The sequence below is a fragment of the Parasediminibacterium sp. HNIBRBA5674 genome, assembly GCF_056745525.1.
In genome coordinates this window covers 57672-109390 of the sequence record NZ_JBQWIE010000012.1, presented here as the reverse complement: position 1 = coordinate 109390, position 51719 = coordinate 57672, and the positions used below count along the sequence as shown (strand labels likewise).

At 36.9% G+C, this 51719-nt stretch carries 50 protein-coding genes (1 of these 50 only partly in view); 14 read left to right on the top strand and 36 right to left on the bottom strand.

The genetic code is table 11. The features are described from left to right. Positions 1 to 222 precede the first annotated feature (222 nt). The 3 genes from ACT9TX_RS08100 (at position 223) to ACT9TX_RS08090 (ending at position 2849) form a co-directional block, all read left to right on the top strand. Positions 223 to 1638 carry an MBL fold metallo-hydrolase gene (locus tag ACT9TX_RS08100; protein WP_481337769.1) on the top strand — a complete coding sequence of 472 codons (1416 nt, stop codon included), beginning with the start codon at positions 223 to 225 and terminating at the stop codon, positions 1636 to 1638. A gap of 271 nt (positions 1639 to 1909) precedes the next feature. Beyond that, complete coding sequence (locus ACT9TX_RS08095; protein ID WP_481337768.1) at positions 1910 to 2566, top strand: phosphatidylserine decarboxylase family protein; 657 nt, start codon at positions 1910 to 1912, stop codon at positions 2564 to 2566. Between the two features lie 76 nt (positions 2567 to 2642). Next, complete coding sequence (locus ACT9TX_RS08090) at positions 2643 to 2849, top strand: hypothetical protein (protein ID WP_481337767.1); 207 nt, start codon at positions 2643 to 2645, stop codon at positions 2847 to 2849. 81 nt (positions 2850 to 2930) lie between these two features. Here ACT9TX_RS08090 and mgrA read toward each other — a convergent pair whose 3' ends face one another. The 8 genes from mgrA to rho all read right to left on the bottom strand — a co-directional run bounded on the left by mgrA (position 2931) and on the right by rho (position 9406). Beyond that, positions 2931 to 3923 carry an L-glyceraldehyde 3-phosphate reductase gene (gene mgrA, locus ACT9TX_RS08085; RefSeq protein ID WP_481337766.1) on the bottom strand — a complete coding sequence of 331 codons (993 nt, stop codon included), beginning with the start codon at positions 3921 to 3923 and terminating at the stop codon, positions 2931 to 2933. A 44-nt stretch (positions 3924 to 3967) separates the two neighbouring features. Beyond that, entirely contained in the window at positions 3968 to 4624 is a 657-nt protein-coding gene (locus ACT9TX_RS08080) for a DUF6629 family protein (protein WP_481337765.1), read from the bottom strand. Between the two features lie 18 nt (positions 4625 to 4642). Then, positions 4643 to 5233, bottom strand: a complete 591-nt coding sequence (locus tag ACT9TX_RS08075) for a methyltransferase family protein (RefSeq protein ID WP_481337764.1) — start codon at positions 5231 to 5233, stop codon at positions 4643 to 4645. A 110-nt stretch (positions 5234 to 5343) separates the two neighbouring features. Continuing rightward, the gene (locus ACT9TX_RS08070; RefSeq protein ID WP_481337763.1) at positions 5344 to 6390 is read right to left on the bottom strand and encodes a nucleoid-associated protein; all 1047 of its coding nucleotides are present in this window, start codon (positions 6388 to 6390) and stop codon (positions 5344 to 5346) included. A gap of 166 nt (positions 6391 to 6556) precedes the next feature. Further along, positions 6557 to 6787: a membrane protein insertion efficiency factor YidD gene (yidD, locus tag ACT9TX_RS08065; protein WP_481337762.1), complete on the bottom strand. Its 231-nt coding sequence runs from the start codon at positions 6785 to 6787 to the stop codon at positions 6557 to 6559. After that, positions 6762 to 7166 (bottom strand): ribonuclease P protein component, encoded by a 405-nt coding sequence (locus ACT9TX_RS08060; protein WP_481337761.1) that lies wholly within the window; start codon positions 7164 to 7166, stop codon positions 6762 to 6764. The genes yidD and ACT9TX_RS08060 overlap by 26 nt, the downstream gene beginning before the upstream one ends. Before the next feature lie 115 nt (positions 7167 to 7281). Continuing rightward, a complete protein-coding gene (rpmH, locus tag ACT9TX_RS08055; protein WP_379015212.1) occupies positions 7282 to 7437 on the bottom strand; it encodes a 50S ribosomal protein L34 in 156 nt (51 codons plus the stop codon). A gap of 241 nt (positions 7438 to 7678) precedes the next feature. Then, entirely contained in the window at positions 7679 to 9406 is a 1728-nt protein-coding gene (gene rho / locus ACT9TX_RS08050) for a transcription termination factor Rho (protein ID WP_481337760.1), read from the bottom strand. Between the two features lie 325 nt (positions 9407 to 9731). On the opposite strand from rho, the gene ACT9TX_RS08045 reads away from it, so the two are divergent. After that, complete coding sequence (locus ACT9TX_RS08045; RefSeq protein WP_481337759.1) at positions 9732 to 10118, top strand: VanZ family protein; 387 nt, start codon at positions 9732 to 9734, stop codon at positions 10116 to 10118. Positions 10119 to 10411: 293 nt separating this feature from the next. On the opposite strand, the gene ACT9TX_RS08040 is transcribed toward ACT9TX_RS08045, so the two are convergent. From ACT9TX_RS08040 to ACT9TX_RS08030, 3 genes are all read right to left on the bottom strand, one after another. Beyond that, the gene (locus ACT9TX_RS08040; protein ID WP_481337758.1) at positions 10412 to 11206 is read right to left on the bottom strand and encodes a glycoside hydrolase family 25 protein; all 795 of its coding nucleotides are present in this window, start codon (positions 11204 to 11206) and stop codon (positions 10412 to 10414) included. Positions 11207 to 11244: 38 nt separating this feature from the next. Beyond that, positions 11245 to 12462 (bottom strand): aspartyl protease family protein, encoded by a 1218-nt coding sequence (locus tag ACT9TX_RS08035; protein ID WP_481337757.1) that lies wholly within the window; start codon positions 12460 to 12462, stop codon positions 11245 to 11247. Positions 12463 to 12524: 62 nt separating this feature from the next. Further along, the gene (locus ACT9TX_RS08030; RefSeq protein ID WP_481337756.1) at positions 12525 to 13952 is read right to left on the bottom strand and encodes a serine hydrolase domain-containing protein; all 1428 of its coding nucleotides are present in this window, start codon (positions 13950 to 13952) and stop codon (positions 12525 to 12527) included. A gap of 105 nt (positions 13953 to 14057) precedes the next feature. Here ACT9TX_RS08030 and mqnC point away from each other — a divergent pair, with 105 nt between their 5' ends. Next, positions 14058 to 15182, top strand: a complete 1125-nt coding sequence (gene mqnC / locus ACT9TX_RS08025) for a cyclic dehypoxanthinyl futalosine synthase (protein WP_481337755.1) — start codon at positions 14058 to 14060, stop codon at positions 15180 to 15182. A gap of 800 nt (positions 15183 to 15982) precedes the next feature. On the opposite strand, the gene ACT9TX_RS08020 is transcribed toward mqnC, so the two are convergent. The 5 genes from ACT9TX_RS08020 to ACT9TX_RS08000 all read right to left on the bottom strand — a co-directional run bounded on the left by ACT9TX_RS08020 (position 15983) and on the right by ACT9TX_RS08000 (position 22578). Further along, positions 15983 to 16612, bottom strand: coding sequence for a hypothetical protein (locus tag ACT9TX_RS08020; protein WP_481337754.1), 630 nt, complete (start codon positions 16610 to 16612; stop codon positions 15983 to 15985). A 151-nt stretch (positions 16613 to 16763) separates the two neighbouring features. Beyond that, positions 16764 to 19841 (bottom strand): efflux RND transporter permease subunit, encoded by a 3078-nt coding sequence (locus ACT9TX_RS08015; RefSeq protein WP_481337753.1) that lies wholly within the window; start codon positions 19839 to 19841, stop codon positions 16764 to 16766. A 404-nt stretch (positions 19842 to 20245) separates the two neighbouring features. Further along, positions 20246 to 21304 (bottom strand): efflux RND transporter periplasmic adaptor subunit, encoded by a 1059-nt coding sequence (locus ACT9TX_RS08010; RefSeq protein WP_481337752.1) that lies wholly within the window; start codon positions 21302 to 21304, stop codon positions 20246 to 20248. A gap of 129 nt (positions 21305 to 21433) precedes the next feature. Then, entirely contained in the window at positions 21434 to 21994 is a 561-nt protein-coding gene (locus ACT9TX_RS08005; protein ID WP_481337751.1) for an AAA family ATPase, read from the bottom strand. Continuing rightward, positions 21976 to 22578: a DNA-3-methyladenine glycosylase I gene (locus ACT9TX_RS08000; protein WP_481337750.1), complete on the bottom strand. Its 603-nt coding sequence runs from the start codon at positions 22576 to 22578 to the stop codon at positions 21976 to 21978. Before ACT9TX_RS08000 ends, ACT9TX_RS08005 begins: the two co-directional genes overlap by 19 nt. Positions 22579 to 22690: 112 nt before the next feature. Here ACT9TX_RS08000 and ACT9TX_RS07995 point away from each other — a divergent pair, with 112 nt between their 5' ends. The 3 genes from ACT9TX_RS07995 (at position 22691) to ACT9TX_RS07985 (ending at position 25679) form a co-directional block, all read left to right on the top strand. Next, complete coding sequence (locus ACT9TX_RS07995) at positions 22691 to 23479, top strand: DUF4290 domain-containing protein (RefSeq protein WP_481337749.1); 789 nt, start codon at positions 22691 to 22693, stop codon at positions 23477 to 23479. Between the two features lie 145 nt (positions 23480 to 23624). Continuing rightward, positions 23625 to 24932, top strand: a complete 1308-nt coding sequence (murA, locus tag ACT9TX_RS07990; protein ID WP_481337748.1) for a UDP-N-acetylglucosamine 1-carboxyvinyltransferase — start codon at positions 23625 to 23627, stop codon at positions 24930 to 24932. A gap of 12 nt (positions 24933 to 24944) precedes the next feature. Continuing rightward, the gene (locus ACT9TX_RS07985; protein ID WP_481337747.1) at positions 24945 to 25679 is read left to right on the top strand and encodes a phytanoyl-CoA dioxygenase family protein; all 735 of its coding nucleotides are present in this window, start codon (positions 24945 to 24947) and stop codon (positions 25677 to 25679) included. Here the strand turns inward: ACT9TX_RS07985 and ACT9TX_RS07980 are convergent. From ACT9TX_RS07980 to ACT9TX_RS07895, 18 genes are all read right to left on the bottom strand, one after another. Continuing rightward, complete coding sequence (locus tag ACT9TX_RS07980) at positions 25666 to 26193, bottom strand: L,D-transpeptidase family protein (RefSeq protein ID WP_481337746.1); 528 nt, start codon at positions 26191 to 26193, stop codon at positions 25666 to 25668. The genes ACT9TX_RS07985 and ACT9TX_RS07980 overlap by 14 nt on opposite strands. A 265-nt stretch (positions 26194 to 26458) precedes the next feature. Further along, entirely contained in the window at positions 26459 to 27361 is a 903-nt protein-coding gene (locus tag ACT9TX_RS07975; RefSeq protein ID WP_481337745.1) for an outer membrane beta-barrel protein, read from the bottom strand. Between the two features lie 21 nt (positions 27362 to 27382). Continuing rightward, positions 27383 to 28495 carry an anti-sigma factor family protein gene (locus ACT9TX_RS07970; RefSeq protein WP_481337744.1) on the bottom strand — a complete coding sequence of 371 codons (1113 nt, stop codon included), beginning with the start codon at positions 28493 to 28495 and terminating at the stop codon, positions 27383 to 27385. A gap of 140 nt (positions 28496 to 28635) precedes the next feature. After that, positions 28636 to 29124 carry an RNA polymerase sigma factor gene (locus ACT9TX_RS07965; RefSeq protein ID WP_481337743.1) on the bottom strand — a complete coding sequence of 163 codons (489 nt, stop codon included), beginning with the start codon at positions 29122 to 29124 and terminating at the stop codon, positions 28636 to 28638. A 239-nt stretch (positions 29125 to 29363) separates the two neighbouring features. Beyond that, positions 29364 to 29729, bottom strand: a complete 366-nt coding sequence (locus tag ACT9TX_RS07960; RefSeq protein ID WP_481337742.1) for a hypothetical protein — start codon at positions 29727 to 29729, stop codon at positions 29364 to 29366. Between the two features lie 258 nt (positions 29730 to 29987). Next, on the bottom strand, positions 29988 to 30827 hold the full coding sequence (gene tsf, locus ACT9TX_RS07955; RefSeq protein ID WP_481337741.1) for a translation elongation factor Ts: 840 nt from the start codon (positions 30825 to 30827) through the stop codon (positions 29988 to 29990). Positions 30828 to 30957: 130 nt separating this feature from the next. Then, positions 30958 to 31869 (bottom strand): 30S ribosomal protein S2, encoded by a 912-nt coding sequence (gene rpsB / locus ACT9TX_RS07950; protein WP_481337740.1) that lies wholly within the window; start codon positions 31867 to 31869, stop codon positions 30958 to 30960. A 45-nt stretch (positions 31870 to 31914) separates the two neighbouring features. Next, positions 31915 to 32304: a 30S ribosomal protein S9 gene (gene rpsI / locus ACT9TX_RS07945; RefSeq protein WP_481337739.1), complete on the bottom strand. Its 390-nt coding sequence runs from the start codon at positions 32302 to 32304 to the stop codon at positions 31915 to 31917. A gap of 39 nt (positions 32305 to 32343) precedes the next feature. After that, positions 32344 to 32787, bottom strand: coding sequence for a 50S ribosomal protein L13 (rplM, locus tag ACT9TX_RS07940; RefSeq protein WP_481337738.1), 444 nt, complete (start codon positions 32785 to 32787; stop codon positions 32344 to 32346). A gap of 312 nt (positions 32788 to 33099) precedes the next feature. Further along, on the bottom strand, positions 33100 to 33738 hold the full coding sequence (locus tag ACT9TX_RS07935; RefSeq protein WP_481337737.1) for a peroxiredoxin: 639 nt from the start codon (positions 33736 to 33738) through the stop codon (positions 33100 to 33102). A 132-nt stretch (positions 33739 to 33870) separates the two neighbouring features. Continuing rightward, positions 33871 to 34704, bottom strand: a complete 834-nt coding sequence (locus ACT9TX_RS07930; RefSeq protein WP_481337736.1) for an outer membrane beta-barrel protein — start codon at positions 34702 to 34704, stop codon at positions 33871 to 33873. Positions 34705 to 34853: 149 nt separating this feature from the next. Beyond that, the gene (locus ACT9TX_RS07925; RefSeq protein WP_481337735.1) at positions 34854 to 35513 is read right to left on the bottom strand and encodes a CBS domain-containing protein; all 660 of its coding nucleotides are present in this window, start codon (positions 35511 to 35513) and stop codon (positions 34854 to 34856) included. Between the two features lie 35 nt (positions 35514 to 35548). Further along, positions 35549 to 36328, bottom strand: coding sequence for an alpha/beta fold hydrolase (locus ACT9TX_RS07920; RefSeq protein ID WP_481337734.1), 780 nt, complete (start codon positions 36326 to 36328; stop codon positions 35549 to 35551). Between the two features lie 154 nt (positions 36329 to 36482). After that, on the bottom strand, positions 36483 to 37022 hold the full coding sequence (locus ACT9TX_RS07915) for a CvpA family protein (RefSeq protein WP_481337733.1): 540 nt from the start codon (positions 37020 to 37022) through the stop codon (positions 36483 to 36485). Positions 37023 to 37098: 76 nt separating this feature from the next. Beyond that, positions 37099 to 37551, bottom strand: a complete 453-nt coding sequence (locus ACT9TX_RS07910) for a GatB/YqeY domain-containing protein (protein WP_481337732.1) — start codon at positions 37549 to 37551, stop codon at positions 37099 to 37101. 72 nt (positions 37552 to 37623) lie between these two features. Then, on the bottom strand, positions 37624 to 37968 hold the full coding sequence (gene gldC, locus ACT9TX_RS07905; protein ID WP_481337731.1) for a gliding motility protein GldC: 345 nt from the start codon (positions 37966 to 37968) through the stop codon (positions 37624 to 37626). A gap of 73 nt (positions 37969 to 38041) precedes the next feature. Beyond that, positions 38042 to 39139 (bottom strand): glycosyltransferase, encoded by a 1098-nt coding sequence (locus tag ACT9TX_RS07900; RefSeq protein ID WP_481337730.1) that lies wholly within the window; start codon positions 39137 to 39139, stop codon positions 38042 to 38044. 31 nt (positions 39140 to 39170) lie between these two features. Next, on the bottom strand, positions 39171 to 41696 hold the full coding sequence (locus ACT9TX_RS07895; protein ID WP_481337729.1) for a helix-turn-helix domain-containing protein: 2526 nt from the start codon (positions 41694 to 41696) through the stop codon (positions 39171 to 39173). Positions 41697 to 41882: 186 nt separating this feature from the next. Between ACT9TX_RS07895 and ACT9TX_RS07890 the strand changes: the two genes are divergently transcribed. Then, positions 41883 to 42941, top strand: coding sequence for a 1-acyl-sn-glycerol-3-phosphate acyltransferase (locus ACT9TX_RS07890; RefSeq protein ID WP_481337728.1), 1059 nt, complete (start codon positions 41883 to 41885; stop codon positions 42939 to 42941). Between the two features lie 11 nt (positions 42942 to 42952). On the opposite strand, the gene ACT9TX_RS07885 is transcribed toward ACT9TX_RS07890, so the two are convergent. Next, entirely contained in the window at positions 42953 to 44635 is a 1683-nt protein-coding gene (locus ACT9TX_RS07885) for an NAD+ synthase (protein WP_481337727.1), read from the bottom strand. Between the two features lie 114 nt (positions 44636 to 44749). Here ACT9TX_RS07885 and ACT9TX_RS07880 point away from each other — a divergent pair, with 114 nt between their 5' ends. The 4 genes from ACT9TX_RS07880 (at position 44750) to gldB (ending at position 49244) form a co-directional block, all read left to right on the top strand. Then, positions 44750 to 46024 (top strand): DNA cytosine methyltransferase, encoded by a 1275-nt coding sequence (locus ACT9TX_RS07880; protein ID WP_481337726.1) that lies wholly within the window; start codon positions 44750 to 44752, stop codon positions 46022 to 46024. After that, complete coding sequence (locus ACT9TX_RS07875; protein ID WP_481337725.1) at positions 46018 to 47091, top strand: HpaII family restriction endonuclease; 1074 nt, start codon at positions 46018 to 46020, stop codon at positions 47089 to 47091. The genes ACT9TX_RS07880 and ACT9TX_RS07875 overlap by 7 nt, the downstream gene beginning before the upstream one ends. Before the next feature lie 312 nt (positions 47092 to 47403). After that, complete coding sequence (locus ACT9TX_RS07870; protein ID WP_481337724.1) at positions 47404 to 48120, top strand: hypothetical protein; 717 nt, start codon at positions 47404 to 47406, stop codon at positions 48118 to 48120. Positions 48121 to 48242: 122 nt separating this feature from the next. Beyond that, positions 48243 to 49244: a gliding motility lipoprotein GldB gene (gene gldB / locus ACT9TX_RS07865; protein ID WP_481337723.1), complete on the top strand. Its 1002-nt coding sequence runs from the start codon at positions 48243 to 48245 to the stop codon at positions 49242 to 49244. Positions 49245 to 49374: 130 nt separating this feature from the next. Here gldB and apaG read toward each other — a convergent pair whose 3' ends face one another. Continuing rightward, complete coding sequence (apaG, locus tag ACT9TX_RS07860) at positions 49375 to 49761, bottom strand: Co2+/Mg2+ efflux protein ApaG (protein WP_481337722.1); 387 nt, start codon at positions 49759 to 49761, stop codon at positions 49375 to 49377. A 105-nt stretch (positions 49762 to 49866) separates the two neighbouring features. On the opposite strand from apaG, the gene ACT9TX_RS07855 reads away from it, so the two are divergent. Next, positions 49867 to 51719, top strand: partial view of a DNA polymerase III subunit gamma/tau gene (locus ACT9TX_RS07855; RefSeq protein ID WP_481337721.1) — the 5' portion only. The gene runs 31 nt beyond the window's last position; the window shows 1853 of its 1884 coding nt (coding positions 1-1853); it begins with the start codon at positions 49867 to 49869; the stop codon falls past the right edge of the window.

The following is a 51719-nucleotide window of genomic DNA, read 5'->3' as shown; positions in this document are numbered from 1 at the left end:
AGAATGTGTGGTGGAAATCCTGAAAAACTAAATGAAGTTTTATTGTGTAACACCTCATAAATATCTTTCGTACACCTGTGGTGAAGACACGAACCCAATCTCGCGAAGACGAACCTAATTGTCGAAGAGGTCTATTTCTAATTTCAACAAGTAGCCGCTACCAAGTAAAAGCAATTAGCAAGGCACTTGTGCTTATTTTTGCAGAAATATTTAGGTAGAATTATGTTTATACAACAATTATATACAGGCTGTATTAGCGAAGCAGCTTACTACATAGAAAGCAATGGCGAAGCCGCTGTGGTAGACCCATTAAGAGATATTGACGAATATTTACAACTAGCAACAGAGCGTAAAGCCACCATTAAATACATTTTTGAAACACACTTTCACGCTGACTTTGTAAGTGGTCACTTAGACCTTGCAGCTGCCACAGGCGCTACTATTGTTTATGGCCCAGATACACGTACTAGCTTTCCTGTACATGTAGCAAAAGATGGCGAAACATTTAAGCTTGGCGATATTACTGTAGAAGTATTACACACACCTGGCCACACACTAGAAAGTAGTTGTTTTTTGGTAAAAGATGAACAGCAAAAACCTCATGCTATTTTTACTGGCGATACATTGTTTGTAGGTGATGTAGGTAGGCCAGATCTTGCACAAAAAGGTGAAATTTTAACTACGCAAGACCTTGCAGCAATGCTTTACAAAAGCTTACAAGAAAAAATCATCCCTTTAGTAGATGATGTAATTATGTATCCTGCACATGGCGCAGGTAGTAGCTGTGGCAAAAATTTAGGCCCAGAAACGTATAGCACTATTCGTGAGCAAAAAGCCACTAACTATGCCTTGCAACCACTAACGGTAGAAGAATTTGTAACTGCTGTAACAGAAGGCTTGGCTGCGCCACCGCAGTATTTTCCAATTAATGCTAAAATTAACAAAGAAGGTTACGAAAGCCTTACTAGCATTTTTGAGAAAGCGTTGAAACCATTGTCAATAGCCGCTTTTAAAGCTATTGCCGCAGATGATGATGTTATAGTACTAGATACTAGACGTGCCGATGTTTTCACAAATGGCTTTGTAACAGGTTCAATATTTATAGGGCTAGAAGGCCGCTTTGCAGAATGGGCTGGCAGCTTATTGCCATTTGATAAAAGCATTGTTTTAATAACAGAAATAGGCAAAGAAAAAGAAACCATTACAAGACTTGCACGTGTAGGGTTTGAGAAAATGGTAGGCTATTTGGATGGTAGCTTCGATGCTTGGCAAGCCGCTGGCGAAAAAATAGACATGCTGATAGATGTAGAGGTAGATGAACTAGCAATGGATATTCCTTTTGATGAGAAACTATTGGTGGTAGATGTGCGCAAAGAAGCAGAATATGGTGATGGTCATTTAAAGCAATCTATCAACATTCCTTTAGATGATATGATGGACCCAGCCAGTATGGTAAACCTAGAGGACGATCAAAATATTTATGTGCATTGTGCTGGCGGTTATAGAAGTGTTATTGCATCATCGCTATTAAAGCGCCAAGGCATACACAATATTAGAAACATTGTAGGCGGCTGGAAAAATATTCTAGAACTGAAGGATAAGTTTACCATAGAAAAAACAGAAGCGGTACTAAACTAATAGCTGGTTGATATACTTTTAAGAAAGCCCAAGCAAATATTGCTTGGGCTTTTCACTTTTTAGTACTACCGCTAAGCAATAAGAACGTACAAGTCCCGATTCAAGTGTAACATCGGGATGCCGACAAAAAGGTCGGCATGCGACGCAACCAAAGCTAAATAGTAGTACAAATGCTGGTGACCAAATAAATTTATGTTTATTAAGCTAATAAAAGATGCTGTAAAGCGGCTTAGTTACTAAGGTTTAGCAAAAAATCTCGCATATTTGCAGCATGACAATTCACAGAGAAGGTTACCAATCTATTGGTATTGGTGCGCTGATATTCGGCATCGTAAATGTATTATCGTTTACATTTTTAAGTGGTACTTGGCCCACTGTTACACTCATTATTTTTGTGCTAACACTTGGTTTGTTTTTGTTTTTAGTATCGTTTTTTAGAATTCCAAACAGGCCATTAACCATTGCAGATAACCAAATTATTTGCCCTGCCGATGGTAAAGTGGTAGTGATAGAAGAGATTGTAGACGAGGAATATTTTAAAGATAAACGCATACAAGTAAGCGTTTTTATGAGCCCGGCCAATGTGCACGTAAACCGCAACCCTATGAGTGGCGAAGTAATTTATAATCAATATCATAAAGGTAAATATTTGGTGGCTTGGCATCCTAAAAGTTCAACCGAAAATGAGCGCTGGAGCGTTGCAGTAAAGAACAACTACGGTACTATTTTGTACAAGCAAATTGCGGGTGCTTTGGCAAAAAGAATTTGTAATTACACCACTGTAGGCCAGCAAGTAAAACAAACAGAAGAATATGGCTTTATAAAATTTGGTAGCCGTGTAGATATTTTATTGCCTGTAGGCACAAAAGTGAATGTTCAACTAAACGAAGTAGTAAAAGGTGGTGTTACAGTTTTGGCTACTTGGTAATTTTTAACAAAGAGAATTGGTAGCTATTGCTAAAACTATCTTACTTTTATTTTACAAAAATTTAAAACAAACCAATATGAAAAAATTATTTGTACTAGCAGCAGCTACTTTAGTAATGGGTGCTGTATTTGCACACGAAGGTGGAAAGAAAGATAAAAAATGTAGCAAAGACAAAGAATGCTGCAAGAAAATGGATGGTAAAGAGTGTGGTAAAAAAATGGACAAAAAAGAAACTAAAACTGCTGATGCTAGCACAGCAAAACCAGCAGTAAAAAAAGCGTAAGCTTTGCATGAGATTAATAAAAAAGAGGGCTAAAAACGTAAGTTTTTAGCCCTCTTTTTGTATGTACTACTTTGCTGCTAATTATCCTTTTAAAATCGCTTCTATTTTAGTTAACTCTTCTGTGCTAAAGTCTAAATTATCTAAACACTGCATTGAATCTAGTAACTGTTCTGGCCTACTTGCACCAATTAATACACTGGTTACACGCTTATCTTTTAGCAACCACGCCAATGCCATTTGTGCCAAAGTTTGGTTACGAGAAACAGCTAGTTCGTTTAGTTGTTTAATGATGCTTAGCTTGTCTTCTGTTATTTGTTCTGGCTTTAAAAACACACCTTTTGTAGCTCTTGAACCTTCTGGTATACCATGCAAATATTTATTGGTGAGCAAGCCTTGTGCTAGTGGCGAAAATGGTATACAACCTACACCATATTGTTCTAGTACATCTAGCAAGCCGCCTTCTACCCAGCGCTCAAACATTGAGTATTTTGGTTGATGAATTAAACAAGGCGTACCTAGTTGTTTTAATATCTCAAATGCTTTAGCAGCTTGGTCTGCAGGATAATTAGACACACCTACATACAAGGCTTTACCTTGCCTTACAAACAAGTCAAGCGCAGCCATGGTTTCTTCTAGTGGTGTATCAGGATCTGGCCTGTGATGATAGAAAATATCAACATAGTCTAGCTGCATGCGTTTCAAACTTTGATCCATGCTAGATACCATGTATTTTTTGCTACCCCATTCACCATAAGGACCCGGCCACATGTAATAACCCGCTTTAGACGAGATAATCATTTCGTCTCTATAACCACTAAATTCTTCTTTTAAAATTTTACCAAAATTGGTTTCGGCGCTACCTGGTGGTGGACCATAATTATTTGCTAAATCGAAGTGTGTAATACCGTTATCGAAGGCTGTTTTTAAAATAGCTTTGCAATTGTCTACCACATCTACATCACCGAAATTATGCCAAAGACCAAGTGATAAAGCAGACAATTTAATACCGCTATTACCGCATTTGCGATACTGCATTTTTTTTTGATAGCGATTGCTATCTGGTTGATAACTCATGGCAAAAATGTATTTAGTGCCTAAATATAAATGCTTGCTATAAATTAAGCATCCTGCATGCTAATTTTATTTTGCAAAGCCAAAATACGATAGATAATAACGCTTAATAAAGCTGCAAAAAAGCACCATACCGATATTAACCAAGCTTGATAAAAGATGCCTGTAAGTACTAATGATGTAGCCAATACAATAGCAAACCAACGCATTTTTTTAAAACTACTAACAAAGCAAGGTACTAGTGTAACAATGCCATATACAATTTCGCTTACTGCTACAAATGGTCTAGGGTAAGTGATTAAGTGCTCTATGTGTTTACCATAAATTCTGCTTTCTACATGATAGGCAGATAGGCAATAAATCTCACCAAGGCTCAATATCAAGCCTAAAATAAAAAAGACAAAGAGAATGGTTTTTTGAGGCTGCTTAGTCTCGAACAATAACGCTGCAAAAGGCACCCAAACTGGCCACAAAGCATGGGCAAAAAACAAGAACGCATGTGTAGCGGCTTGCTGCCAATGGGCATATTGCTGATGCGTTAAACTTAGCCATACAAAGCCTTCGCTCAATTGCTGAATACCAAACAACAATGGTATTGCCGCAAACGCTAGCTGCGATTTTGATTGTACTTTTTGCGTAGTAATAATACCAGCGGTTGTTAATACTGTGCCAGCACTAAAGCTCGCAATAGCCGAAAAGCACATTCAATATGGTTTTAGTAATTAGAACAATTTAGGCACTAGCATAGGCACACTTACCTGATACAATTGATAAGCTTTACCAAATAATTTTATAAGCTTCTTTTCTTCAAAATAAATACCAATGCGGGTGTAAAGCGTAATGCACATGCAACTTACAGTATTGCTAGCTAATGGTTGCCATAAAAACAAACTCCACACAAAAAGTATGGTTACTGTGTACAGCGGGTGGCGCACCACTGTATGAATGCCCGTTGTTTCTAAGTGTACCTTGGCTTGCTTGCCTGTTAATGCATCGATACCACTTAAATCGGCAAAGTATTTTTTCATGCACAAAAGCATTAAAGCACTGCTTATAACTACTAATAAACCAGCCACTATTTTTTGTACCAACGATGGCTGCCAAAGCCATTGTTTAGTAATGGAAACATGATACCAAACTACCAATGCTAAACTAATAGTGGCAAATATTGAATAGCTTGGTCGGTAGTATTTATACTTGGCTTTAAGCCATTTTTCTAGCCTATTTTTTAATGGTTGATAAGCCAAAATACTATGCAACATGCCAAATGCTAACCAGGCTAAAACGAGTGTTATATAAGGATGTATAGGCAAAGGGCTATGTTTAGTTATACTTTATCAACTACTGAAATCCATTCTTGTATCATTGCTTGCAATAATCGTTCCTTCAATTGTACATCTTGCAAATCCTTAAAAGTGACGGTTTATGATTCTTCATCAAAATACAAAGTGTAGAAGTTTTTACCTTTTACTTCATCGTAGCCACGTTCTATTAAGTCTTTACGCCCATGAATGTATACGTGAAAGTTTTTGTCGAGTTTTAAGATGCTTTTAAACAGCTTCTCTTGCTTTTTTACTGCCGATACGTGAATGGCAAATTCATCGTCAATAGCTACTTGCTTGGCTTGCTCGTACACCTGCTTGTAATTGGTAAAAGCTTCCATTACTTCTGGGTGATGAATCACTTCTTCTGCAAACTCTTCAAACTGAAAATTCTCTTTTGTTTTAAAATATTCCATGCTACGGTTTAGCATGTCTATTTGGTCACTTTTATTGACGTCAAATTGCTCGGCTATCTCTGTGCTTATAAACAATTTGGCCATACTCAAAGCATTGTTAGTGCTATGGTAACTATCAGCATAAGGTGTTACGTGCAAAAACTCGTTTATCCAATATTGCGCATCGTTTTGCTTGTTGGTTGCATCTACCACACACACCACATAACCTTGCTCTCTATTTACCTTAAAAATTAAACAACCCTTATCTAGCTTATTTATGTTAATGCCATCTTCTGCTGCTACTTCCCAGCCTTGCCCATGTGGAAATACTTTTAAAAACGTTTCTTTCGATTCACTTTTAAATATGCCTATCGCTTCTACATATTCGGTGTCAAACGGTACATTTTTAAAATGCACCACATACATTTCGCCTTCTTTTACTTTTACGTGTGTGCTTTTATTGAAAAGAAAGGTGGCTAGCAAAGCAGATTGTGAAGCAAACTTTTTAGGATTGTCAAATATTTGCCCTACATAGCTATACACTTCATTAAGGCCAATATCACTGATATGGGTAAAATAGTATTGCTCATTTACATTAAAAGGTGCTAAAAAATACTTAGCCAAAATACCTCTTACAATACCATCGTTCAACGATAAAGTATTGGCTGATAATTTTAAGTCTTCGCCACGAGAAGGATTGCCCACTTTGTGTACAATGGCTTGGCTTATTTCTACGCTGTCTATACCTGTCATAAAAACGAAGATAGACCACTGAATTTAATGATTGAAATGAAAATCTGATGGGAACGTTGATACCGCTGATGAAACAGATTTACACAGAAAGAAACTTTTAGTCCCACACTACTATAATCTACGATTATCCGCTTAATCAGTGTCATCAGTGTTCCTATCACTTCTTTTATGGCAGAGGATCGTAACCATGGCCACCCCAAGGATGGCAAGAAGCAATGCGCTTAACAGCTAGCCAACCACCTTTAAAAGGCCCGTATTTTTTGATAGCTTCAAGCCCATAATGCGAGCAAGTAGGTGCGTAGCGGCATTTTGGCCCAAGCACTGGCGAAATAACGTATTGGTAAAACTTAATAAGCCCTATTAATGGCAAACTAAGCAGTTGTAGCAGTAGTTTCATGCAAGGCGGCTATTAGTTTTTGTATAATAATGGGCATTTTCTTTTCTATCAATCCTGCTTCTGGTAACGTTTTATTAATGTAAAGGAAAAAAGCAGCTACCTGCTGATTATTGGCTGTAATGTATTCGTGTAATGGCAATTTGTTTAAACGATATTGTTCTCGCATCACACGTTTTATTCGGTTTCTATCTACCGCATGTTTAAATGTTCGGCTACTTGCACTTACACCAATTTTTATAGGAAAATCTATAGGCTCGCTCACAGGCAAGTACACCACTTTTATTGGAAATACTAAAAACGACTTTCCCTCAGCAAATAATTGCTTGGTAAGCTTTCGGCTTTTTAGTTTCTCTTGTTTGTTAAAAGTAAATGTGGCCATAACTATTATGTAGTAAAAATAAGATGAACCCTGTAACAATAAAAAAGACGATTACAATTGCTTGTAACCGTCTTAAATATCTATCTAACAACCGCTTTTTAACAACGGTAATTGTTTATTTTAATCCTTTCTCGCTAGAAACGGTAAGTTTCTTACGGCCTTTTGCTCTGCGGCTTGCTAATACTTTACGGCCATTTGCAGATTGCATACGCTTACGAAAACCATGTACAGTTTTACGGCGTTTTTTATGTGGTTGAAATGTTTGTTTCATGCTTTTAAATTTTACTAAACCATCAATATTGTTTCAACGATATAGTAGCGACCATTACCACTATTTTGTGAAAGGACGGCAAAAGTAAGGGTTTGTTCGTAAAATGTGATTAAAGACTATGAATAATTTAAAAAATTATTGTAGCAAAAGATTCACCATATAGCAACATAAAAAACAAAGACCACATAAATCTTTTAAATCTATGTGGTCTTTACTTAACTAAATATCTATGTGTTTAAAACTATCTATTCATACTTGCTAAAAACTCTTCATTGCTTTTAGTGCCACGCATACGTTTTAGCAATTCATTCATCGCTTCTTCCGTATTCATATCATTTAAGAACAAGCGTAAAATATTAATACGAGACAATACATCTTTATCTAACAATAAGTCGTCACGCCTTGTACTAGAACCAACCAAATCAATAGCTGGGAAGATTCTACGATTAGCCAATCTTCTATCTAGCAATAATTCCATATTACCAGTACCTTTAAATTCTTCAAAAATCACCTCATCCATTTTGCTACCTGTTTCTATCAAAGCAGTTGCTAAAATGGTTAATGAACCGCCGTTTTCTATTTTACGTGCCGCACCAAAAAACTGTTTTGGTTTTTGCATCGCATTAGCCTCAACACCACCACTTAATACCTTACCGCTACTTGGCGCTACCGTATTGTGGGCTCTTGCCAAACGTGTAATACTATCTAGCAATATCACCACATCATGACCACATTCTACCAAGCGTTTAGCTTTTTGCAAAGCCATAGCGCTCACTTTTACGTGTTTTTCAGCTGGTTCGTCAAACGTTGAAGCAATTACCTCACCATTTACACTTCTTTCCATATCGGTCACCTCTTCTGGTCTTTCATCTATCAATACTACCATCAAGTAGCATTCTGGATGATTAGCCGCAATAGCATTAGCCACTTCTTTTAGTAACATGGTTTTACCCACTTTTGGTTGGGCTACTATTAAACCACGCTGACCTTTACCAATTGGTGTAAACAAATCGATAATACGTGTGCTATAATTAGATGGTGAAGTGAACAAGTTCAACTTCTCAAACGGAAATAATGGCGTTAAATAGTCAAATGGTACACGGTCTCTTACCTCGTCTGGTCTTTTACCGTTAATGCCATCTACTTTTAATAGGGCAAAATATTTTTCACCTTCTTTTGGTGGACGCACAGAACCTGAAACGGTATCACCAGTTTTTAGGCCAAATAATTTAATTTGACTTGGAGATACATACACATCATCAGGCGAGCTTAAATAATTGTAGTCAGATGAACGTAAAAAGCCATAACCATCCGGCATCATTTCTAGTACACCTTCACCTGGTATAATACCATCAAACTCAATATTAAACACCGGTTCACGGCGGAAGTTTTGGCGTCTTTCTGGTTGTTGTTGTGTAATGCTTTCTGGTGCTTGTTCAGTTATTTCATTTTCGCCTTCTTGCTGTGCTTCTTCGTTGGCAATGCTTTGTGCAATATCAGCAGGCATTACATCGCTTATTCTGTTTTCAGTAGCTTGAAGCATTTGTTCTGCAAGGCTTAGTTGCAAGTCGTCTACTTCAACTTTTGGCTTACGTGGTGCTGGTTTTATTGGTTGCCTTTTTCTTGGCTCTCTATTATTGGTTGCTTCGCTTTGTGGTGTCATAGCTTCTGCAGACGCAATAACTTCTGTAGGTGCTGCAATTGGCTCCTCTACTTTTGGTGATGGTGGCATTATTTCTGCCTCTTCAGTACCATTTGCAGTAGATGTTTTTAAGGTTGTTTTACGACTACGAGGTTTGCGTGGTGCTGCATTTTCAGCAGTAGCACTTTCTTTAATAGCCTGACCATCTAATATTTTATAAACGAGTGCTTGTTTGTCTAATCCTTTTAGGTCTGTAAGTTCCATCTGTTCTGCCGCATCTAATAGCTCAGGAAGCAGCATGTTGTTTAATTGCAAAATGTCGTACATAAATTGTTTTGAGATAATAAAATCGAGGGACTTGTAGTCAATGAACCCAGTCTTACAAAGTTTGAAACTAAAAATCGGTTACTTGATAAATGGAAGGAGAAAAACTGAAGGGTTAGTGAGATGACTAAACAGTAGTCAGTTTGTTTCCGCTGCAATGTTACAGCAAAATGTTTAAACCAAAATAATTTTTCTACTTAGCAAACCTAATACTTGAGCCTATCGTATATCATGCACAAGTTTTAACAAAATTGCTAATCAATAGCGGGTTTTTTCAGATGGAAGGGGGCTATTCTTAGTCCCCTTATTTTTGCACAAAATCATCATCTTGAAAACCTTACGTTTTACACAATTTTTACCAGCCATTGCTTACTTAGCATTTACATTTTACCTATTCACTTTACCAGGGCAAAAATTGCCAGACCTACCATGGGCTGCAAAAATTAATTTCGATAAAATTGTTCATTTAGGGTTATTTACAGTTTTAGTATTTGCGTTTAGCTATCCTTTTAAAAAATCTATTTATAACAAGGCACAGCGTAGCAAATGGTTTTTATACATCACATTGCTAAGTATTGCTTACGGTATAGCTATAGAATTTATTCAAAAATATTTTGTGGTAAATAGGTCTTGCGACATAATTGATATTGCTGCCGATATAATTGGTTCTACTATTGGCTACATATCAGCAAGGGTATTATTAAAAAGCAAATAGAACATCTTTAAATCTTCACATCAGTTAGTATAAAAAAATTGGCCCCGATGGAAATCGAGGCCGCAACCAAAACTAACTGCTTATGAGAAAATTTAAAATCTTATGTCGTGTTTTATACTTTTAAATACGCAAACACAGTGCCAAAGGTTTTTTTGTAATTGTTAAATAAGTGTTACAGCTTTTATAAAGACCTTTTGCTTGATTTGTAATGTAAAATTGCTTAAAAAAGACTTAAAGAAGTGCAAATCGTTTAACAAAGAATTGTTAATACCTCAGGAGTGTTATAAGCGGTATTATTGCTTTATCAGTAGCTTTTTAAAGGCTGCGCTGTCGCCATTAAACACGTTAAAGTCTACAAAACGGGTAATCCCATTTACAGTACCACGTTCACTATGCTGCCAAAAAATCCAGTTTCTTGTAATTTTTGGCTTATCAGGCTCTAAATAATGCGCCACCCACAATGGATAGTCATTAAACTCGCTACCTAAATAGCTATTGTAAAAACTAACATAGGTGTAAATAATGGGCTTAACATGATAATGCGCTTCTAAAGTAGTCAGGCATTCCTTTAAACGTGTACGCATATTTTTGGCAGAAACGCCATATAAATGCTCTACATCTACCACAGGCGGCAAATCGCCAGCAGACAAGTTTACTTGTTTAATGAAATTATTGGCTTGCTTACTGCCACTTTTTGTAGCTAAGAAAAAATGATACGCCCCATGTGGTATACCTACCTGCTTGGTGGCTTGCCAGTTTTTACTAAAACTTCTATCTACATCGTTAAGGCCTTCGGTGGCTTTTATAAATGCAAAGCCCATAGCTACAGTATCTACATGCATAGCTTTTACCAAGGGCCAATACACTACATTTTGATAATTACTTACATCAATGCCATGTATGGTATAGCCTTGCGGCAAATTGATGCCAAATGCTTTGTAATAGGCACTTTTAGCATCGGCAAGCGCCTGTTTTTCTTTAATTATTTTTACAATATACCAACCTACTATTGCCAATGATGCAAGCACAATCACCACTACAAATAGTCGCTTAAATATTGAAGGAGAAGCTTTTCTCTTTTTAGCCATTTGCCAAAACTAAGTTGTTACATTTTGCCTCAGCGCAACTAGCGGCGTAAAATATTTTTCACTTGTAATTTTAGCACAAAAGGCTGCCCATTGCGAAGCACTAAAATGCGTACTGTGTTACCTGCATTTTGTAAGACCGTTTTAAAAGCTTGTATGTTTTTGCTAAAATTATTGTCTATAGATATAATAATATCGCCCGGTTTAAAGCCAGCTTTTTCGCCAGGCGAATTCGGCATAATGTCTACCACCACAATGTTTTGCTCTATTTGATAAATACCCAAACCTGTGTACGAATAGTCAAACTCATCTTTAAAATGACCATTTGGTTTTAAGTAAATACTTAGCTCGGGGTAATTTAAGGTAACATTAAAACGGCGTAACAAATCGTTGCCAAGTAAGCCACCTATCAGTGGATAGCTTGTAACATTATAGTCATCCGAAAAAATATAAACAGGCACTTTTCTAAACTTATAATTACCTATTTGTACAGATTGTATCACCGTTATATCCATTGTTTTTTTACCCCCAAGCCCTTCGGCCTGTGTAGGGTAGCGCTTGCGCTTTTTCCTCAGCACCATGCTATCGGTTACATAATCTTCTGATAACAACATACACAAGCCAGCACCTGTATCAAAAATAAAACGGTTAGTAAATATACGTTCATCTTCTATTTGTGCTTGTGGGTAAATAAGAGAAGTAAATGTGGGCTTCATTAAATAGCCACCTTTTGGGTACTTAATAGTGCCGGGCGTAAGCACTTCTATTTTCAATAGGTCGTAATCTATTTTTACAATGTATCTTCTAAAAAAACTGTACCCAATAATGCCATCTATTTTTACCCCATACACACTTGTAAGCAAGTCGTAGTTGTTTATATGAAAGTCTAAATGTTCTACCGCTAAGCCAGGTAGCTGTAAAGTGTGATTATTGGTAAAAGCTACCGTTTTTATACCAGCAATACCACGTATGGTTTTATCGCTTATTTCTGTAACCATTTTGTATGTAACTACCGTTTCAGAATCTAGCGAAATCCCGCCACTACCTGTATCTAGCACAAAATTGAGTGTATCGGGTATATCATCTACCCTTGCCCTTATTAAAATAATACCACCACTAAGTTGTGTAAATGAAAAACTTGTAAGTGCTTTTGCCTGTGGCAATACAAACTCTTCTTGTGCAGTAGCCTTGTGGCACAAAAGCACCGCTACATAGCATAGCAGTAGTCTCAGCGCATAATATAGCTGTTGCAGTTTCATATTGGTAGCAAGTGATGCTTATATAAAAGCACCTAGCAAGCAATCTATTATTTAGTAAGCTATTATAAACGCTCAAGCGCTTGTAATAGTTTAATGCCTAGCGCATCACCATTGGTAGCATTATTAGTAAGCACTGCTACCACTAAGCCTTTCGCCTCATTTACACACAACATCGTTCTACAACCATAGGTACCACCACTATGCTGCCACACCACATCTGCATCATCTACCAAAAAGTGCCAGCCAAGTGCTACCTTCTGCACACCATCGCTAAACGTTTGTTGGTGCGCCAGTTGGTTATAAGCAAGCAAAGGACTTTTAAATACAGCTAATTGCTGCTTACCATACTGCAATAAATCTGCTGCATTGCTTTTTAGTGCGCCGCAAGCTGCCAAACTTTTAAAGCGCCAAGCAGGTACGGCCTCACCTTTTTCGTTATAGCCTTGTGCTAGCTTGGTGCTGTCTTGCTGCGTTAGGGTCATTTTGGTATTGGTAAGGCCAATTGGTTTGGCTATTTGTTCTAGTACCAATTGCTCGTATGTTTTGTTGTAAATACGTTCTAGTATTACACCCAATAAACCCACGGCAAGGTTACTATATTCATACGTATCGCCAGGCTTACGCGTTGCCTTAAACTGTTTTAAAAAAGCAAATAGCGCTTTATTGTCGTAGTTTTCGTAAGGCTGTAAATAATTAGTAACGGTAAAGTTGATGTTGATGGGCATTCGTGGCAAGCCTGAACTATGATTACTCAGCTGTTGCAAGGTGATGGCCTGTAAGTCTTTATTAGCAGCTACACTATCTGGTAAGTATTTAGTAATAGCATCTTGCAGGCGCACTTTTTTATCTACCACTGCTTTAGCTAGTAAGGTGGCTGTAAAGGTTTTGCTAATAGAACCAATCTCGTACAAGGTTGTATAGGTAGGCAGTTGTTTATTGTCTTTAGCGGTTTCACCGTAGTTATAATAGTAATCTTTCTCTTTTGTGTAAATGGCCACACTTGCACCTACGTTACCTACGGTGTTAATGTAGTTATCTAGCAAAGCATCTACCGTTTTGTCAAGTGTCGTTTGCTTAGTATTGTCAGTAACCGATGCTACTTTTTTGCGTGTATCATCTTGAAAAGGCTGAATGGCAAATACTTGAAATTTACCCAAACTATCTAAGCTTATCAATAGTTGTAAGGGTGCTATACCATCCATTTTGTATTTGCTCACGCCATTTTTGCTGCGCAAAAAACTAACATTATTAAATGGCATTAAGCCGTACAACTGCTTTTCGCACACGGCCATCCACTTATCGTAAGGCAGGGCTTTTTTAAATGCCTCACCTGCTAATGTATAGGCACTATCAGCTTGCCTTTTAGCAAAATATTGTAGCAATTTTTTGGCTACACTATCAGCTTTAATTTCTTGTAAAGTGGTGGGTTGTTGTGCTTGTACTTGTGTAAATGCACCTAAAAAACAACAGATAATCAATAGTAATCTCATCAAACAACAATTTTTCAGCCATAAAAATACCTATTTAAACAATGTCAATACTACTCGTTTGCAACAATGCACCCTTACCTTTGTTGATAGATTAAACAGTATTGTATGCAGCTAGCAGATTTGTACCAAAAAGCCCTACGCTTTGAGTTTTTGAGCATAGAAGAAGGCATGTTTTTATTTGAAAACGCCCCACTAACCGAGTTAATGAATGTGGCAGACGAGCTGCGCAAAATACAAGTACCACACGGAAAAGTCACTTGGCAAATAGATAGAAACGTTAATACCACCAATGTGTGTATTGCCAACTGTAAGTTTTGCAATTTCTACCGCATACCAGGCCATGCAGAAGCCTATATTACCGATATGCCTACCTACCGCAAAAAGATTACAGAAACCCTAAAATGGGGTGGTGATCAATTATTGTTGCAAGGTGGCCACCATCCAGATTTAGGTTTGCAGTTTTATGTAGATACTTTCAAAGCCATTAAGCAAGAATTTCCTACCATTAAAATACATGCTTTAGGCCCACCAGAAGTAGCCCATATTACTAAGCTAGAAAAAAGTACCCACCACGAGGTGTTAAAAGCCTTAAAAGAAGCTGGTATGGATAGCTTGCCAGGTGCTGGCGCTGAAATATTGGTAGATAGAGTAAGACGCTTAATCAGTAAAGGCAAATGTGGTGCAGACGAATGGCTAGAAATAATGCACCAAGCCCATAAGCTAGATATTACCACAAGCGCCACCATGATGTTTGGCCATGTAGAAACCCTAGAAGAGCGCTTTATACACCTAGTAAAAATTAGAGAAATACAGGCGAAGAAACCAGAAAACGCCAAAGGCTTTTTAGCGTTTATCCCTTGGACCTTCCAAGATGTAGACACCTTGCTTACTAGAATACGTGGTGTACAAAACCTAACCACACCAGATGAATACATACGCATGATTGCCATTAGCCGCATAATGCTACCAAATGTAAAAAACATACAAGCAAGCTGGCTAACAGTAGGTAAGCAAACAGCACAAATAACCTTACATGGTGGCGCTAACGATTTTGGTAGCATTATGCTAGAAGAAAATGTAGTAAGTGCAGCAGGTGCACCACACCGCTTTACCTACAAAAGCATTCAAGAAGCCATAAAAGAAGCCGGCTTTGAACCACAACTACGCACACAACAATACGAGTGGCGAGAAATACCTAGCTTGATTGAAGAACAGGTGATAGATTATTAAGCACTTGTCTGAACCAAGATTTGATTGATTTAAAGGATATAAAAGAGAAAAGGCTGCTTAGTAATGAGTAGCCTTTTCTGCTTTAATGTGTGTATGCTCTTATAGTTGCCTTTACGAAACAAGTCAACAAACTGTTATTGATTTTTTTGCTTAATTAACCACCGCATAAATTAGTAGAACCCCCAATATACCCGCTACTACACCACAAATACCAAGAAAAAGACCGATAAAACCTACAATCTTATTAATTCTACTATTGTTTTTAAAAGCAGAAATTAGTATCCAAATAAATATTAACAAACCAAGGATAGCACACGGTGCTAAACTCATTAAAAAAGCCACCCAGAATATCATATCAGTTTTGTGAAAGGTTAACTGATCTACCAAGAATAATAGCAAACAAACAAATGGCAATGAGTAAATTGCAAAGGCAAAATAGTTTCGTTTGTAGATATTAAATAGCCTATACTTTCTAATCAATGACATAATACGGTTGATTTTGCAACAGCAAATTACAATTTTATCTCACTCAGCGCAGTTTGCAACTACGCTGTTACCTACTAAGTTAGCTTTCACAACACGGCCTCATAGCGCTGCGGATAAGCAAAAGTTGATACAAAGCTGCCATAGCGAAGATGCACAGCATAGTTACAAAGCCCTTTATCGTCACTGCGAGGAACGAAGCAGTCTGAATTACATAGTAAGCAGCTTCGCTATAGCGGTTTACAGCCTTAATTTTTATAATTTTTGTTTCAAGTTAAAAAAGTTAAAGAGAAAGCATCAGCTCATTGTAAGTAGATTTATCTAGTGAAAATGCCTTCATCACTTTCTTCACCTGGGTATTCAATAATTGCATTATTAGTTCCAAACTTCAAACCTAGTTCTGTAAACAACTTTCTAAGTTTTTCTACTTTCTGTGTGCATTTATCACCCATTACTATTTTATCAGAGCTCAACTTGAAATTACCACAATGAAAACATAATAAAATACTTTCCGTTAACCTGCCTGTTTTATCAAAAAACAGTATCGCATTTCGAGGATAAAAACAATTAGCAAATGAACCATAATTTGGCTTTTGCTTGTAGAAATTATTATAAATAATGTCAGTTAGCTTGCTTTTATCTGCTTTTGTTAATGTTTTAATTTCAATTAAACTGTCCATTACTAAGCTATCCCCTTTTATTGGATAATTTAATCTATGATGTCTAAATGAAACAATCTTAATTGTAGTACTAATATTGAACGGATAGAAGCGATTTCTTTCTGCTTCAGAATATTTTGGTGTGTAAAAGCAACTTAAGTCACCCTTAAGCTTTGGTATTTCAACTTGTGCAATACTTGCCTGTGCATTTACAATTTGCGAAAGCGAAATGATAGATAATACTAGAATTAGCTTTATCATTAAATGGCACGCTTGTATAATTTTCATATCGTAAATATAAAAAAAATGCGCTTATCTACCCAATCAGAGTCACCCGTGTTTCTATAGAAGCAAATGCGCAATATTTTAAAACCAAAGCGGGATAAATAGTTGTCTATTTACCCCGCTTTCAGCAATTCTTCTGCGCACTATTTGCTTACTATTCTGTCACATCTACCTTTTTAGCTTCGTGCTTACCGCTAAAGAATGTGTACACAGCAGGTATTACAAATAGGGTAAGTATTAACGAAAATAAGATACCGCCTACAATTACAATACCCAATGGTATACGGCTAGTGCTGCCCGCACCCAAGCTTAAGGCAATTGGCAATGCACCTAATGAGGTAGCCAAACTTGTCATTAAAATAGGTCGTAAACGCTGCTGTGATGCTTCTATTACGGCTTCCATTTTACTCAAGCCAAGTTCACGTTTTTGGTTGGCAAACTCTACTATCAAAATACCATTTTTAGTTACCAAGCCTATCAACATAATCATACCAATTTCTGAGAAGATATTGATGGTTTGGTTAAATAAATACAAGCTTAGTAATGCGCCACTCAATGCAAGTGGTACAGTAATCATGATGGTGAATGGATCTATAAAGCTTTCAAACTGTGCTGCTAATACCAAGTAAATAAGTATTAAAGCAAGGCCAAAAGCAAATAGAATATTAGAGCTACTTTCAGCGTAATCTCTTGAAGGACCACTTAGCGCCGTTTGGAAAGATTCGTCTAATAAGCGCTTACCAATAGCATTCATCGCATTGATACCATCACCTATGGTTTTGCCTTCGGCTAATGATGCAGAAATAGTAGCGGCTTTGTAACGATTAAAGTTATACAAGGTAGCAGGGTTACTGCTAGGCTCTAAATGCATCACTGAACTTAAAGGAATATTGTCACCATTTTTATTGCGTACATACAATTTAGAAATATCATCTGGCTGGTTACGGCTATCTCGCTCTACCTGTGCTATTACTTGGTATTGGTAGCCCTTCATAATAAAGTAAGCTAGTCTGCCACCGCTAAAGGCACTTTGTATAGCCGATACCACATCTTGGCTAGATAAGCCAAGGTCTCTCACTTTTGTTCTATCAATGGTTAATTGTACTTCTGGTTTATTAAACTTAAGGTTTACATCCGCATTAGCAAAGGTTTTGTCCTTACGTACTTCATCTAAAAACTTAGGAATAATTTCTTTCAGTTTACTTAACTCAAGATTTTGTAACACAAATTGTACAGGTAAAGAACCTCTTGAAGCCAAACCTACCGAGATAGTTTGTTCCTGCACAGGGAAGATTCTTGCATCGTTAAAGCGACTAAGTTTCTTTTGTAGGTCAGCAGCTATTTCCATTTGCGAACGCTTACGCTGATCTGGTGCTACTAAGCCTAGCCTTGGTTGCGATTGGTTAACTGCACCACCACCACCAAAACCACCACTTACACGGGCAAAAATAAAGTCACGCTCAGGCACAGAATCGTTAAGGTAATCAGCAATTTTATCGGTAAGGGCTGACATAGATGAGAAACTTGTGCCTTCAGCACCAGTAACTGTAAAACGAATGCTGCTTCTATCTTCTAGTGGTGCGATTTCGCTTTGCAATGTGTTGATGATAAAATAAATCATAACAACACACACACCAACAATTACCCAAGCAGCCCAACGGATACGCATAAAGCCTTGTAACATGCGCTTATAGCCATTTTCCATGCCTTTAAAAAATGGCTCGGTACGTTCGTAAAATTTACCATGCCCTGCATCTTTTTTGTTTAAATACACGTTAAGCACTGGTGTAATGGTAAGCGATACAAAAGCAGAAATTAATACCGCAGCAGCTAGTGTAACACCAAACTCACGGAACAATCTACCCACAAAACCTTCTAAGAAAATTACTGGTAAAAACACCACTGCTAATGTGATAGAAGTAGATACTACCGCAAAGAAGATTTCTTTACTACCTTCTAAAGCTGCCTTGCGTATAGGCAACCCTTCTTCTAGTTTTCGAAAGATATTTTCTGTAACCACAATACCATCATCTACCACCAAGCCTGTGGCCAATACAATACCTAATAGGGTTAAAATATTTACCGAAAAACCTGATACATACATGATAAAGAAAGTAGCCACCAACGAAATAGGAATATCTATTAATGGACGAATAGCTATTAGCCAGTTTCTAAAAAAGAAGAAAATAACTAGTACTACCAAGCCAAAAGAAATTAGCAAGGTTTCTTTTACCTCTTCTAAAGACTTACGAATATTGGTGGTATTATCTATCAGAATCTTAAATTCAATATCAGATTTGTTATTCTTTTTTATCTGCTCTAGGCGCTTGTAAAACTGGTCAGCAATTTCAATATTATTTGCACCCGGCTGTGGTACTACTGCAAGGCCTACCGCATTTACACCATTGTATTTCCAGCTTTGTTCTAATGTTTCTGGGCCAAGTTCTACTCTTGCTACATCGCTTAGGCGCACAATACCAGCGGCATCTTCTCTAATAATCAGGTCTCTAAAATCTTTTTCTGAAGTTAAACGGCCAATGGTACGAATGGTTAACTCTGTATTATTACCGTAAATTTTACCCGGTGGTAAATCAATGTTTTCGGTAGCTAAGGCTGTTTTTATATCGGTAAATGCAACGCCAAAAGCATTCATTTTATCTGGATTAAGCCACAAGCGCATTGAGTAACGCTTTTGCCCAAATATGTTTACCGCACTTACATCGTTAATGGTTTGTATTTGCTGTTGCAATACATTTTCTGCATACTCACTTAGTTCCATCAAACTCTTGGTACGGCTTTGTACAGCCAATATTAAAATGAAATCGCTGCTAGCATCAGATTTAGACACCACAGGTGGTGCATCTATATCTTGCGGTAAACTACGTTGCGCCTGACTTACTTTGTCACGCACATCACTCGCAGCAGCTTCTAAATTAACACCCAAGTTAAACTCAACCGAGATATTACTACTACCTAGCGAACTAGAGGAAGTAATGGTTCTAATACCTGGTATACCATTAATTTGCTTTTCTAATGGTTCTGTAATTTGGTTACTAATAATATCTGAGTTTGCCCCTGTATAGCTGGTACTTACGTTTACCACAGGTGGGTCAATGGCGGGATAATCTCTTACGGCTAAATAGGTATAGCCTACTATACCAAAAAGTATAATGGCTAGGTTCATAACCGTTGCAAGTACGGGGCGCTTTAACGATAATTCAGAAATATTCATAATAAAATCGAATTCCTTTTACAAATAACTAGTTGGTGCTTCCGCAAAGTTTGCGGAAGGTTTTTTACAGCTTTTTGGCGTCAGCAAAGTTTGCTGAACACTTTTTACACCTCATTTTGCTTCCGCAAACTTTGCGGAAGGTTTTTTATAGCTTTTTGGCGTCAGCAAAGTTTGCTGAACACTTTTTACACCTCATTTTGCTTCCGCAAACTTTGCGGAAGGTTTTTTATAGCTTTTTAGCGTCAGCAAACTTTGCTGAACGCTTTTTACGCTTCATTTTGCTTCCGCCAGCTTTGTTGGAAGCTTTAATGCCACAGAATCTCAGAAAATGTAATACTCTGTGTTTCAGTGCCTTAGTGGCAAAACCTCATGCTGAGCGCTTTTTACAACTGCTTAACCAATATTTAAGCAGGGTTCAAATCTTTCAACTGCTTTACGCTGCGTATTTTAAGCTTCGCTTTTGGCCTTGCAAATAGTACACCTGTAACCACAACGCTATCGCCAGCTTTAATACCATCTGTCACTTCTACCACATTGGCTTGTCTTACACCAGTTTTAACTGGTACAAAAGCAGCTTTACCATCTTTTACCACAATTACTTGATTGTTTTTATCGTCAGGTATTAGGCAATTGGTAGGTATTAAAATGGCTTTGTTATCGTCACCTGCATCTAAATATGCTTTTACAAATCCACCAGGATTGGCCCTGCCATTATCAAGTACAGCACGTACTTTAAGGTTACGCGTTGCAAGGTTGGCCTGCGGCTCTACCGCTACTATTGTTGCTTTTTGCTTAGCGCCTGTACCATTATCTAGCACTACATCTATCGTGTTGCCTTTACGTAGTATTTTGGCATAGGTTTCTGGTACAGTAAGGTCTACTTTTAGTTTATCTACCTGCTGTATGGTAGCAATAATAGACGCTGTGGTAACATATGCACCAGGGCTTATTTGGCGCAAGCCTACTGTACCGCTAAATGGTGCTTTAACTACCGTTTTATCTATCAATGCTTGTGTGTACACCAAATCGGCCTTGTAGCCATTTACTTGGTTAAGTATCGCATCATAATCGGCTTGATTAATGCCATTAATAGATAATAGTTTTCTATAGCGCTCTTCTGTTTTTTGAGCTAGCTCTAGCAGCACTTTGGTTTTAGAAACCTGTGCTTGCAAGTCGGCATCATTTATTTTAGCCATAATGGTACCTTTTTCTACACGGCTACCTTCTGGTACGTTTAAGTAGGTAAGCCTACCACTTACTTCTGGATGCAGTTCTACATATTCAGCAGCTACCACCGTACCATTAACCTCTACGGTATTACTTATTTTTTGGCCCGATGCTACCAACACATCTACTATTGTAGGTGGTGGTGTCGTTGGCTTTTTGTCTTCCTGCTTGCTTTTGCAACTAGTTGCTGCTACTAAAAAAAAGATGGTAGTTAAAGAGAGAAATCTATTTATCATACAAAATAAATATGGGATGGCTAAAATGAGATTTAAAGGTAAATGCATTTGCCATTGCCGTTACCTAAGTTTAGGATGAAAGGAAAATACAGTAAGTAATCACCCTCGTTGGGGTAAATGAATAGGTATTTAAGGCATGTTTAATAGTTGGTCTACCGCCTGAATAGCTGTATTCAAGCGCTGCTCATAATTGCCACTAATATCTACCCAAGGTGTAGATTGGTTAATGAGTAAATCTTTATAGATATGGTATAATTCTTTGCGAGGGCCTTCATCTGGATATTCTCGTAGTTCGTCTTTTACCCAAGGTAAATCGATATTACAGAGCAAATACAAATCGTATTTACGAGCTACAATTTCGTCTAAAATAAACTGATGACATTTACCAAATACATACTCGCACCACACTTTCATCACGTACATATCGGTATCTATAAATACTGGCTTATTAGATGATGTAGCATTATTACTAACGCTTGCTACCGTTGCTTCTTCTAGTGCTATTTGCCCTTGGGCTATTGTTAGCAAATCATCAAATGTGTAAGCTGTACCATGTGCATACAAATATTCTCTAGCATATTCAGCACAAGCAGCCGTTTGGTAATGTGCTGCTAATTGCTCAGTCAAGGTGCTTTTTCCAGTACTTTCTGGACCAATAATGACAATGCGTTTTAAGCTTTTTGATTCCATGCGGGGCTTGCTTTTAATACTTGGTGGTAAATGGCACAATCTGCTGTGTGTGCCCCTGGCAAATAACCAGTACTCATTAAAAACTCATTTACAATTTCGCCACCAGTAAATTTAAAATGCTGTTTAAATAGTTTCATCCATTCTTGTTTTGTTTTAGGATGGTGCATATCTAGCCAAGCTTTAAAACTACCATGTTCTTGTTGCAGGCCAAGTATCACATTGGCATTATGTATGGCTGCGTGAACCTTTAGTTTATTGCGAATAATGCCAGCATCATTTAGCAAACGTTCAATATCGGCCTCTTTATAAGCGGCTACTTTTTTTATATTAAACTGATGGTAGGCTTTGCGAAAACTAGCTTGCTTGTTTAAAATGGTGGTCCAGCTAAGGCCAGCCTGATTAATTTCTAGTATCAAACGACAAAAAAGCTCATTATCATCGTGAATAGGAAATCCATAGTGCTTATCGTGATAAATTTTGTGCGCATTGCTATCATCTAATGTGCTAGCATAACCACAGTAGGTTTTAGGAGCATCCATAATAGTTTGGTGGCTTGAAAGTACTAAAATTGCTAAGAGTGCCAAAGGTAGTAGGTTGGCAAGCAAAAACTAACAGATTGAGACATGCAAGCGTTATCTGTTACCAATAACATAAAATTTCTTATGCAAAAGACGCAATGCTTACATTTGTAGTGTTATGAGATTTACAATGATGGAATACAATACCGAGCGCAACCACTTAGGGTTACGTGAATACGGTCGCCATATGCAACGTATGGTAGAATATGTAATGACAATTGAGGATAGAGACAAACGCAATTTACAAGCGAAGGCTGTGATAGAATTAATGGGCTTTTTAAACCCACATTTACGTAATGTAGATGATTTCAGACACATGCTTTGGGATCATTTATTTGCCATAAGCGATTTTAAATTGGATGTAGATAGCCCTTATCCTATACCACAAAAAGAAACGTATAAGCTTAAAGGCGAGCCGATGAAATATCCGCGTCGCTACCCTAAATATGCACACCTTGGTAAAAACCTAGAAATGGTAATAGACAAGGCATTGAAGGAAGAAGATGCTGAAAAGAAAGTAGGTTTTGCCAACTCTATTGCTTACTACATGAAGCTTACTTATAGCAACTGGCATAAAGAGTTGGTACACGATGATACGATAAGAACTGAGCTTAACATTATTACCGATGGTGCACTTGAATTTAGTGCTACACCATTTATTAAGCATCGTGCAAATGCTGGCTTTGAACGTGAAGAATTTGGCAACGGCAGAAACAACAATAACCGCAGACAGAACTTTAACGGTAGAAACAACAATAACCGACCACAAAGCGGTAATGGTAATAGACCTAGTGGTAACAGAGATAGAAATGCAGGTCCTCAACGTGAAGGTGGTAACAGACCAAATGGTAATGCACCTGCATCAAACAGAAACAACAACAATAGAAACTTTAAAAAGCGCTACTAGTTTTTTAGCAAGCATACTTTATAAAAGCATCGATAATTGTATCGGTGCTTTTTGTTTTACTAACTTATTCACTGATAGCGTTACATATTCGAGAACATCGCACCAAGTTCTTACATTTACCGCTCAACTTTTTTAACCATTTATCATGGCATCATTTAAAGTAATTGGCGGCAACAAACTACAAGGCGAGATTACACCGCAAGGTGCAAAAAACGAGGCTTTACAGATATTGAGTGCTGTAGTATTAAGCTCAGAAACCATTACCATACACAACATACCAGACATTGTAGACGTAAACTTATTGATAGAGCTTTTGCAAGACATGGGTGTAAAAGTGGATAGAATAAACCGCCACACTTGCACCTTTAAAGCCGATGCTATTGATGTAGATTATTTAGCTTCAGAAGAGTTTAGAAAAAAGGGGGGCAAACTACGTGGCTCTGTAATGCTTGCTGGCCCAATGCTTGCTCGTTTTAAGAAAGCATACATACCTAAACCTGGTGGCGACAAAATTGGTAGAAGACGCTTAGACACACACATTATTGGTTTTGAAAAGCTGGGCGCAAAGTTTGAATACGATGAGCAACTACATTTTTTTAAACTAACTGCGCCAAAGCTACATGGTGCATATATGTTGTTAGACGAGCCTTCTGTAACAGGTACGGCCAATATTGTAATGGCTGCTGTTTTGGCCGAAGGTATCACTACTATTTATAATGCAGCTTGCGAACCATACCTACAACAGCTATGTAAAATGCTGAATAGAATGGGGGCAAAAATTACTGGCATTGGTAGTAATATGCTAGTGATAGAAGGCGTAGAAACGCTTAGAGGTACAGAACACACTATGCTACCAGACATGATTGAAGTAGGCAGTTTTATAGGCCTTGCAGCCATGACGCAAAGCAATATCACCATAAAAAATGCAGGTGTAGAACACTTGGGTGTAATACCAGATAAGTTTGCCCAAATGGGTATTAAATTTTCGATAGAAGGTGATGACATTGTAGTGCCAGAACAAGATAAATATGAAGTAGCCACGTTTTTAGATGGTGGTATTTTAACCATTTACGATCACCCTTGGCCAGGTTTTACACCAGACCTTATAAGCATTATGCTAGTAGTGGCTACACAAGCCGTAGGTAGTGTGCTAATTCACCAAAAAATGTTTGAGAGTCGCTTGTTTTTTGTAGACAAATTAATTGATATGGGTGCACAAATAATCCTTTGCGACCCTCACCGTGCTACAGTTATTGGTCTAGGTAGAAGACATCCATTGCGTGGCATTACTATGAGTAGCCCTGATATTAGAGCTGGTCAAGCATTGTTAATTGCAGCTTTAAGTGCCGAGGGTAAAAGTACTATTCAGAATATTGAACAAATAGATAGAGGCTACCAATATATAGATACAAGACTGAAAAACTTGGGTGCAGATATTACTAGAATTGGATAAGCTATAAGTAAGATGCATAACTATCAAGATATTGCCACAACCATTGCCAATGAAGGCTTTGCTACTGTAGAAGCTGTATTTAGTAATGAGGAAATTGATAGCTTATTACTGGTGCTTGCGCAAATAGATAGCACCAAAGCTACTTTTAGAAAAACAGCTGATTTGTTTGCTATAAGGCAGTTTTTAAAAGAAGTACCCAAAGCTGTACCATTAATATTCACGCCCACACTTACAACTATTATCAGTGAAGTTTTTGGTAATGATTATTTTGTAGTAAAGTCTATTTATTTTGATAAGCCTTCGGCTTCAAACTGGTTTGTAGCTTACCACCAAGATTTAACGATTTCGGTAGATAATAAACAACAAGTACCAGGTTTTGGTCCTTGGACGATTAAACAAAATCAATTTGCTGTACAACCACCACTAACTATTTTAGAAGATAATTTTACCATTCGCATTCATTTAGATGATACTGATGCTAATAATGGTGCATTAAAAGTGATTCCACAATCGCACTTAAAAGGTATTTATAGACCTGAAACTATTAATTGGGATGAAGAAACAGAAGCAATATGCCCTGTAAAAAAGGGTGGCATTATGTTTATGAAACCGTTGCTATTGCACGCATCTAACAAAACTACCAACCAGGCACAAAGGCGTGTCATTCATATAGAATTTAGTAGAATTGAATTGCCAGAAAGACTGAATTGGTCTGAAAGATTACAGTATACCACTAGCGCTGAATAGTTACTCTAGTACCTACAGGCAGTACGTTAAATAACTTATCGATATACTCGTTTTTGGTGCTTACACAGCCCATAGTCCAATTTTGATATAGGTCTACCGCAAACTCTTCGTGTGGCCATGTACCATGAATACCTATTGAGCCGCCTATTTTAGCATTGGCAGGAATAATGCCTTGGGCTTTTCGTTCGTTGAATTTTTGATAGCTTTCTACGTTTGGATAATCGATAGATAAGAATCTTTCCCACTTAGCATGTGGGCGCTTTGCTACAATATGAAAAGTACCTTCTGGTGTTTTTCTATCGCCTTCTACCATTTTATCGCCTAAATCTTTACTGCCAAATACCACAGGATATGTAACTAGCCAATTATTAGCTGCATCGTACACTTTAAGTTCGTAATCGCTTTTATCTACAATTACATAAAAATCATCTTTACCTGCAGCACCAAAATGCTTAAATGAGGTGGTGGCTGCCAAAATAACTAGCAATAAGGCAAAATTGCGCAGAGACTTCATTCGGGGGATTAATTTGTAATTAATAACGTGAATTTCGGTAAAAGATTATTTGCAGCCTGTTAAATTTTTAGATTTAAAGATATTTTAAGGATTGTGGTTTCTTATACTGATGCACAATGCGTAAGGGATGGCAGTGGAAAGCCCGCAGCGTAGCGAGGACTTGCAACGAACAGCCCGGCCCGCCCAAGCGGGAACGCCATAAAAAAATTGGCCAGCAAACATCTGTTTGCTGGCCAACTGGCTTTATATAGGGAAGCAAAAAGTATTACCAATTACTAAATCTCACACCTACCGAATATGGATATTGCTCCATTTGTGTAGCATCTTTATGTAGTGCGTTAAAGCTGTAAGAGCCAAACAAACGTACTGGGCCTAAGCCAATTTCGCCTACTGCTGCAAAACGCCAAGGATTTAAATTAAAGTCGCCTTTGGTTTTTACTTTACCACGTTCTGCACTTATTTGTTTGTTGCGGCTAGCAATTAAATAACCAGCACTAATACCTGCACTCATGCTAAATCCTTTTTTCTTATCTGGTGTTGCATTAAAGTTTACCATTAATGGTACGGTTAAGTACTTTACAAATAGTTTGTTTTTGGTAAAGCCAATGGTATCTGTAAATGCATAAGGCACTGGATCGTTGCGGTAGCTAAGGCTGCGGTCGTAACGGAAATTGTACATTTCGAAACCAAGACCGTACTTAAGATTTAGCTTGTGCTGAGCGATATTTAGCTTTTGCATAAAAAACCAAATGTTGAAGTTGCTAGACTTGCCTGTGTTTAGGTTATTGGTGTTAGCATCAACTTTGGCACTGCTACCTACTTGCCTTAAATAGCCACCTGCTTGTGCTAGTGGATAGTTGGTTTGGTCACGATAGTTAGCAAAACCAAGGTCGAAAATCCACCAATTGGTGCTGATGTTTGACTTCTTTCTATTGCTGCTGTTGTTATTATTACCACCAATGTTTATGGTAATGCTGCTTTTGCCTTTGCTTCCATTTCTGCCAGAGTTGTAAGCGCTGTCTTGTGCGCTGGTTTTGTCTTTTTTAATGATTACAAAGTTGCCCACTTTGATGGTGTCTACTGTTGCATCTTTTTTTGTAGTATCTACTTGGGCAAAAGTTATAGTGCTAGCCAATAGCATGGCTGCTAGTGCGTGTAAATGTTTCATCTGTAAGTCTATTTTTAAAGATTATTTATTGGTTGCCAAAGATGATTTAGTGTCATCATCGTTCTTTTGTTTGTTGCCAAATAGTTTAGATGCTTTGCGTAAGAAGCCACGCAATTTATCTTTATTGATTTCTATTGAGCCGACAAGCAAACTTTTATCATCGCTATTGGTATCTAGCTCTTTATATACTACCTGCTGCGCAGCAATGTTAGTAGTATTTAAAGCATTGGTTACCACTGGTAGTGATGGTGATGATGCATCTATTGGGTCATTTTTTGCAGTGCTATTATTGTTACGATTGGTAGCTGGATTTGTTACAGCGCCTGCCATATTATTTTCAATATTTTTTGATGGGCTAGCTAAAAACTCTTGTGCACCTTCTTTAAAAGGTTTTGGTGTATTGCTTGCTACCACAGGCTGCTGTGTGGTAACAACGGCTTGTGTTACAGGTAGTTTTTTAGCGCCTTTACTAGTACTATTACTTGCCAAAGTTGTAGTAGCGATATCATTTTTAGGCGCTACCGTTACTGGTGTTTCAGCAGGTGTGGTAGCTGTAGTGCTAGGCTGTGATACTGGCGCAGTTTGTTTTTTTGTACCGTCTACACTAGCAATTGTGGCATCGGTAGTTTTGCCGTTAGGCACAACAAAATAAACTGTTGCCACTAAACCAATTACAATAGCTGCAGCAGCCATGTATTGCCAACGCATATAGACAACCCTACGCTTTTTCTCTTCTTTATACAAAGCCTCTTTATTAGGGCAAGTAATATTTTCTAGAGGTAGCTTGGTTTGCTGTAAAAGTGCAAGGTCTTTTTGTAATGTTGCATTGCTTAACAGTGCTGTTTCTAGTGCTACTCTATCTTGTGTAGCAAGTTCATTATCTATATACAGCAATAGTTTTTCTTCGTAAATGGTAGCTTTATTATTGCTTTCTGTATGTTTAAATAATAGGTTTTTATCGAAAAAAATAATATCGTTTTCAGGTAATAATACGGTTTGTTGTAGCATGGCAAGTTCTTCCTGTAAGTCAGGGTGAAGTTGCACAAATGCTTCAACCATTTCTTTATCAGTAGTAGATAGTTCACCATCTACATACATCAAAAAAAACTCTTCGTAATTATCTTTGTTTATCATTTTTAGTTACACGAATTTTAAAATCTATTTCACGAATTACACGAATATTTTATCACCAATTCAATTTGACTAATTACGCCAATTCTACAGCTACTCTATTAATTAGCAAATCAGCTAATTATCACTTCATCACATTAAAGCTACATTACATTCTCTCTACTTACCAAATAGTTTCTTAACGCTAGCCTAGCTCTGTGTAAATACACTTTTACTTGGCTTTCTGTTAAGTCCATTATTTTGCTTATTTCTTCGTAGCTGTAACCTTCATAGTCTTTAAGCATTACCAAGCTTTTTTGTGTTTCGTTAAGCCTATCTAGCGCTGCCATTAATACTTGCTTGGTATGGCTACTAGTGCTTTGTACCCCAACTTTTGTTTCTTCGGCAAATTCTTCTTGTAGACTTACACGCTTGTTTTTGCGTATATGGTCTATCATTTGGTTGTAAGCCACGGTAAACAAATAGCTTTTACATTTATCATTTTCTACCGATTCTCTGTTGCGCCATAACTTTTCAAAGGCAGTTTGCACCACGTCTCTTGCATCCTCTTCATGGCGTAAGTTTTTTACGATGAAGCGAAACACATTATCTGCGTACAAATTAACACATTGATTATAGTCTTTCTCAGTCATAACAGCAGTAGGTGATGAAAAATGTTGCTTATGTACTTTGTGATACGATACTACAGAAATAAAGTTACAGCAATGATAGAAAATATTTTGCAGCTAGGCAATGAAAGGTCACTGAGGAAGCAGATTGGATGCATTGGCGCAGTTTTATAGCTTAATTTGGAATATGCAATAATGTCTCTAAAACAAAACAAGCCGTCAAAATAGTTTTTGACGGCCTGTTTTTATAAAGAGTAAATGGTTTATGGTTTTTTAGCAGCAGCATCTGCAGCCATTTTCTTGCGAGCTTCTACATATTCTTTCCACTTATCGCCCATTATATATTGCAATCTCCAATCTTTATCAGCGTTGGCGTCTTTTAATTTTTTAGCTCTTGTTTCAGCCGTTAAGGTAGAGTCGCTCCGTATTTCATCCTGCTTTTTGAACAAATTTTCTAATACTTCCTTTACCTTTTTTATCTGTTTTTCTTCTAAACCTGCCGTCTTAGCTCCTGTTACTGCTTGCTCAATACTATTAGCTCTTTGGGCTGATATTTCATCTTTGCTTTGGGCAAAGCTTACTTGTGTAAGGCCTACAAGGCACACAAGCATTAACACTATTTTTTTCATACGGTAATTTTTGATGAGAAGTGAAGATAACCGCTAGTGCCGTGCTATAAACTGCGTTAAAAAAATTGAAACATTTAGCCCCTATAATAGAAGCGCATTTACCCTATTTCGTCCACGCTTAATATGTTTACTACTAACCTAAGGCTTGTCTACCAGTAAATATGAACGCTCTTGTAATACTATAATACTTCAATACAAAACAAAACAGGCCATCAAAATTAATTGACGGCCTGTTTTTATAACTAGTTAAGATTGTAATTAACCTAAAGCTACTCTTACAAAAGAAGCTACTTTCAAGTCTTTGTCTACAGATTTTAAGTAATCTTCTACAGATTTGCTACCATCTTTTACAAATGCTTGCGCTAATAATGTTTGCTCTTTAAAGAAAGCATTTAATTTACCCTCAGCAATTTTTGCAATCATTTCGTCTGGTTTACCAGCCATTTTCGGATCAGCTTTCATTGTATCTACAACAATGGCTCTTTCTCTTTCAATAGCCTCTGCTGGTACGCTTGCAGCATCTACTGCAATAGGGTTTAACGCTGCAATTTGCATAGCTACGTCTTTACCAGCTTCAGCAGACTCTTTATTTAAGGCTACCAATACACCCATACGGTTAGCACCGTGAATATAAGAAGCTACGTAAGGGGCTTCTACTCTTTCGAAACGTGCAATACCAATTTTTTCACCTATAGATGCTAATTTATCATTGATTAATTCTGATACTTTAGCACCATTTACAGATACTTCATTTAATTCTTCTGCGCTTTTAACATCGTTAGCTACTGCTGCATCAGCAATGCTTTGTGCAAAGGCTATAAAATCAGCATTTTTAGATACGAAATCAGTTTCAGAACTGATAGTAACAGCAAAACCTACAGTTTTAGCAGCATTAGTTTGTGCAATTACTACACCTTCTTTTGCTTCACGATCGCTACGTTTAGCAGCAACTTTTTGGCCTTGTTTACGTAACCAATCAATAGCGCCTTCAAAATCGCCATTGGTTTCTGTTAATGCCTTACGACAATCCATCATACCGGCACCTGTTGCTTGACGCAATTTATTAATGTCGGCGGCTGTAATAGCTACTGTGCTCATAAATTTATCCTCCTGCCCAAATTGGGCGATTTTATTATTTACAATGGCTGCAAAGTTTTAACTCAGCAGCCATTGTGATTATTATCAAATAGTTAATTGATAGGTCTTCCCCTTTAGGGTTAGCTACATATTATCTAGCACCACCACCTGCAGGGCGACGGTTATTGTTTGCTGGAACACGACGTTTTGGAGCGCCACCTGGACCACCTGCTGCTGGAGCATCAGTACCACGGCCTGCGCCTCTACGACCACGACCACCTTCAGCTTGTGCCTCTTTTTCTAAGCGGCTAGCTTTAGCTTCGTTTTCGCTGTTGCTATCATCTACATTATCATCTTCATCTTTGTTAGCTTGACGTTCAGCCAAACCTTCAGCAATTGCAGCAGTGATATAGTTAGTAATGATAGCAATAGATTTAGTGGCATCATCATTTGCAGGGATAGCAAAATCTACCTTATTAGGGTCAGAGTTTGTATCTACCATACCAAAAGTGGTAATGCCTAAACGTTTAGCTTCAGCTAAAGCGATGTGCTCAACGCTGATATCAACTAAGAATAAAGCTGTTGGTAAACGACCCATTTGAGCGATACCACCTAATACTTTTTCCATTTTGTCTTTATCACGGCTAAGTGTTAAACGCTCTTTTTTAGTAAGGCTTTCTGCGCTACCATCGTTTAACATTTTATCTATGCTCTGCATTTTTTTAACACTCTTACGTACAGTGTTAAAGTTGGTAAGCATACCACCTAACCAACGCTCAGTAGCATAAGGCATGTTTACACGTTGTGCACACTCAGTAACAATTTCTTTCGCTTGTTTTTTAGTGGCTACAAACATGATTTTTTTACCGCTTTTTGCAATTTGTTTCATTGCTGCAGCAGTTTCTTGTAGATGATCTACAGTTTTATTAAGGTCTATAATGTGAATACCTTTCTTTTCAGCAAAGATGTAAGGCAACATTTTAGGGTTCCACTTCTTCTTCAAGTGACCAAAGTGTACACCGGCCTCAAGTAGTTGTTGTTGTAATGAAGTATTGGCTTCCATTGTAATAATTTGAAATTTGAAATAAAAAGTTTGAAATAAAACAGATTAACGTTTGCTGAACTGGTAGCTTCTTCTCGCTTTTTTGTGACCAAATTTCTTACGTTCAACACTACGAGGATCACGTTTTAATTGACCTGCTGCTTTTAATACTGGTCTGAACTCAGCATTTACTTCTAGCAAAGCACGAGCGATACCTAATTTAGCAGCTTCTGCTTGACCTTTTAAACCACCGCCTTGTGCATTGATAACAATATCAAATTTGCCAACAGCATCAGCAGTTTTTAATGGAGCTTCTACTTGGTTTTGTAAATAAACCAGTGGGAAGTAGTTTTTATAATCTTTGTCGTTTACAGTAATTTTACCTTCGCCCTTGCTAATGAAAACACGCGTTACGGCTTCTTTACGACGACCAACAGCATTTTTTTGCTTTTCCATTTATATATTAATTTGGAATTTGTAATTGATGTTTAAGAATTAGAATTTTAATTCTTTTGGTTGTTGTGCAGTATGAAAATGTTTTTCACCAGCATACACAAATAATTTTTTAATCATTTTGCGACCTAAGCGGTTTTTAGGAAGCATGCCTTTGATAGCTCTTTCTAAAATAACTTCTGGGCGACGTTTGATTAAATCTTCAGCAGCTTCTTCTTTTTTACCACCTGGGTAGCCAGAGAAATTGATGTAGGTTTTGTCGTGAAACTTGTTACCTGTAAAAACAACTTTATCAGCATTGATAATGATTACATAATCACCACAATCAACGTGAGGTGTATAGTAAGTTTTGTTTTTTCCTCGAAGAACGGCTGCAATTCTTGCACTCATACGTCCTACGGTTTGATTAGTACCATCCACAACATGCCAGTTGTGTGTAACGGTAGCCGAGTTGGCGTGTTTGGTTGTAAAATGTAATTTACTCATTGTAAAATTTTTAAGTTGCCAATGCTATCCCATTGGGCTTTTTTGAATTTGGACGGCGAAAGTAGTTAGTATTATGTGAATAAAACAAGCTTTTGTACAAGTATTTTTTATAGTACCCTCACAACTGATTGATTATCAATAAAAAATTTGCACTAAAAAATAAGTCTAACCCTTAAAGAGTCTATTTATCTACTATTTTGGCAAATAAATTTCCCCTAACTCAAGCCAAGCAAGGTTTTTTGCTGCGCAAAAAAAAGCCAAGCTTCTACAAAAAGCTTGGCTAAAAACAAATATAAATGGATGATAAGACACCTAGTCTTTATTTGGCTGAGGTGTGTAACGCAAGTATGGTTTAATTACTTTTACACCTTTAGGAAACTTAGCAATTGCATCTTCTGTTTTAATAGTTGGCACTACTATTACATCTTCGCCTTCTACCCAGTTAGCTGGTGTTGCCACGCTGTAGTTAGCGGTTAGTTGTAAGCTATCTACCACACGCAATACTTCTACAAAGTTTCTACCGGTAGAAGCAGGGTAAGTGATAATTAATTTTACAGTTTTATCGGGAGCGATAATTACTAGTGAACGTACGGTAGCAGTAGCAGATGCATTTGGGTGAATAAAATCGTACAATAAAGCTACTTTTCTATCATCATCTGCAATAATTGGAAACTCAACAGATACATTTTGTGTTTCGTTGATATCTCCAATCCAGCCTTTGTGGCTTTCTACACCATCTACACTTAGTGCTAAAACTTTTACACCACGTTTGTCAAACTCGCCTTTTAAAGCAGCTGTTTTACCTAACTCGGTAGTACATACTGGTGTGTAATCGGCAGGGTGTGAAAATAAAATACCCCAGCTATCGCCAAGAAATTCGTAAAAATCGATTTCGCCAAGAGATGTCTTAGCTTGAAAATTAGGTGCTATATCACCAAGACGTAAACTCATAATTATAATTTTAAGACTACAAATATAGTATTATCCTATAAAACTAGTAGGATATTTTAAAAAAAATATTCTCATAAAAAACCCCCGATAACAAATGTTATCGGGGGTTTAAAATATTTATGCATATTAAAATTATAAACCGCTGATACTTAGGCCGATAGAATATAAATTCATTGCTGGACCAAAACCATCCTTCACTACACCAAGTACATTATAATCGCCATGAAGAGAGAATACACCATAACCTACACGAGCTGTAGCCGCTAAACGTGTACCGTTAATGTAACGCTTATTGCTTTCTTTAACCACAGCAGTAGGGCCATAAATGCTTGCACCATTGGCAGTTTGTAAATCTTTACCTTTTGTATAGGCTTTTAATAGTGTACCTACTTTAGCACCTAAAGCAAATTTCCAGCTTTTGCCAGGATTTTCAGGGTCGCTATAAAACCTTAATTCAACAGGAATTTCGGCGTAAATAGTAGTTAATTTGAATTTTTTGTAATGATTGGTATTAGATACATCGCTAAAAGGCAATGTGCTACCAGTAGCATTAAGATTAACTTTTACATTATCAAAAAACATATTGCTAGTGCCAAGGCCTAAACCGTAAGCAACGCTAAAACGAGGATCTGTTTTAAAAGGCTTATCTAGCATTACGTAAATATTAAAATGGCGGCTAAAACCTTTGGTACGTACACTATCTGGTTTGCCCGTCCAAGCATCACTACCATATTGAATCATAAAATGGTCAGTGGCTCTATTGGTAAGTATCACTTTACTCCAATCTTTTTTTACTTTGGGTGTTGTAATTACTTCTACATTTTGTTTTGGAACATTGGCCTGAGCCGCTTGTGTAGAATCGGTTTTAACATCAGCCGTTTTATTTTTCTTTTTAAACAAAGCTATCTGTGCTTGCGAACATGAGAATGTAGCAACAGACACTACAAATAGTAATAATTTTTTCATTGTGAGGTTTTAAATAACTGCTTGTTAGTTTACAAGAATGACAAAAATAAAAGAAATGACTGCATAAAAAGGGTTAAAAATAAGCGAAAGTGTAGCGTAATTGGTTTTAATGCATCACATTAAAGTATTTAACACGCTATCCCTTCTTCCTATAAGTTTAAATAGGCCATTAAATGGTTGTAATTTTCTTTCAGTTCGTTGGCAAATTGCTCTTCGCCAAAATAATATTTTACCACATAATCGTAGCGCTGAAATGTGGCTAAGATATCGCTAATTTCCACCTTATTTACTTTAATAGACACAATTACCAAACCCGTTTCGGCTTCGGTATAGCTATTAAGTTGGGTTATGTATGCATCGTTGGTTTCTACCAATCGGCTGATTTCGCCGAAGGAAAAATTACGCCTTTCTACTTCTAAAACAATAATACCGCCCGGCTCTTGCGTACCTAAAAAATTCGCTAAGTGTTGTTGTAAAATGTTTTGAGATATACAACCTACCAATTCATCTTGCTCTGTAACTACAGGTAAAATGCTAATTTCATGCTCGGCCATTAGCTTTAGCGCAGTTAAAATAAATTCCTCTTTTTTAACTGCCGCTTTTACAAATCTATCTTCTAGGGCTAGCAATACGGTAGCTTCATCTTCATCTAGTAAATCATCTTTGGCTACAAGACCTATTAATTTATCTTCTGTAATAATGGGTAAATGTTGTACATCATAATCCTCCATCAACTGTAGTGCAAAGCCTGCCTTATCGGTAAGTTGTAGCGATGGAAATGTTTGCTGAATAAGTTGTGATGCTAGCATGAATAATAGATTGCTTACAATGATAGACAAACTAACTACAAATTTGATGCAGCAGGAACCTTTAATTTACTTAAAAAATTGTCAAGAATGGCGTTAAACTCTTCTGGTACTTCCATCATAGGTGCGTGGCCACATTTATCTATAAAATGCAACTCGCTATTAGGAATTAATTTATGAAACTCTTTGCCCACAAATGGCGGTGTAATAGTATCATTATTTCCCCAAATAAGTAAGGTTGGTTGCTTTATTTGGTTTAATTCTTCACCCAAATTGCTGCGAATAGCACTTTTAGCTAGCGCTATAATTTTTATTACTTTTAAACGATTGGTGGTAATTTCAAACAACTCATCTACCAATTCTTTGCTTGCCAGTGCTGGATTGTAAAAAGTAAGCTCTGCTTTCTTTTTAATGTACTCATAATCACCACGTTTTGGATAGCTATCGCCCATGCCGTTTTCGAAAAGACCAGAACTGCCAGTAAGGGTTAATGATTTTATTTTTTCAGGATGTTTTAATGTGTGAACTAGTGCAATATGACCACCCAATGAATTGCCTAATAAATTTATGCTTGTATAGCCACGAGCTTCTATAAAAGCATGCACATGCTTAGATAAACCACTTACCGTAGTATGAAAAATATCCAATTCAAGCAATGGCAACAATGGCACAATTACTTTATAGCGTGTTTTAAAATTGTCAACTAAATCTGCAAAATTGCTTAATGCACCAAATAGGCCATGCAGTAGCAATAGCGGTTCTCCCTCGCCTTCTTCTATAAATTTAAACTTGTCCTGTTGTTGTATAGTATAACTCATGTCGTATTTTCTAAAGCAAGCAGAATTTTAGCAATGGCTACAAATAAACGCAAAAACGAGCATTAAAAAATTGTTTCTGAAAAACAGTTAATACAATCGTAACACTCATGAGCGCTAAGTTATTGTTTTACAGTAACAATTACGCATTGCAAGTTTATACTTGCGCCTTTTTGCCAACTATACTAAAAAATGACTCTAGCTGCATGAATACATTTTTGAATATAGGTATAAGATAGCCAAAGCCTTCAATTACTTTAATACCTAGTGGCTGTACAAAAGCGTAACATTTAGAAGCATCAATAGTACTTTGCTGAATGATACCAAGCTTGCTAGCATAAAACAGAATAAGACTATAAATAAGCGTATACATAATGGCGTAAAATAAAATACCGCCTAGCTTATTGGCCCAACCCATTAACAATAGTTCTACGCTTTTTTGTAAAATATTGGCCACTAATCGCAATGCCAATATTACTGCTACCATTACTAGAATAAACGATAAAAATGGTAACCACTGGCTACCAATATTTACTGTTTTGCCTAGCCAAACGGCCACAACAGCTGATAATTTTACCGCAGCAGCTAAGCCCACAATAATTGCCACCAACGACACTACAGATACAATAAAGCCACGTGTGTACCCTTTATAAGCCGCAGATAGCATTAGTATTAAAAACAAAATATCGATGAGCATAACAGCAGTTTATAGTTTAATAGTTTGAAGTTTGAAGAATCATCAATAACTCCAAACTTAAAACCCCAAACTGTTTCTATTTACTCAATAATTCTTTTACCACTGCTGAAATGGCTTTGCCTTCAGCTTTTCCAGCTAACTGCTTGCTTGCAACGCCCATTACTTTACCCATATCTGCTGGTGAGCTAGCACTTACGGTTGTAATAATTTCAGCTACTACAGCTTTTAAAGCCTCTTCGCTTAATTGTTGTGGTAAAAACTTTTCTATTACAGCAATCTCTTCGCTTTCTTTTGTAGCAAGGTCTGCACGATTTTGCTGCACGTATATTTCTAAACTATCCTTACGTTGCTTTACTAACTTTTGTAATAGTTTTAATTCCCCATCTGCTGTTATGACACCACCTGCGCCTGGTTCTGTTTTGGCTTTTATAATTTCAGCTTTTATAGCCCTTAAACCACGCAAAGTGCCTTCATCTTTCGCTTTCATGGCATCTTTCATTAGGTCCATTACTTGTGTTTCTAAGCTCATATCGTATTATTTATATTGTAAAATGTAAATGATTAACTAAAACACCAAACGTTCAACTTCAAACTAATTAAGTTATCCCTTGTTTTCCTTCAATTGTATTTCTCTAAACTTCTTATTAAAATCTTTGGCAAATGCTTTCATCTCATTTACCAATTCATGTTGATGCGTGGCACGGTCAAATGTATCGGCCATAGACATAAATGTTTGAAAATAGAAGTCAGCCATTTCATCAACCATCATTTCTTTTGTCCAAAGATCTATGCGCATAGCGCTTTTATCTTCACCATCCCAAAAAGCAAGCATCATGGCTTTAGATTTCTGCATCATATCTGCATTGCTATCTGTGGCCGTCCAATTAATACTTTCAGGCACTTTGTCCTTATCTAAGGTAACTTCTACGGTAATAGTTGATTTCATGTGTCTATTTTTTGAAGCGGCAAAAATAAGCATGCCTCAGTAATGTATTTAAACAGATTTTAAGCCTATACCACTACAAAACAGCTGATGCTACACCCTTTTGCAATTGCTGATAAGCATTGTCGTAAGTATATAATTCTGACAATGCTTGGCCTGCGGCTATTTTTTGGCTTCGCAAATTTTCATCTTTATACAGCAACTTCATATGATTGGCAATAGTCTCTACATCGTCTTTTGCTACAGTAAGCACTGCGTTGTTTATGGCTTCGCTAAAACTGTTATTTTCTAAACAAATAACTGGCACATTTGCCTGAAAGGCTTGTAAAATGGGCAAATGATACTGTGACTGATTAACAAGCGATAACACAGCATAAGCTGCACCAAATAGTTTGGCCTCTACATCTAGCGGCTCACTTTCTAGCAATTCAACATCCTCTCTATACTTATAGGTTGCTATTTTCTCGCTCAGTTGGTTTTTATAATCTGCAATATGGCCTATTACCAACAGCTTCATGCTACTCTTTTGCCATTTTTTAAAGGCAGAAAAGGCTTTTAGCAAATTGATAAATTGATGAAATGTAAAAACACTAGCTACCGCTAAAAAATATTCTCTACCATCTGCATAGCCATCTTTTACCACATTGGTTTCAATATAATTAAGTGGTTTAAATATGGCATGTGAAGCACCTTGTATAATTTGGAATTTGGACCCGATAGCTATCGGGTTTGGAATTTTACTTTCAGTAGATAAATCGTTCTGTAATATTTCAGAACCAACCACAATTTTACTGGCTTTTTGCAAAGATTTCTTTACCACCAGAGCCTTAATAGACAAGGTTGTATTTACAAATACTACCTGCAGCACATTGCCAGAAATACAACCATAACCTGCTACTTGAAACACCATATCTGCCTTTAGCTTTTTAAGCAACGCAGGTAGTGTAACAGTACTAAACAACAGTAAACTGTTAGTAGAAGCAGGCTCTTTTCGTACCAGTTCTGTAGTGCAATTAGTAGGCAATGCAGACGCTTCAACAGGGGTATTTACAATAAACACAAATTGATTATCTGGCTCTTGCTTCGCCTTGTGCAGCATTAGTTCTACCAAAAAATCTACATCAAAATTGATGGTACTGGTTTGTAATTGTATAGTGTTGATTGCAATAATCATAAGGGCGCAAATGTAAAACGATAAGTGAGAACTAAACTGTTTTCTGCGTTTGCAAATACTTCCAATAATTAATGCCATAACGCAATTCAGAGTACGAATAATTGTTGCCCAAATGCGTCATTAAAGCACCTGCAGCTTGAGAATCTAAAGTATTAATAGCTTCTACCACAGCCATTACCTTTTCTTTAGGCATTAGGGTAAATACATCTACCTCATTACTAGCCACCAATTGCGCCAAATGACCTTCCACTGTGCTTACTGCTAAGGCACGTTGTTCGGCAATTTCACCAGCTGATAAGCCTTGTTTGTAAAGTGCTAATGTTTGTGCACTAGAACTCAACTTTTCTGTATCGGCCTGTTTTTCTTTTTTCTCTTTCTTAGGCTTCTTCTCGTGTATTAAAGTTTGCAAGTTTTTAGCGTTACAATAGGTTTGTATGATGGTTAAAAACTGTTGCCCATATTTTTCAATTTTGGCTTCGCCAAAGCCATTAATCAGCTTCAAATCTTTCTCATCAAGTGGCAAATACTTAGACATTTCTTCCAGCGATTCGCTTTTAGCCACATAATAAATAGGTATATCTTCTGAGGTACAAATCTCATCACGTAGTTCACGTAATTGCTTGTACAAAATAGGATGCGGTGTATCTACTTTTTTGTACACCGCACCAGCATAAGCATTGATGTTGATATCGGGTATTTGCAAGTTTATTTTATGCTGCTGATATACTTGCATATTAAAGCCTTCTTTACATGTATTTATCAACTGAAACTTGGCATAAATTTCAGCGTGTAAGGCTTTAATATCGTTGTAATATTCTTGTGCATAATTGCGGCTATCTGTAACCGCAGGCGATTGTGGTAGGGTTTGTAACAAATAATGCAAGTGCTCTAAAAAGTAAGCCGCAGCTTTTATTATACGTTCATTTATGGCCAACACATCATTACCCATAAACAGCCGCTGTAACTGTATTTGAAACCTGCTTGCCACTTGCTGAATACTGCGTAATCGCTCAGCAATTTCATTTACCCAAGGCAATGCATCTTCATTAAACGAGCCACCATGTTCTTCTAATAATTTCAATACATCTTCAATATGGCTTACTGCTTTATCAAAATTGAATAAGTCGGCTATAATTTTCTCTTGATACAATTGCTTACTTAGTAGCAAGTTGTTTTGCAAGGCAGCAGCATTGCTTTTTGTTTTGGCAAAAGCTAAAATACGTTCATCGGTAAACAAGCTATTATTGGTAATTAAACTTTGCAACACCAAGCCTTCTAAACTAGTACATCTACTTAAAGCCACATACACCTGACCAGGCGCAAATGCAGCACCAGCATCTATTACAGCTTTTTCAAACGTTAATCCCTGGCTTTTATGAATGGTAATAGCCCATGCCAATCGCAAAGGATATTGCGTGAATGAACCTATTACTTCTTCCTCTATTTGTTGATTGGTTTGGTTAAGCGTATACTTAATATTTTCCCATTTTTCTTTAGTTACTTTTATCGGCTCAGCATCACCCTTGCATTGCACGTAAATGATGTCATCATCTATCTTTTCTACAATACCTATTTTACCATTAAAGTAACGGCGCACTTTCTCTTTGTCATTTTTAATAAACATGACTTGTGCACCTACTTTTAGTTGTAGGTTTTCTTCAGCAGGAAACGCTTTGTCGCTAAAATCTTTTTCTATAAAAGCCTTAAAAGTGATGAGTCTGTTGGGTAAATTTTGTAAGCCTTGTTGGTTAATATCTGTGGCCTTTTTATTGTGTGTGGTAAGAACAATATAGCCATCATCTTCACTTGTAGTAAAGTTTGGTTGATAGCGTGTTTGCAACTTGTTCATGGCTTCAGCATCCATTTTATTATTGCGTACTTTGTTCAGTACATCAATAAAAACAGTATCACTTTGGCGGTAAATTTTCTCTAACTCAATGTACACAGGTGGTTGCTGCTGTGCCACACGACTACTAAAGAAATAAGGGCTATCGTAAAATTGACTTAGCATGGCCCATTCTTCATTTGGTATTACTGGCGGTAGCTGGTGCAAATCGCCTATGAGCAATACTTGTACACCACCAAAGGCATCGTATTGCCTGCCACGTATATGGCGTAAGACGGTGTCAATTGCATCTAAAGTATCGCAGCGCACCATGCTTATTTCATCTATAATTAACAACTCAAGCTGACGAATAATATCACGCTTTTCACGGTTAATTTTTATACGGCCAAGCAAATGGTGCTTATCTAAAACAACGTCTCTTTTGTTTTGTGGTTGGGCATCAAAATTTAAATCGAAATTGCCCTTTATTGGGCTAGGTACAAATGGTGTAAAGGGCAATTGAAAAAAAGAATGAATGGTAGTGCCGCCAGCATTAATAGCAGCTACGCCTGTGGGTGCAACTACTGCACTTTGCTTGCCACTATTTTCTTTAATGTATTTTAAAAAAGTGGTTTTACCAGTACCTGCTTTACCTGTTAAAAAAATAGCTTCATTGGTAAACTGTATATAATCTGCTGCTAATTGAAATAGTTGGTTGATTTCGGTTGCCATAACTTAGTAAAAATAACGCATACTTGTGAAGAAGACAATTTTTTACTAACCAAAAAGGGTGCAAAGATTTTTTGCAGAGAAAATACAAAGTAGTGTTATCTCTATATTGTTCTTTGCGTTTGCTTCTTTGTGTACTTTGCGGTTAAACTACTTGTTTCAGTTATTTTTAGCCAAATCATTATTCCATTGTTGTATTATGTTTTGCAATTTGTTATTCGTGTAAGCTTGCGCATTTTTTGTGCAAATATTACTGTGTCTAATAAAGCGGCTTTACAAAGTAAAGGCCCGTTGTTATTGGCTTGTAATCACCCTAATGGCTTTTTAGATGCGATTATTATTGGTAGTCTGTTTAAGCAACCTGTTTACTATTTGGCAAGAGGTGATGCTTTTAAATATGCATTTACCAATAAGATTTTGAAGGCTCTAAAAATGTTACCTATTTATAGGCTAAGCGAAGGCCGTGAATACTTATCATTAAACGACAAAACCTTTGACAGTTGCCACCAAATATTGCTACAAGGTGGTATTGTGCTAATTTTTTCAGAAGGCATATCTAAACATGGTTGGCAATTACAACCTTTAAAGAAAGGTACCGCTCGTATTGCGTTTAAAGCATGGACCGAACCAAGCATTGGCAACGATTTTCGCATTTTACCTGTTAGTGTCAACTATCAGTCATTTACACAATTTGGTAAGCAAATAGTGGTTCATATTGGTGAGATTATTAGCAAACAAGATGTTGTTTTTACTACAAATGAAGGTGAGAAAATTCAACAGTTTAATAGCTTACTTACCAAGCGTTTAATCAACGGCATGTTATTGGCAAATGATAATGAACCATTAGTACAAACGCTTATTGCTAAGCACAAGCAATTCATCCATTCACCTGCTACAGCTATTGCAGATTTACGAAATTTACAAGCTACTTATCAACTAGCAACTTTACCTAAAACAATTAATCAAGTACTAATACAAATATTACTGCTATTGCCTGCTGTTATTGGCTTTCTATTACATGCAGCATTATATTTTCCAGTAAAAAAAATAGTACAACAAAAAACAAGCGAGAGTGTGTTTTATGATTCTGTGTTGTTTGGTGTATTGTTTCTTTTATATCCTTTCTATTACTTGTTGATCAACATTTTAGTCTTCAGTTTTACCAATAATATTGCCTTACAAATAGTGATTGTGTTAATGCCTTTATGGTTGTGGTTACTTACGAACTTTAGGAAACTGTTCCACTAAATCTAAACTTGTTAGCTTAAATATTTACCTACAATTGGTACGCGTCTACCTACACCAAAAGCCTTTGGCGATACACGAATAATTGGGCAAAACTGGTTGCGTTTATACTCATTCGTATTCACCATTTTAATAACTCTATCTACCAATGCAGCATCAAAACCTTGCGCTTTAATTTCTACTGGCCCTAGGCGTTTTTCTATGTATTGAAACAAGATTTTGTCAAGTACTTCATAGTCAGGCAGGCTGTCGCTATCTTTTTGATTTGGACGTAATTCTGCACTTGGTGCTTTCGTAATAATGTGGTTGGGAATAATTTCTTTCTCTCGGTTAATGTATTTAGCCAAAGCATACACTTGCAACTTGTAACAATCACCCAATACACCCAAACCGCCCGCCATATCGCCATACAATGTACCATAGCCTGTAGACAATTCGCTTTTGTTAGACGTGTTTAGCAAGATGTAACCAAACTTATTCGCTATTGCCATTAACAAATTACCGCGGCTGCGGCTTTGCATATTTTCTTCTGCTAGGCTAAATGGTAAGTCTTTGAAAATAGGTTTTAGGGTAGTTAAAAATGCCTCGTACACTTCATTGATGCGAATGATGTCGTATGGGTTGTTAAGGTTTTTACTCAGTGCAACAGCATCGTTTACAGAGTGTTCTGTAGAATAAGGCGAAGGCATTAAAATAGCTCTCACATTCTCGCTACCTAAAGCATCGCAAGCAAGTGCTAATACCACAGCTGAATCGATACCGCCGCTACTGCCCAATATCGCTTTTGTAAAACCCATTTTTTTAAAATAGTCTCTAATGCCTAATATCAACGCATCGTATATCTGAGCGATGTTCAAGGTTTCATCAAGCGTTGCAGGGTTTAATTCTTTGTTAGGCAATCTATCGGCAGGCTCAATAATAGCTGCATCTATGGTGCCATCATCATTTAATACCACACCATCTACTGCTTCTATAAACAAAGGAAACGCCTTACACAAATTGGCATCTTTATCAAAAATTAAACTAGCGCCATCAAACACAATTTCGGTTTGGCTACCTACTGCATTGCAGTAAAACATTGGCAGTTTGTACTTCTGTACATTGGCTTTAATTACCGCCTTTCTATCTTCATCGTGGGTATAATCAAAAGGGCTAGCACTTAGGTTAATCATCACATCGGGCTGCTGTTTTATTAGCTCGTCCATTGGGCAAATGCGGTACAAAGGATTGTCGCCAAGATTCCAAATGTCTTCGCAAATAGTTACTGCCAAACGCTTGCCTTTAAATTCAACAATCTGCCACTCGTATGCAGGTTCAAAGTAGCGGTACTCATCAAACACATCGTAAGTAGGTAATAAGGTTTTATGAATTTCGGCTATTATTTTTTGCTCGTACAAAAAGAAAGCAGCGTTAAACAAATCTTTCCCTTTTACATGAGGATTACGTGCAGGCGCACCCACCAACACACCAATAGTATCGGCATGTTGTTTTATCTCATCGATAGCGGCGTAACATTTATTTATAAAGTCGCTAAACTCAACAAAATCTCTAGCAGGATAGCCACAAATACTCATTTCGCTAAACACAATCAAGTCAGCTTGTTGTGCTTTTGCATGGTTAATAGCCTCAATAATTTTTGCGGTATTATTGTCGAAGTTGCCAATATGATAATTCTGCTGTGCGAGGAAGATTTTCATGGGGCAAATTTAGGAAAACGAGGCAGGAACACTTACTTAACAAATTTTGTATTTTCAAATCTTCGATAAAACAGAAATTAAAATTGAAAGATTCATTACATTGCCGCAATAACGATGAAACAGAAATTGATGCAGTTTAAAGATAAAATATCACTGGAAGAAATTAGTGGTAAGCAATTTAAAATTAGAATTGTGGAACCAGAAAATAACCAAGAAGCCGTTATTACTCACTTTCTACATAACAATACAAACGGGGTTTCTAAATTTTATAAACCAGATGCAGTATTGTTTACAAAAGAGTTACTTCAGCGTAAGTATCCCGAACAAGAAATAACAAATATCGCCGCAGAAGAAGCTCTCCAATACGGCATTTTTGAAACTTTTGATGTGCCCTTTTTACCAACCACAAAGCCAAAATTTAAGTTCATAGATTTATTTGCAGGAATAGGAGGGTTTAGAATTGCGATGCAAAATCTTGGTGGTAAATGCATATTTACTAGCGAGTGGGATAAAGATGCAAAGAAAACTTACAAGGCAAATTTTGGTGAAACCCCTTTTGGTGATATAACAAAAGAAGAGGTTAAATCGTATGTACCAAAAGATTTTGACTTATTGTGTGCTGGATTTCCTTGTCAAGCATTTTCTATTGCTGGTAGAAAAGCTGGATTTGAGGATACACGAGGGACACTTTTTTTTGAGGTTGCTGAAATAATTAAAAGAAGAAAACCAAAAGCATTTTTTCTTGAGAATGTAAAAGGTTTAAGAAGTCATAACAAAGGCGCAACTCTTAAAAGAATTTTAGAAGTGTTAAGAGACGATTTAAATTATTTTGTTCCTGAACCTAAAATTATAAATGCAAAGGACTTTGGTGTTCCACAAAATCGTGAACGCATTTATATCGTTGGATTTAGAAAAGATTTGGGAATTACTGAATTTGACTACCCTACACCTATAGAAAAGAAAGTTTCCTTTGCTGATATTAAAGAGTCTAATGTTGTTCCAACGAAGTACTATTTATCTAATCAATATTTAAAAACATTAGAAAATCATAAAGCGAGGCATGAGGATAAAGGCAATGGTTTTGGTTTTGAAATAATCGCTGATAGTGGTATCGCTAATGCAATAGTTGTTGGTGGCATGGGAAGAGAAAGAAATTTAGTTATTGATAATCGAATAACTGATTATACGCCTACAACCCATATAAAGGGCGAGGTTAATCGAAAAGGAATAAGAAAAATGACACCAAGAGAATGGGCAAGATTACAAGGATTTCCAGAAAATTTCGTAATTCCTGTTGCAGATGCATCCGCTTACAAACAGTTTGGAAATTCGGTTGCTGTTCCTGCAATTGAAGCTACTGCAAGAAAAATAATAGAAAAAATATGTTAGTTGGAAATAAAGGCGAATGGAGTGAATTATACGCTCTATTAAAACTCATTTCAGATAAAAAATTATTTACTGGTGACGCAGATTTGAATAAAGTTGAAGAGCTTTTTTACCCTATAATCAAAATAATACGTGCAGAGAGTGGTGGTAACTTTGAATATGAATTATCAGGTGATTTAGTGTTTGTCTCAGATGGAGAAAAAAAAATTGAAATGCCAATAAGCATATTTCAAACAAATGCTACCTATCTCTTAAAAGAAATTAAATCATCAAAAAGCACTTTCAAGTTTCCTGAACTAGAGGACTTTTTTAAAAATATTAATTGTCACACAGTAAAAGCTAAATCTACCAAGAAAACAGACATTGTAATCGTTGTACATGATTTAAGATTAAATCAAAACGTTGAACTTGGTTTCAGTATTAAATCTCAGTTGGGAAACGATTCAACACTTTTAAACGCAGGTAAGTCAACAAATTTTATTTATGAAATATTAGACTACAAGCCTAACGATTTAGAAATAGAGAAAATTAATTCCATCGATACTAGAAGTAAAATAAAAGATAGGATAGAATTTGTTACAAATCAAGGTGGGGTTCTAAAGTTTGTAAGTCTTGAAAATTCGATTTTCCAAAATAACCTAATCTTAATCGATAGTCTTTTACCAAATATTCTTAGTGATGTCTTGAAGATTTTTTTTGCTTCACCATTGACTTCAACTTTAGATATTGTGCATAAAGTTAATGAGGATAATCTTCTCAATTTTGATAAACAATTTGCTCATGCTTTTTATGAGTATAAAATAAAAAGATTTCTAACAGACGTTGCATTAGGCATGATGCCAGCCTCAGTTTGGTCTGGTATTTATGATGCAACAGGCGGGTATTTAATTGTGAAAGAAGATGGCGATGTTTTATGCTACCATATTTACAATCGAAATGCTTTTGAAAACTACTTATTTAAGAATACAAAACTTGAAACTGCAAGCAGCTCAAGACATGAATTTGGAAAAATTTATTCGGTAGATGGAAAATTCTATTTTAAACTGAATTTACAAATTCGTTTCAAGTAATAATTCACCCCTTCTTTTTCCAAAAAAACCACCTTTTATTTCCTTTACAGCCGCTTATTTCAAAAAAGAGTTCATAATTTTTTTTAAATGGGGAGTTATTTTAAATAAGCTGGCATAATGAAAGTAAAACAAGCTCTTTTTTAAAATAACTGAGCATTTTAGTTTCAAAATGCCCTCTTTTTTTAAGAAAGTGGGAAAATGATGTTAAAATTATCCACAAATTTAAAAATACAAGGCTTCGACCTTTGCTTATATTTATTTTCTGTTCTATTTTAGTACTAACTATTTATAACCAATTAAACATTAGTAATTATGAGCAGAAAGTTTTTATTAAGTCCAGATGCCGCCGCAGGTGGTGGCACTACACCTAGCACAAGTACCTCAACTAGTAAAAAAAGTTTGATACCAAGCGATGAGGGCAAACTATGGGATGTAGCCGATGCAGTAAGTGCTAAATGGGCTACCGTACCGCAACTTGTGTGCTTTTGGAAAACCCAACCTGCCTTTGCTAAAGATGTGCAAGACCTTGGGCTAATTATGGGTAAAAGAAATGCATCGGGTGGTAATGTAACGCCACAAGCTGCATCGCTTGAAACATTAGATGCTAAAGTGAAAAAAGGGATAGAAAAACTAAAATTGTATTTGCAAGATAAATACGATGGCAAGGTTGCTGCGCAAAAGCAATATCCAAGATTTGGCATTGTAAAGCAGGGTAGCAACTATGTATTGCCAGCAGATAGAGATGACCGCCTTAAAAGCTTTGACCTATTGCTACCAGCTATTGTAACAGATGGCTTGGGCGATAAAGAATACGGCACTGCCTTTTGGACACAGCTTAAAGCAGATTATAAAGCAGCATTAAAACTTAGTAAAGCTAATTTACAAGCCATCAGTGGCCTTGTGGGGCAAAAGAAAACACTATTGGCAGAGGTGCGCAAAGCATTAAAAAGTATTCTGCGCTTGCTAGAAGGTAACTATCCTGACACTTACGAAAACGTTGCAAGAGAATGGGGCTATACAAGGGGATAAACAGTTTTGCATAAAGCACACAAAGCAAATCGTCTCACGCTTCTTGTTAAGTAAATACCAAATACTTTGTGTGCTTTACCTACTTTGTAGCTTTGTGTGAAACTTTACCCTTAATTCGCACCATGAAGAAAACGCTTTTGGCAATGGCTGTACTGTTGGCAGCTTGTGGCTCTAAAAAAAAAGTACCTGATGTAAGCGCTATAAAAGTTGACTTACAAACCACTCGTTTTGAACAGGCTTTTTTTAAGGTAGATACTACCAATATTGATGCGTCGTTACAACAACTACACACTACTTATCCTGGCTTTACGCAAGATTTTTTGTACAATATTTTAGGCACACATAACAATGTAGATAGTGCTAGAAAAGATGTGGTGGCTTTTACCACTAGCTACAAACCTTTGTACGATTCTACACAGATTATTTTTAAAAACTTTGCCCCAATAGCGCAGCAAGTGCAGCAAGGCTTGCAATTTGTACACTATTATTTTCCTAAATATCCGTTACCTAAGCAGTTAATTACGTTTGTTGGCCCTATTAATAGCTATGGCAATATTATTACGCAAGATGGCCTAGCGGTAGGCTTGCAATTGTACATGGGTAATCAATATTCGCTGTACCAAACTGAGGCTTTTCAAGGTTTGTATCCTGCTTATGTATCTAGGCGTTTTACACCAGATTATATACCGGTTAATTGCCTAAAAAATGTGGTAGATGACATTTACCCAAGACAAAATAGTGCTAAGCCTTTGGTAGAACAAATGGTAGAAGCTGGCAAGCGCTTATACTTGCTAGATGCATTTTTACCCAATGCAGATGATACGTTAAAAACAGGCTACACGAAAGAACAATTGGCTACTTGCTACAAAAACGAGAGCAATATTTGGGCATTTTTTATTGAGAATAATTTGCTGTACGAAACAGATCCCAACAAAACCAATCCTTACCTAAACGACGGGCCTAACACACCAGAAATTAATACCACCGCACCAGGTTTTATTGGGCAATTTGTAGGCTGGCAAATAGTGAAAAAATGGGCAGCGAAAAACGACAAAATCACTTTGCAACAATTGTTGGCTACGCCAGCTAGAAAAATATTTGATGAGGCAAGGTATAAACCATAGGAAAACTTCACCACATAGACACAAAGGCACAGAGGATTTTCTTAAAATAATATTGATCAAATGCTACACTATCTAAAGCAAGTTATAAGCAATTTGCTATGTGGCTATATGTCTATGTGGTTATGAATAACTAATTATACTTTGTTGGCACAATCATTTGAAAAGCAGGAATATTTACCTTAAAACGTTGTTTGGTATTTAGATTTTCTAAGGTATACGTACCGTGCATTTTACCCATTTCGGTGCGTAAGTTGCAGCCACTACTATATTGAAATTGTTGGCCGCTTGTAATAACTGGTTGCTGCCCCACAACACCTTCACCTTCTACTTCTCTTTGTTCGCCATTGCTATCAAAAATATGCCAGTGGCGGGTTAATAATTTTACAGCAAACGCATTGCTATTTTCAATGGTAATGCGGTAGGCAAACATAAACTCATTGTTCAATGGGTTACTATAATCTGGCTGATAGTACACTTCTACGCTTACTTTAATACCTGCAGAAATTTTGCTTACCATTTTACGTCTGTTTTTATAAAGGTAGAAGAAAAATTTACAAGTTGCAAGTTTCTAGTTACACGTTTTTTTAGCCTACATTTGACATTTTCGTACCGATGTTTTTTTATGGATAAATTTATTGTTTCAGCACGTAAATACAGACCCCAAAACTTTAATACAGTTGTTGGGCAAAGTCATATTACCACTACACTAAAAAATGCCATTAAAAACAATCAATTAGCACATGCTTTTTTGTTTTGTGGGCCACGTGGTGTGGGTAAAACTACTTGTGCTAGAATTTTAGCCAAAACCATCAACTGCACCAATCAAACACCTGAAGGCGAAGCTTGTAACACTTGCAATAGCTGCGTATCGTTTGATGCAGGTACGTCTATGAATATTCATGAGTTAGATGCTGCTAGTAACAACTCGGTTGATGATATAAGAAGCCTAGTAGAACAGGTACGTTTTGCGCCACAAGCTGGTAAATACAAAGTGTATATTGTGGATGAGGTGCACATGTTGAGTACGAGTGCCTTTAACGCATTTTTAAAAACACTTGAGGAACCGCCACCGTATGCCATTTTTATATTGGCTACTACAGAAAAGCACAAAATTTTACCGACCATTTTAAGTCGCTGCCAAATATTTGATTTTAAGCGTATTACAACTAACGATACCGTTGAACATTTACAAGAAATTGTAGACAAAGAAGCCATACAAACCGATAAAGCTTCGTTGCAAATTATTGCGCAAAAAAGCGAAGGTTGTATGCGTGACGCATTGAGTATTTTGGATAAAATAGTAAGCTTTACCAATGGTGAAGTGAACTACCAAAACACACTTGAGCACCTTAATATTCTTGACCACGACTATTACTTTAAGCTGCTAGAAGCCTTACTAAAACAAGATATGGCAGGCGGTATGTTGCTATACGATGAAATTAATAGAAAGGGTTTTGAAGGTGATTTGGTGCTAAACGGTTTTGCAGAATTTATTCGCAATATCTTGGTGTGTAAAGATGCTCGTGCAGTAAAGCTACTTGATGTGGTAGAAGGTATGCAAGAAAAATATGTAGCTACCGCAGCTAGTGTAAATGCAGGCTATTTGGTAAGCGCATTAAACATACTCAACGAGGCCGAAGTAAACTTTAAAATGGCTCGCAATAAGCGCTTGCACGTAGAGTTGGTAATCATTAAGCTCAACTTTTTGCAGCAAGCCATTGAAATGTCTATGGGCGATAGCGGCTTAGTAAAAAAAAAACGAGCTGATGGACCAATAGCTATTAAAACCAAGCCTGTAAGTTCTATACAAATAAAACAAGCTACAAGCGTTAGTAAACCTGCTGAGCCTAAGTTGTATATTCAGCTAGATGTGAAGCCGTCGATAGTCGATAGACCACAGACGATAGAAATGCAGCCGACTGTTGACCGTAGACCATCAACCGAAATACCAGCAGCGAGTAACCTGCAACCTGTAACCAATAATTACCAACCAGCAACTAGCTATCAACCATTACCAAGCTTTGGCGCAAGCAATCTTACAGATGGCTCATCTAAAAAAAGTGTGCTAGATGTATTGCGTGAAAAATATGGTGATAGATATAGTATTCAAGAAGTTGAAGACCCAATACCACTAAGCATAGAAACATTGCAAGGCCATTGGAACTATTATGCCGATAAACTAAAAGAAGAAAACAAACACTCGCAGGTAAATGCGTTTAATACCGCCAAACTGGTAATAGAAAACGATAGTGTGTTTAATGTAATTGTTGATAGCTCGTTACAGCAAAAATTTATTGAGCAAGAGAAAACGATGATGCTTGACTTTTTGCAACGCAAATACCACAACCGTATGGTAATGTTCAATTTTATTATTGAAGAAGGTGAAAAAGAAGATGTGCCTTTGCATTTTCAGCTAAATGGTAAGCAAAAGTTTGAGCGTATTGCAGAGCAATATCCTTTGGTAAAAGAATTAAG

Bases quoted from the DNA above. Each gene is read 5' to 3' on its own strand.
- ACT9TX_RS07910 (WP_481337732.1), bottom strand. From the start codon at position 37,551: ATGAGCTTAGAAACACAAGTAATGGACCTAATGAAAGATGCCATGAAA.
- ACT9TX_RS08095 (WP_481337768.1), top strand. From the start codon at position 1,910: ATGACAATTCACAGAGAAGGTTACCAATCTATTGGTATTGGTGCGCTG.
- ACT9TX_RS07925 (WP_481337735.1), bottom strand. From the start codon at position 35,513: ATGCTAGCATCACAACTTATTCAGCAAACATTTCCATCGCTACAACTT.
- ACT9TX_RS07985 (WP_481337747.1), top strand. From the start codon at position 24,945: ATGCATAACTATCAAGATATTGCCACAACCATTGCCAATGAAGGCTTT.
- rpsI (WP_481337739.1), bottom strand. From the start codon at position 32,304: ATGGAAAAGCAAAAAAATGCTGTTGGTCGTCGTAAAGAAGCCGTAACG.
- tsf (WP_481337741.1), bottom strand. From the start codon at position 30,827: ATGAGCACAGTAGCTATTACAGCCGCCGACATTAATAAATTGCGTCAA.
- ACT9TX_RS08010 (WP_481337752.1), bottom strand. From the start codon at position 21,304: ATGATAAATAGATTTCTCTCTTTAACTACCATCTTTTTTTTAGTAGCA.
- ACT9TX_RS07980 (WP_481337746.1), bottom strand. From the start codon at position 26,193: ATGAAGTCTCTGCGCAATTTTGCCTTATTGCTAGTTATTTTGGCAGCC.
- mgrA (WP_481337766.1), bottom strand. From the start codon at position 3,923: ATGAGTTATCAACCAGATAGCAATCGCTATCAAAAAAAAATGCAGTAT.
- ACT9TX_RS07870 (WP_481337724.1), top strand. From the start codon at position 47,404: ATGAGCAGAAAGTTTTTATTAAGTCCAGATGCCGCCGCAGGTGGTGGC.
- ACT9TX_RS07995 (WP_481337749.1), top strand. From the start codon at position 22,691: ATGAGATTTACAATGATGGAATACAATACCGAGCGCAACCACTTAGGG.
- ACT9TX_RS08070 (WP_481337763.1), bottom strand. From the start codon at position 6,390: ATGACAGGTATAGACAGCGTAGAAATAAGCCAAGCCATTGTACACAAA.
- ACT9TX_RS08080 (WP_481337765.1), bottom strand. From the start codon at position 4,624: ATGTGCTTTTCGGCTATTGCGAGCTTTAGTGCTGGCACAGTATTAACA.
- ACT9TX_RS07920 (WP_481337734.1), bottom strand. From the start codon at position 36,328: ATGAGTTATACTATACAACAACAGGACAAGTTTAAATTTATAGAAGAA.
- ACT9TX_RS08030 (WP_481337756.1), bottom strand. From the start codon at position 13,952: ATGAGATTACTATTGATTATCTGTTGTTTTTTAGGTGCATTTACACAA.
- rho (WP_481337760.1), bottom strand. From the start codon at position 9,406: ATGTACGACATTTTGCAATTAAACAACATGCTGCTTCCTGAGCTATTA.
- ACT9TX_RS07880 (WP_481337726.1), top strand. From the start codon at position 44,750: ATGAAACAGAAATTGATGCAGTTTAAAGATAAAATATCACTGGAAGAA.
- ACT9TX_RS08090 (WP_481337767.1), top strand. From the start codon at position 2,643: ATGAAAAAATTATTTGTACTAGCAGCAGCTACTTTAGTAATGGGTGCT.
- murA (WP_481337748.1), top strand. From the start codon at position 23,625: ATGGCATCATTTAAAGTAATTGGCGGCAACAAACTACAAGGCGAGATT.
- ACT9TX_RS07960 (WP_481337742.1), bottom strand. From the start codon at position 29,729: ATGAAAAAAATAGTGTTAATGCTTGTGTGCCTTGTAGGCCTTACACAA.
- ACT9TX_RS08035 (WP_481337757.1), bottom strand. From the start codon at position 12,462: ATGAAACTGCAACAGCTATATTATGCGCTGAGACTACTGCTATGCTAT.
- ACT9TX_RS07915 (WP_481337733.1), bottom strand. From the start codon at position 37,022: ATGCTCATCGATATTTTGTTTTTAATACTAATGCTATCTGCGGCTTAT.
- ACT9TX_RS07935 (WP_481337737.1), bottom strand. From the start codon at position 33,738: ATGAGTTTACGTCTTGGTGATATAGCACCTAATTTTCAAGCTAAGACA.
- ACT9TX_RS07885 (WP_481337727.1), bottom strand. From the start codon at position 44,635: ATGAAAATCTTCCTCGCACAGCAGAATTATCATATTGGCAACTTCGAC.
- ACT9TX_RS08015 (WP_481337753.1), bottom strand. From the start codon at position 19,841: ATGAATATTTCTGAATTATCGTTAAAGCGCCCCGTACTTGCAACGGTT.
- ACT9TX_RS07975 (WP_481337745.1), bottom strand. From the start codon at position 27,361: ATGAAACATTTACACGCACTAGCAGCCATGCTATTGGCTAGCACTATA.
- gldB (WP_481337723.1), top strand. From the start codon at position 48,243: ATGAAGAAAACGCTTTTGGCAATGGCTGTACTGTTGGCAGCTTGTGGC.
- ACT9TX_RS07965 (WP_481337743.1), bottom strand. From the start codon at position 29,124: ATGACTGAGAAAGACTATAATCAATGTGTTAATTTGTACGCAGATAAT.
- ACT9TX_RS07930 (WP_481337736.1), bottom strand. From the start codon at position 34,704: ATGAAAAAATTATTACTATTTGTAGTGTCTGTTGCTACATTCTCATGT.
- ACT9TX_RS07900 (WP_481337730.1), bottom strand. From the start codon at position 39,139: ATGATTATTGCAATCAACACTATACAATTACAAACCAGTACCATCAAT.
- ACT9TX_RS08100 (WP_481337769.1), top strand. From the start codon at position 223: ATGTTTATACAACAATTATATACAGGCTGTATTAGCGAAGCAGCTTAC.
- ACT9TX_RS08040 (WP_481337758.1), bottom strand. From the start codon at position 11,206: ATGGCTAAAAAGAGAAAAGCTTCTCCTTCAATATTTAAGCGACTATTT.
- apaG (WP_481337722.1), bottom strand. From the start codon at position 49,761: ATGGTAAGCAAAATTTCTGCAGGTATTAAAGTAAGCGTAGAAGTGTAC.
- ACT9TX_RS07970 (WP_481337744.1), bottom strand. From the start codon at position 28,495: ATGATAAACAAAGATAATTACGAAGAGTTTTTTTTGATGTATGTAGAT.
- yidD (WP_481337762.1), bottom strand. From the start codon at position 6,787: ATGAAACTACTGCTACAACTGCTTAGTTTGCCATTAATAGGGCTTATT.
- gldC (WP_481337731.1), bottom strand. From the start codon at position 37,968: ATGAAATCAACTATTACCGTAGAAGTTACCTTAGATAAGGACAAAGTG.
- rplM (WP_481337738.1), bottom strand. From the start codon at position 32,787: ATGAGTAAATTACATTTTACAACCAAACACGCCAACTCGGCTACCGTT.
- ACT9TX_RS07875 (WP_481337725.1), top strand. From the start codon at position 46,018: ATGTTAGTTGGAAATAAAGGCGAATGGAGTGAATTATACGCTCTATTA.
- ACT9TX_RS08005 (WP_481337751.1), bottom strand. From the start codon at position 21,994: ATGGAATCAAAAAGCTTAAAACGCATTGTCATTATTGGTCCAGAAAGT.
- ACT9TX_RS08060 (WP_481337761.1), bottom strand. From the start codon at position 7,166: ATGGCCACATTTACTTTTAACAAACAAGAGAAACTAAAAAGCCGAAAG.
- rpmH (WP_379015212.1), bottom strand. From the start codon at position 7,437: ATGAAACAAACATTTCAACCACATAAAAAACGCCGTAAAACTGTACAT.
- ACT9TX_RS07895 (WP_481337729.1), bottom strand. From the start codon at position 41,696: ATGGCAACCGAAATCAACCAACTATTTCAATTAGCAGCAGATTATATA.
- rpsB (WP_481337740.1), bottom strand. From the start codon at position 31,869: ATGGAAGCCAATACTTCATTACAACAACAACTACTTGAGGCCGGTGTA.
- ACT9TX_RS08020 (WP_481337754.1), bottom strand. From the start codon at position 16,612: ATGAAAATTATACAAGCGTGCCATTTAATGATAAAGCTAATTCTAGTA.
- mqnC (WP_481337755.1), top strand. From the start codon at position 14,058: ATGCAGCTAGCAGATTTGTACCAAAAAGCCCTACGCTTTGAGTTTTTG.